This window comes from Corynebacterium sp. sy017, from assembly GCF_017918135.1.
In the GTDB taxonomy this organism is placed as follows: Bacteria; Actinomycetota; Actinomycetes; order Mycobacteriales; family Mycobacteriaceae; genus Corynebacterium.
Genome location: NZ_RZUE01000003.1, coordinates 115,343 through 173,013, shown reverse-complemented (window position 1 = coordinate 173,013; position 57,671 = coordinate 115,343). Strand labels below are relative to the sequence as shown.

Sequence of the window (57,671 nt, the reverse complement as noted above, 5' to 3'; positions counted from 1 at the left end):
GGAGCGTTGGCGCATACCTCCAGAGAATTCATGTGGATATTGCTTCGCCCGACGCTGGGCATCAGGTAGTCCTGCCTGGTCTAAGAGTTCAAGCACGCGTTGGTTCATCTGCTCACGCGGCACTACTTCATTAGCAGTGAGTGCTTCCTTGATCTGCGTACCAATGCGCCATACTGGGTTGAGGTTACTCATTGGGTCTTGAGGGACAAGTCCGATATGAGAACCACGATAAGCAATCATTTCTTTATTGGAGAGGTGGGCGATATTTTTTCCTTCATAGCGGATCTCGCCACCGGTGACTTTGCCTGTTCCAGGTAATAAACCAATGATTGACATGGCAGTTGTGGATTTACCTGAACCAGATTCTCCCACAATTGCAATGGACTGACCAGGGTAAATGCTTAGGTTTACCCCTCGTACTGCTTCTACGGTTCCAGTGGTAGAGCTAAAAGAAATATGGAGGTCTTTAAGCTCAACTAAAGGTTGTGTCATGGTTATCCTCCTCGGTTATTTCTTTCGGCTCTTCGGATCAAGTGCATCTCGAACGACATCACCCATCATGATGAAGCTCAATACAGTAAGCCCCAGTGCCACTGCTGGATAGAACAACACCATTGGCTGACTGCGTAACGACGATTGTGCCTTAGAAATATCTGCACCCCAGGACACAATGGTAGGTGGCAAACCAATGCCCAAGAATGACAAGGTAGCTTCTGCCACAATAAAAGTTCCTAGTGCGACTGTTGCGTACACAATAATAGGAGCGGCAGCATTGGGCAGAATGTGGCTGTAGAGTCTACGCAGCGGGGATGCTCCTACGGCTTTAGCTGCGGTAACAAATTCTTCATTTTTTACACTCATCACTGCACCACGAGTAATACGAGCGATACTTGTCCATCCAAAAAGCGCTAACACGACGACCACTGTGATAATGGTGCGGTGTTCCTTAAACATTTGCATTACGACGATTGCTGCAAGCACCAGGGGTACGGCATAGAAAATATCGACTATCCGAGACAACACAGAGTCGATAACGCCGCCAAAGAAACCGGCTAGTGCCCCAATGATAGTGCCGATACACACTACTGCTACTGTGGTGAGGATTCCAACCAAAACAGATGCGCGTGCACCATAAATTGTCCGAGCGTAAATGTCGCAGCCTTGGCGATCAAAGCCAAAGGGGTGTCCGGAACGTGGCGCGTCGAGTGAGTTTGCAAGTTCACAGAATGTTGGGTCGGTTCGGGAAAAGACCTGTGGGAATAATGCCATGACAATGGCAATAAAGATAAGTATTGCTGATATCCAAAACAGCGGACGACGTCGTAAGTAGCGCCATGCTTCTGCCCACATTGAACGTGGTGCACTGTCATCGACAACTGCGTCTACTGCCCCTAGTCCTGTTTCATCTGTATCGGCAACAAAACGCTCTTGCCCTGGCAATGTATGAGCATTATCTGAGGTAGGAAGGTCTTTTTCATAAGAGGTATGAGGTATATTAGGCATAGCGAATCCTTGGATCTAGCACGGCATAGAGCAAATCAACAAGCAAATTGGCAACGATATACACGATGACCAACACGGTGGTAAACGACACTACAGTTGTTGGCTCTCCTTTAAGAATTGCTTGGTAAATGGCACCACCAACACCGTTAATACCGAAAATACCCTCGGTGATAATTGCCCCTCCCATAAGCGCTCCCAAATCAGATCCCAAGAAAGTAACCACGGGAATCAGAGAGTTACGCAAAATATGTCTGGACACTACATCTTTTTCTTTTAATCCCTTTGCCCTCGCTGTGCGTACATAATCTGCCCGGATATTTTCACTCACTGACTGCCGAGTCAAGCGCACCACATAGGCAAAGGACAATAGCCCTAGCACTAATGCAGGCATGAGCAATGCTGTTAATGATTTATTAGAACCAACTGTTACTGGCAATAATTCCCACTTAACTCCAATGAGAAATTGGAATACAAAACCCACCACAAAGGAAGGCACAGCAATGACGATAAGGGAGATTACTAGCACTGTGGAATCAAAAATACCGCCACGACGCATTCCAGCAATTACACCGAAGAACACCCCAAAAATGGCCTCAAAAACTAATGCCATAAGTGCTAACTTGATGGTCACGGGAAAGGCATTAGCCATTGCTTCTGCTACTGGTCTTCCGGAGAAAGTAGTGCCGAAGTCTAATTGAAAAATACCCTTAATATAGAGCAAATATTGCACGATAAATGGTTTGTCCAAGTTATATTCAGCTCTGATTCGTGCTTCTGCTGCGGGAGATAAAGCACGATCGCCGCCAAGAGCCGCAACAGGATCACCCGGCATAAAAAACACCAGTGCATATAGTAAGAATGTCGCCCCAAAGAACACGGGGATCATCTGGAGCAGTCGACGCCCAATATAGCGCAGCATAAGGTTCCTAACCCCTTTTTCTTCTCTGTCCTCTATGAAACACAGCAACCCCACTCCATCTTGCGATTATGCACATGAAGTGGGTAATTATGCTGTTTCATCTGTATATGACTTTTTATTTCTTGGTGATCTTGTAGTATTGCGGAACCGAGTTCCAGCCGTAAGTCACATTAGAAACATTTTCCGAATAGCCACCGGTCACATTTGAGTACCACAATGGGATACCTGGCAATTCTGTGAGCAGAATTTCTTGTACTTGGGTGTAGAACTCTTGTGCTTCTTCAGGAGTCTTTGCTTCTTGAGCTTTGCGTAGAAGGTCATCTACCTTTGGGTTGGAGTAATCGCCGTCGTTAGAACCAGCCCCAGTGTGGTAGACAGAGATCAAGAATGAACCTTGGCTTGGATAGTCTGCTTGCCAACCAGTACGGAATGCGCCTTGGATGGTGCGTGAATGTATGTCATCGCGTAATGACTTGAAATCAGGGTATGGGTTTCCTACTGCATCAATACCAAGAGTGTTCTTGATTTGGTTGGCAACTGCGTCTACCCATGCTTGGTGTCCACCGTCGGCGTTGTAGCCGATGCTGAATTCACCGGTAAATGGCGAGATAGCATCCGCTTTTGCCCATAGTTCTTTAGCTTTATCTGGGTTATAGGCAAGCACTTCTGCGCCAGGGATTTTATCGTTGTAACCCGCAACTACTGGAGAGGTGAAATCAGTTGCTGGAGTACGTGTGCCTTGGAAAATGGTCTTAGTGATTTCTTCACGGTTAATCGCCATAGCGATTGCTTGACGACGCAACTGCCCTTCTTCGCCTGAGAAATGTTCAAGTTTCGATGGGATCGTAAAGCCTTGGTAGATAGCTGCTGGCTGGTTGACTGCTCGATCACCTAGTTCAGACTCAAAGGTGCTAAAAGCTGAATCTGGTACTGCATCGAGTACGTCGAGGTTATTGGATAGCAAATCGGAGTAGGCAGCATCTTGCGAAGGATAGAAAACGAACTTTATTCCGCTGTTTTCTGCCTTACGATCTCCCTTATAGTTCTCATTTGGCACTAGAATTGCCTGAGAGTTGTGATCCCAGCTCTCTAACTTATAAGGGCCATTACCATTTGGTTTCTCACCAAAGGTAGCCATATCGTCGAAAGCCTCATCGGGCAGTGGATAGAAAGCAGTGTGCCCTAGTTGAAGGGTAAACTCGGATTGTGGTGCTTTTAGTTCAATGGTGAAGGTTTTGTCATCAATGACCTTCAGGCCTTCGAGTTCTTTTACGCCTTCTGCATAGCCTAAAATTGGCTCGAAGAATTGCGCTGCAAGCTGGTTATTTTCTACCGCATAGTTCCATGCTTTGACAAAGTTTTCTGCTTTCACTGGGCTACCGTCGGCAAAAGTAATGCCGTCTTTGAGTACCACCTTGTAGGTTTTGTCACCTTCAAGTTCAATGGACTCTGCCATGTCATTGTGCGGCGTGCCTTCAGCGTCATAATAAACAAGACCTGCATAGAGCAAGTCAATCATCTTGCCACCGGAAGTCTCATTAGTATTGGCTGGGATTAAGGGATTTTGTGGCTCTGAGTTGTTGGCAACGACATAGCCGTCTTCACCGCCACTTGTGGAGTCAGAAGAACACGCCGCAAGTCCGGCAATAAGCGCTAGTGAGGAAGTAGCTACAATGGCTTTTCTTAACTTCATCAAATACACCTTCCAAATTTAATGCACGAGATCACTACCACTGCAGTATGCGTAGAGACAACCGAAGCAGTAATTAAGCGGTAAGCCTAGCATAAAGTTCTAGGACTCATTTAGTTATTTTATAGACTTAAGTCACTAAAACTATTTAATTATAGATATTACGAGGTAGAGTGCAGATATCCTGAACAAGAAATAATAAGCAGCTACCCCTTCGATCCCCTATCCAGGTAGCCAGCGCTACTATGTCACAGCTGTGTCAAAAAGGGAAACACAACATCTTTCGACAAAGGCGCCACACTTTGGGAATAAGCAGCCTCCGACGCCAAGTCAAACCAACAAAACTCAGCCAGTTCAGCAAAAACTTCTGTCACAGCAACAGCCGGAGAATAATCAAAAAGTTCACATTGCACCACATAGCCATCTTCATTTGCTGCCGGCGCACAAAAACTTCCTAAAGCCTGCAGTCTCGATGGATCTAGTTCGAGACGCAATTCTTCCCAGATCTCACGAATTGCAGTTTCTTGAGCACTCTCATGTTGTTCCCGCTTACCACCTGGGAGCATAAAAGACGCCGTATTATTTTTGCGGACGCTCAACACTTGCCCTTGATCATTACGGAGGACAACAGCAGCGATACGAATAACTTTTTCCTGATCTAGATCAGCGTCGTTAAGCATTATTATGCTCCCTTCCTGCAATATCATAACCCTTTTGGGTAATGCATAATGCTACCCCATGTGCGTTTATCGCACCTAGCACTTACAATACTTGTTCATGATTGTTGAGGATACTGCCCTAGTATGTGAAGGCGGCGGCATGAGGAACTCTTACTCTGCTGCTTGTATCTGCGAATTAATAAATAATGACATCAATTTCGGTTGGGTAGGCGGCATTTCTGCAGGTGCCTCCCATGCAATTAACTTCTTGTCAAAAGATACACACCGCACAAAGGCAAATTTCGTAGACATCGCACAGGATTCACAAGCAGGAGGTTGGCACTCTTTCATTCGAGGCCGAGGCTACTTCAATTCCGAATACATCGAACAACAATCAAGTGCCCACAACACCGATCTGTTCTTTGACTATACCCGCTACCAGGAAAGCACCACTGCGCTGCGCATTGGCGTCACCCGTGCCGATACCGGAGAAAGTTTTTATTTCGGTCGAGAAGATAGCACCGATGCTCCAACATTGATCAAACAAGTACGCGCCAGCTCGACAATGCCGCTTTTTATGCCAATTACCTGGATTGATAATATCCCCTACGTCGATGGTGCACTAGGGCGCTCTGGTGGTATAGCTATCGACGCAGCCCAAGCAGACGGTTTTGAGAAATTCCTCGTATTGCTAACTAGACCACGCGATTACAAACGCCCTGAAGTAGCTCACCCCAAAGCCCTCAGACGTGCTTTAAGAAAATGGCCGGCTGTTGCAGAAGCAATGATTCAACGTCCAAAATACTACAATGCCACCAAAAAATTGCTCTTCGAGCTAGAAAAACAAGGCAGGGCACAATTATTCTTCCCAGAGACAATGCCCGTTAGCTCCCGTGAATTGGATTATCAGAAACTCAAAAGCTCCTACGAACTTGGCTTGGCACAAACCAAACGAGAGTGGCAATCATGGCTTAAATTTTTTGCCAGCTAAACACATCAGCGTCATGCGTGCTAAAAAAGACATAGCACGCAGATAAAATAAGTGGAGGATTTTCATGGCTGGTGGACTCGCAGCATTACTTGACGACGTAGCGCTCATCGCAAAAACTGCCGCAGCAAGCATAGACGACGTAGCAGCCCAAGCTGCAAAAACAAGTGCAAAAGCTGCCGGAGTAGTTATAGACGATACTGCTGTTACCCCACGTTTTGTGGAAGGAGTTACCCCAGCAAGGGAACTGCCTATTATTTGGCGTATTGCCCGAGGCTCTTTATTTAACAAACTCATTATTATCTTGCCGATTGCGTTGCTGCTCAATGCCATCGCCCCCTGGGCGTTGACCCCCATCCTTATGGTTGGTGGCGCTTATCTCTGCTTTGAGGGAGCAGAAAAAATTATTGAGATGTTCTCTCATTCCTCTCATGAGGATAGTCAAGCAGACTCTGCCCAACCCAAAGATGAAAAGACACTTGTGCGTGGCGCAATCACCACTGATCTCATTTTGTCTGCAGAAATCATGGTGATTTCCCTTAATGAGGTAGCTAACCAACCCTTATGGATGGAAGCTAGTGTGCTAATCATGGTGGCTTTCGTAGTTACCCTCTTGGTCTATGGTGCTGTGGGACTGCTGGTAAAAATTGATGATTTCGGCCTTGCACTAGGCAAAAAAGATAACGAAAGCACTCAGAAAATTGGACGAGCACTTGTTGTCGCAATGCCAAAAATCCTCAATGTCATATCAATAGTCGGAATGTTCGCAATGCTCTGGGTAGGTGGGCATATCCTCATTACAGGATTGGCAGAACTAGGATTCCCACTATTCCATGACTTAGTTGAGCATGTTTTGCACGCGATAGCCCCCAACGGTGGTCTATGGCATTGGTTGGTCGAGACTTTCCTCTCCCTCGTTTTTGGCACTGTTGTCGGTGGCATTATTGCTGTGATTATGCAGCTGTTTCACAAGAAGCACGCTTAGAGTCTGCTCCCTAAGCAGCTTTATGAGTAAAATCACAAGATAACAGTTTTATTCGCTTATCTTATCGCTCTAGATGTAGACTGCTAACGAGTGTGACAAGTGACACTTAATGCACGAAAGAGGGTTTTACATCAATATGAGTGAAAAAACTTCACCCCATGAGAGTTCTCGCGACATTTTTGCCGCGGAGGACACTGGACTCCAAAAGGGCATGGGTGCCAGACAGCTACAAATGATTGCCATCGGTTCCGCCATCGGTACCGGCTTGTTACTAGGTACTGGCTCCAGACTTTCACAAGCTGGGCCTTTCCTTGCGATTCTTTATCTTATCTGCGGATTCTTTGGCTATATCATCCTACGTTCACTCGGTGAGTTGATTATTTACCGACCAAGTTCCGGATCCTTTGTCTCCTATGCGCGAGAATTTTATGGCGAGAAATCAGCATTCATCACCGGCTGGTTATACTGGGGAAACTGGGCTATGACGCTCGTTGCAGACTCCACTGCCGTAGCAATTTATATTAAGTGGTTCTCGCAATACACATCGTGGCTTGATGCCGTTCCACAATGGGCACTCGCTTTATTCGTTATTTGTGCGATTCTATTTTTCAATATGCTCTCCGTAAAGATATTTGGTGAGCTTGAGTTCTGGTTCTCCCTCATTAAAGTAGTTGCGCTCCTCATTTTTATGCTGGTAGCAATTGGAGTAATCATCTTCGGACACCCCAGTGGATCAGCAGTAGGGTTCTCACTCATTGGCGAAGCTGGTGGTTGGACACCAAATGGTTTATTAGCAGCTATCGTCGTAATTCAAGGTGTAGTTTTTGCCTATGCAGGTATCGAGTTAGTTGGCACCACCTCAGGCGAGACAAAAAACGTCGAAAAGCTCATTCCTAAAGCAATTAACAGTGTGCTATTCCGTATCCTCATCTTCTACTTCGGTTCGGTATTGCTGTTGACTCTGGTACTGCCCTACACCACCTACGTAGCAGATGTATCACCTTTTGTTACTTTCTTTGACTCTCTGGGCTTGAGTGCAGCTGCACCAATTTTCCAGCTTGTCGTCATTACTGCAGCAATCTCCTCACTCAATGCTGGCCTCTATTCCACAGGACGCATTATGTACAATATGTCCACAGCAGGCTCTGGCCCCAAATTTGGTGCCCGGATGTCAAAAACAGGCGTACCATATGGCGGTATTGTGATGGCAGCAGGCGTTGGCTTGACAGGTGTTTTCTTGAACTATGTTGTGCCAGAAATGGCATTTGAGATTGTGCTTAACCTCGCCGCACTAGGAACAATGGCAAGCTGGGCTGCAATCGTGATTGCTCACCAAAAATTTGTGCGCCTTTCTCAGGAAGGCAAATACACCAGACCGCAATATCGTTCTCCGTTTGGTGTCGTTGGCGACTGGCTCACAATTGCATTTTTGCTTCTCGTCATTGTACTTATGGCATTCGATTACCCCATTGGCACTTATACCCTTTTATCATCAGTATTACTGATTCCAATTTTTATGATCATGTGGTACAGCTGGCGGGGAAGAATTAAAGAGATTGCACGTCAACGCAAGGAACAGCATCTGAGCACTTCGACGTTCCAAGCATCACCACAAAGTGATTTGCATCGTAAATAACTGACTATTCATACGATACTCATCCTGCAGCATATGCCGTTCTCACTATGCTGCAGGATACCTTCTTTTTAGCGTAGTATGGAGATTGCTCAACCAGAGCATTGTTATGTTTCATACGTTCACAAGACATAAAAATTGAGAAAGGAAACAATGGTTAAGTTCGTTGATGTACCTAATATGGCTCGGTGGATCCAACGCGATGGTGTAGAAAATATCATCGTTAATATGGTCGATTATTTGGAACGCGACTATAAGCGTTGGGAGAAATTCCACAAGATTCCCCGCGTCGCTAGCCATACCCCTTTTGGCGTCATTGAGCTTATGCCTACTTCTGATAGTGAAGAATACTCTTTCAAGTACGTTAATGGGCACCCTTCTAATCCAGCACGCGGCTTCCAGACTGTCACTGCTTTTGGTGTGCTTGCTGATGTGGATAATGGTTATCCAACATTCTTCGCGGAAATGACCCTTCTCACCGCATTGCGCACTGCAGCAACCTCTTGCATGGTGGCTCGTCATCTTGCACGCAAGGATTCTCGTCGTATGGCAATGATCGGTGCAGGTTCTCAATCAGAATTTCAGGCTCTTGGTTTCCGCGGCGTGATGGGAATCGAAGATATCGCTATTTACGACGTTGATCCCGAAGCCATTGAAAAGTTCAAGCGAAACATGGAACCACTCGGTTTTAATATCACAGTATGCAACAGCACTGAAGAAGCAGTAGCAGGCGCTGATATTATCACCACGTGTACTGCAGACAAGGCACAAAATCAGATTTTGGCTGATCACCATGTTGTGCCTGGTGTGCATCTTAACGCAGTTGGTGGTGACTGCCCAGGTAAAACTGAGCTAGCATCTGAAATTCTCGATCGCGCAAAGGTTTTCGTTGAATTCCCTGAGCAAACACGCATTGAAGGCGAAATCCAGCAAAAACCTGAAGATTTTTCTGTTGTTGAATTCTGGAAAGTGCTCACTGGTGCAGAAAGTGGTCGTGATTCCGAGGATCAAATTACCCTATTCGACTCTGTTGGTTTCGCAATTAATGATTTCTCCGCACTACGTTACCTACGCGATAGCGTAAAAGGCAGTGAACTTGAGGTAGATATCGACATTGTTGCTGATCCTGAGGATCCTAAGGATCTCTTTTCACTTGTTGCCCATGTTCCGTCTTTGATCTAACTCTGATCTAAAATCTTATCCATGTAGATTGCAGAAAATACAAAAATCACCAGTTCACATCGAACTGGTGATTTTTTAGCGGTAATCTTTTAACAATGCAGTTAATGCACTACCTATGATTGCTCTTCCGTAGCTACTTCTTCAGAGTCGCTCTCGACGTCAGGGGTAGGTGCTGCAGTAGACACAGGTTCAGAATCTACTACTTTAGCTGTCTCAACTGTGCCATCCCCTTGTACGCGCAAAATTACGCCTTCAGTACCGATTGCACAATCCAACATAGAATTGTCTTTAGTGCATACGTTATTGCCAACTCTGATGCGCTGGTTGTTTTCTAATTTCTTTGTATCGGTAGGGGCAGAGATCGTTACCCAATCATAGCCTTCAGGATCAGCTTTAATAGCATTGCTATCAGCTTCAGCTGGATCACTAGCTTGAGCTAAACAAGAAACAGCGTCCTCAGCAATGATGCAATAGCTTGTGGTGTCATCAGCATTATCGAAGCTGAACGCATACCCGTTCTCAGCCTTAGTGAAATCTTCAGAGTTAACATCAACAAATGTGTTCTCTGGCTGAGCAGTATTCGTAGCTGTTACCTGAGATGCATCTGTAGCTTGAGCACTTGTACGTGGCTCAGTAACGGTTTCTTCAGAAAAACCATTCTGTCCGGCTCCAGGAACCACTACTGGTGCTGCTTGTTGCTGTTCACGAGTAACACGCGAAGCAGCCCCAGCTCCTGAAGAGCCTGAACCAGCAGATCCTGCCGAATTACCACTGCGTGTACCTGCGCTGTTAGCGCCTGCAGGAGCACCAGCAGCTCGTTTGGCAGTTGTTGCTTTGCGAGTAGCTGTCGCTGCTTTCTTGGTGCTTGTTGCTTTTCGTGTTGTGGTGCGCTGAGAAGTTGTTTTCTTAGCACTGGTGGTGGTTTTTTTGGTGCTAGAACTCTTGGTTGCACTGCTTGAAGTAGCGGCACTAGAATCACTCTTCTCTGAGTCAGAGGAACACGCCGCTAATGATAAACCAGCTACACCTGCAACGGTGCACACTAAGATGCGTTTCAACTTGGTCATTTCACAAACCTTAATCTGTATCTTATTTTCCTGAAGAAAACTGCCAAAGAACCCTATGTTTTCTCAAAGGGTATTACAGCAAAAAATGCTAGCATTATTTCCTTCTAAACACACGCTAAGTAACACATAATTTTTTATCAGATATAGAAAATAAAATCTTAAGACGAAGCTGCTTAATGAAAGAGCATAAAACTTGCCCCCCCCCCCGCTCTTTCTCATTACCATGAAAAAGATGAACAGAAAAACTTTTAGCACAACAATTGCTCGAGCACTTATCATCGGTAGCACAGCAACAGCGGTAATGGATATTGCGTCTGAAATTGTACGAAAAACAACAGGTGTACCACCGCTGAACTTAGACTTCGTGGGACGCTGGGTTTTAGGCATGAAAGATGGAAAATTTGTACATGAGTCTATTGCACAATCACCGTCTGTTCCTCACGAACAGGCAGTAGGGATCGCCGCGCATTATTTAATCGGTATTGGATTTGCTGGACTCTTTGATAGTGCGCTGCCACAGTGGTCACGCAACCCAAGACTCATCGGTTCCATTGCTGCTGGCGTATCAACCACAATTGCGCCATGGTTTCTCATGCAGCCGGCTTTCGGTTTAGGTTTCATGGCATCAAAAACACCACAACCGGCGGTGGCTGCATACCGTAGCCTGAGAGCACATACCTTTTATGGTATAGGACTCTACACAGGTGCTCGCCTACTCAATAAAGCCCACAAGAACTAAACGCCAAACTCATGAACCAATAACCCCGCATCCTCTAACTGCTTTCCTAACTGGCACAAGAGTTTTTCTCCCTCACCAGGATGAGTTTTTCCAGCAATAAATTGCACGGATACAGGCAAGCCATCCTGGCCCACCGCAACGGGCAAAGCCAAAGCAGGGTGCCCAGAAACATTCCACGGCATCACATATGCAATAGAGGGAATGGATTTTATCATTGCCCGAATCAACCCGCCTCGCTCAAGCACACCAATCTTATCTGGACGAGAAGCTGTTGTAGGGGTGAGCAGCACGTCGTACTGGGCAAAGTTGCGTTCCATCCGCTCCCCAAAACGCTCACTGTGCTTTAATGCCCATCGAAGCACTGGCCCGCGCGCCCAAAAACCGAGCTTTGTGGTGTACTTGTGTAATTTCTCTACCTTTTCTGGGTGGTCAAGATCCTTAATTTCTGCAATGAGCCCAGCAAAAAATTGTACGACGAAAGGCAACGTTGGATCAGCAGGGCGACGATCAATACTGTCTACCTGATGCCCGAGAGAACGTAGCTGATCAGCAATGTTTTCCACAGCACGCTGATGATCCTTAGGGAGTTTTGCCAGTGGGCTACACGGCGTGAGGTTAACACCGATACGTAATTTCTTTGGTTGCTGTACTGTTGCTTGTGCTTGTTCGCTAGTTGTTTCACTGTCCACACGACCAGTGATGACATCAAACATCAATTCCGCATCACGCACACTACGCACAATAGGGCCGGCAACTCCCAGGTGATACCACAAATGATCATAAGGAGTAGTGGGGACAACACCACGGGCAGGCTTGAGCCCCACCAAACCACACCGATCAGCAGGAATACGGATAGAACCACCACCGTCACCGCCGAGAGCAAGAGGAACAATCCCAGCAGCTACCGCAGCTGCCGAACCGCCGGAAGAACCACCCGGTGTGCACGCATGATTGCGTGGATTGCGAGTAATCCCAAAAGCCTCAGACTCTGTGAAAGGGAAGGCACCAAAAGCAGGCATGGTGGTTTTGCCAATAATAATTGCGCCTGCATCACGTAATCTTTGCACAGTAAGAGAGTCTGTTTTCTTCGGTATAGAATTGGCGTTCGTGCCAAATGTTGTCACAGTTCCAGCAACATCATTTTCATCTTTGATGGCAACGGGAACACCGTGGAGAACTCCACGTTGATTCGCAGGCATAGCGTCGAGCTCTTGTGCCCTGGCGAGGGCTTCTTCTTTGAGCACCACAGTAAAAGCGTTGAGGGTGGGATTATGCTGTTCAAGGCGTGCTAATGCTGCTTCTATACCAGCGTACGCCCCGTGTTTTTCTACTGCTTCACGCCATTGGTGGGCGTCGAACGTGTGCCATGCAATCATCATTGTCCTCCTGTTGGTGTCACACTCTCACTTAAAGAAGTAGTTTCTAATACACTATAGATACTCGATATGTTAGACACCAGAAATGGCTCATCAACCCTGGTTAGGACCATCATTAGGCTCCGCCAAATACTCCCCTGTTTCGTAGTCATAACCCACACGATTACCCTCTTCATCGGTTCTGGCATACCACTCGACCACTTCTTCTGCCGTGGAATCAAAATCTGCGCCTGTGGCATACTCTTCTTCTTTGCTTGCCTCAATTGCCAACGCAAAATTATCACCATATTCACGCACACCATGCACTACCGCATTTTCCACAGCACGATGCTGGAAAACTTGGCGAATGGTTGTCGGATCATGACGTAGTTCCTTCACCAACGCTACTGCCATAGCAATCAAAATCAGCGCGAAGGGCAAAGCAGTAATAGTAATAAGATTCTGCAATCCTTTAAGCGCATTATTTCCACCCGAAAGCAAAATAACCACAGCAATACCAGACATACACAATGCCCAAAAAGCAGTAACTATACGACGAGGCTGCGGATTTCCCTGCTGCGATAATTGCGAATTCACCAACGACGCCGAATCGGCAGAAGTAATAAAAAATACTGCCAACATCACTACTACCGCACAAGACACAAAATGCGACGCAGGCAAATGATCAAGTAGCACAAAGATCGTGTGTTCTGGACTTGGCATCGCTGCTGGATCATTTCCAGGAGCAATATCGCCATGCTGGCGCTGTAGCCAAATAGTCGTACCACCTAAAATGCAAAAGGCAATGATGATAATGCTAGAAGGAATAAACAATACGCCAAAAATAAATTGCCTAATGGTGCGACCACGAGAAATTTTTGCGACAAATACCCCAACAAAAGGTGACCAGGAAACCCACCATGCCCAGTAGAAAGTTGTCCAACTAGAGAGAAATTCTTGCATTTTCTCCCCTTGGCCCATGTTAGCTCCAAGCATCTCAGGCATCTGCCCAATGTAGGTCATCAATACCCCTGGCAGCATATTCATCAGAAAAGCAGTAGGACCAAGTACAAAAATGAACACTGCCAAAGCTATAGCGAGAACAAGATTGATATTCGAGAGCCATCTAATCCCCTTTGCCACCCCAGACACAGCAGAGGCAATAGTGCCAATAGTCAGCAGCACAATAACAATGATGGCCAAAGTATTTCCTTGACTCGACCAACCAGATACCAGTTCTACACCTGTACTTATCTGAATTGCACCGATTCCTAAAGAAGCAGCCGTACCAAAGAGAATAGCGATGATCGCCAAAGCATCAATAATACGAGCCGGAGCTGAGGTACTAGATTTATTACCAAACAGAGGCATAAGAATCGAGCTCATCAACGGCACGCGTCCTCGTCGATAAGAAACATAACCTACCGACAACCCAACAATGGCATAAATGGCCCAGGCGTTGAGTCCCCAATGCAGTGCCGACTGCGCTAGTGCTCCTAATACTGCTTCATCCGACGCAGGTTCATAGGCACCAGGGCGCGGATTGAGATAAAAGCTCAATGGCTCATATGGCCCAAAGAAGATAATGCCAATACCAATCCCCGCCGCAAAAAGCATTGATGACCAGGATAAAGTAGAATACTCTGGTTCTTCGTCATCAAGCCCAAGTGGAATTCGCCCATAACGCGAAAGCGCAAGGGCAATGAGAAATACGCTCAAACCAATGGCAATCGTGGTAAAGATCCAACCAAGATTGCGCATAACCCAATCCAAGGCGATACTTGAGCTATAAGAAACTTGTTCTGGAGCAATAACACCCCAGATAACAAAGGCAATAACAATCACACCAACTATAAGAGTTATCGGTCTATCAATACGATAGTTGATGCGTTGATCTTCGATACTCACTCCAGGAACGAGTGCTGGGTGAATACTATGCGGATATGTTACCTCTTGCAAAAACGTACGACTACGCCCAGAGGGAAAATGATCGTGCGTACTCTTCGTGCTTGTCGAACTACTGTCTTTACTATCTCTACTGTCAGGTGCGTTCTCGTCAATACTGGACATAATGTGCCCCAGTATAACGAAAACGCTTTTCGACGCCCCTAATAGTGGTTAGAAACTAGACATTAAAACGGAACTCAACCACATCGCCGTCAGCCATGATGTAGTCTTTTCCTTCTTGGCGCACCCGTCCGCGGGCTTTGGCCTCTGCCATAGAACCAGCAGCATCCAAATCCTCAAAGGAGACAATTTCAGCTTTAATAAAACCACGCTCAAAATCAGAGTGGATAACCCCTGCTGCCTGCGGCGCAGTAGCTCCCTGTGGAATAGTCCACGCACGTGCTTCTTTAGGTCCAGCTGTCAGATAGGTCTGCAAACCAAGAGTAGCGAAACCAGCTTTAGCCAAAGTGTGTAATCCAGGTTCATCCTGTCCCACAGAATTAAGCAGCTCTAGTGCTTCTTCTTCATCTAACTCAAAAAGTTCAGTTTCGGTTTTTGCATCCAAAAATACGCAATCAGCAGGAGCAACTAATTCTCTTAACTGCGCTTTGCGATCTTCGTCGCTGAGCACTTCCTCATCTGAGTTAAAGACATAAAGGAAAGGTTTTGCAGTCATCAAATGCAGCTCACGTAGGAGGGATAACTCAATTTCTCCTTGTTTAGCAGCCACAAATAGCGTGCGACCGTCTTCTAAAACACTTTGCGCTTTCTTTACTTCAGCTACCGTTTGTGCAAGTTCTTTGTTCTTGCGCGCTTCTTTTTCTAAACGTGGTAGTGCTTTTTCGATAGTCTGCAAATCTGCAAGCACGAGCTCGGTATTGATAACCTCAATATCTGCACTTGGCTCTACTTTTCCATCAACGTGGATAACATCGTCGTCGGCAAAGGCACGAACGACCTGACAAATAGCATCCGCTTCTCGAATGTTTGCCAGAAAAGCATTACCCATTCCTTCACCGTCTGCAGCGCCTTTGACGATACCTGCAATATCAACAAAAGAAACAGTCGCTGGCAAAATACGCTCTGAGGAGAAAATTTCCGCCAGACGATTGAGGCGTTGATCCGGCAACTCCACTAAACCAACATTTGGCTCAATTGTGGCAAATGGATAGTTAGCTGCTAAAACATCATTTCTAGTTAAGGCATTAAAAAGAGTGGACTTGCCCACATTAGGCAATCCGACAATTCCAAGAGTAAGGCTCACAACAAGCCATAGTAACACCCATTCATAATCGAGATGATAATGACCCCAGACTTGGCTTACGCTTGGCCATTTTCTCGGTAATTTTCTCGATGACCATTCAAGCGTTTAAGATACCTACTATTCAGCAACGATCTACCCGATATCGTCGCTTAGATTCCAAGAGCATATGCCCCACCCCTAGGTTAGTTCTTGTATATTTCATTATCTTCTGCTATTTAATTCTATTAAATTATAGTTATTTGTGTGGTTGCATATCCGCTACTTGTGCCACACATATTCGTCGAAAAGGTTGTGATCATGACTGATTCACCCAACAGTCCCCAACAAACTCAAGGGGCACGTCGAGAGACATTCTCTAGCCGCTGGGTATTTTTGCTTGCTGCTATCGGCTCTGCTGTAGGACTCGGTAATATCTGGCGTTTCCCCTATGTCGCATATGAAAATGGTGGCGGCGCTTTCTTAATCCCCTACATGATCGCGCTGATTACCGCCGGAATTCCACTGCTCTTCCTTGACTACGCAATGGGACACCGCTACCGCGGTTCCGATCCACTCATCTTCCGTCGCTTCAAGAAGTGGACAGAACCAGTGGGTTGGATTCAAGTTGGAATCTGCTTCTTTATCACCATTTACTATGCCGCCATCATCGGCTGGGCATTGCTCTACACCATAAAATCCTTTAACCAAGCATGGGGCGAGGACACGGAAACCTATTTCATGAACGACTTTCTTCATGCAGATACAGCTTCCTCTTTCACCGGTGAATTCGTACCACAGATCCTCCTTGCCATGATTGTCGTATGGGTCGCGGCAATCATCGTCGTCGCAATGGGAGTCGATGCTGGTATCGGCAGAATCTCAAAGATTTTCATGCCCGTACTCACCATCCTATTTTTGATCGTTGTTATTCGCTCACTGTTCCTCAATGGTGCCGCCAATGGTCTTAATGCGTTCTTCACCCCAAACTGGGAAGCACTCAGTGACACCAAAGTATGGGTTGCTGCCTATGGACAGATTTTCTTCTCCCTCTCAGTGAGTTTCGGCATTATGATGACCTACTCCTCCTACCTCAAACCACGCACCAACCTCACTGGCACTGGCCTGGTGACCGCATTCGCCAACTCTTCCTTTGAGGTTTTAGCAGGTATTGGTGTGTTTGCCACCCTAGGATTTATGGCAGCTGCGCAAAACACAGGTGTTGATCAGGTTGCGCAATCTGGCATTGGACTGGCTTTCATTGCTTTCCCAACCGTAATCAACCAAATGCCTATGGGCGCAATTTTCGGTGTATTCTTCTTTGGTTCACTGACCATCGCTGGCTTTACCTCACTATTTTCCCTATTCGAGCCAGTTGTTTCAGCTTTTAAGGACAAACTGGGAACAAAGCGCACTCCTACTGCAGTCACCATTGGCATTATCATGGCTGTCATCTCTATCGTGCTGTTTTCCACCACCTCTGGTCTGGGCACACTCGACATTATGGATAAATTCACCAACAACGTCGGCATTGTGCTTATCGCATTAATTATCATCGTTGTCGTGGACTGGATTTTGCGCCGTATTGGTGAGTTCTCTGCACATCTCAATCAAGTATCTTCATTCCAAGTAGGCACCATCTGGCGTATATGCGTGGTCAATCTCACCTCCCTGGTGCTGGGATACACTTTGCTGCAAGAACTCATCAGTTTGGCAAAAGAACCCTATGGTGGTTATTCCAGCACCCAGGTCGCCCTCTACGGATGGGGTGTTCTCGGCATTATCGCAATAGCGTCTATCGTGATGAGTATCGTCAGCTGGCCAAAGAATCTGCCTGTCGACGGTCCTCCTGGCTCTGATTTTGGTATTGCTCCAGAAATTGCGCGCACTCCTACGACACCGCAACAATATGACCCAGAAAAACCACGTATCGCTGGTTTCGCCATCGAACAATACAACCGAGAGGAATTACGATGAGTACCATTGCCATTATCATGTTAGTGCTATTCATCGTGGTTATTTGGGGTGGACTGATCCTCAGTCTTGTGCACTTGCAGCGCAATCCCGATGAAAGCTCCGGCATTTTAGGAAATTCAGAAAAAGCTACCGACGAGGTGCTTATCTCCCAAGAATATCGCTAAATAGTTCATGTGCCCTAGCTGCCTGATTATGAAAGTTTTTCTTCATAATCAGGCAGCTTTACTACCACCGCTGACAGTTATAAGGCAGAATATACATCGTGAGCACAAGCGAAAAACCAACGCATAACGTCGAAAGCAATAACACGCAAGAAAACATGAATAGTGTCGATGTTTCTGCTCCACCAGCACATGACGCAGAAACAGTGTTTGAGCAGCTCAGTCCAGCCGACAAACACCCTATTGACCGTTCTGTTGTCATTGTTGATGGGGTTCGCAGACTCGCGCAATGGTCATTGCGGTTGCTCTTGATTTGTGCCGCAGCCTATGTGAGTTGGTTTTTGCTGAAAAAAGTATGGGAGGGTGTTCTCCCAATCATTCTCGCCCTCATTATTTGCACAGTCCTATGGCCACCCGTTGCAGCATTACGGAAGATAGGTTTACCTGCAGGATTTGCTGCTTTTTCCGTTATTCTATCCAGCATTGCATTTTTGGGCGGGATTATTTATTTCATCGCACCCGACGTTGTCCGCCAATCACAAATTGTTTATCATCAAGCATTTGAGGGAATTCAGCGTGCTCAATCATGGCTCCAAGGTCCCCCGTTCAACCTTGACGATGACAAAATGGCAGAACGGCTCAACTCCGCAATACAGTGGCTGCAAAATAAATCAGGCAAAATAGCCAGCGAAATTTATTCAGGAATTGGTATTGCCACTTCAGTGCTCATCACGGCCGGTATTGTCCTCGTCTTAACATTCTTCTTCCTCAAAGACGGCGATAAATTCCTCCCCTGGCTCAGAAGAATCACCGGTCAACGCGTTGGCTGGCATTTGACAGAAGTATTATTCCGTGTGTGGAACACCCTAAGCGGATTCATTCGCGCCCAAGCAATAGTCTCATTAGTCGATGCATTCTTCATTGGGCTTGGATTATACATCCTTGGGGTACCCATGGCTTTTACCCTGACAGTGCTTACTTTTATTGCTGGTTTCATTCCTATTTTGGGTGCTGTTGTTGCCGGTGCTTTGGCAGTATTGGTGGCATTGGTTTCCTTGGGGCTGACAAAAGCAATTATTACCTTGATCATTGTGCTGGCAGTTCAACAATTAGAAGGCAATGTATTGTCCCCTATTTTGCAATCGCGCGCTATGAACCTGCACCCTGCAATTATTTTGCTTTCAGTAACTATTGGCAGCAGCCTTTTTGATATCGTTGGTGCGTTTCTAGCGGTACCAGTTGCTGCAACTATTGCTGTATTCTTGCATTACATAGAGGATATGATCGCATTGCGTTCTGGCGAGAAAACTGCTGAGCAAATCAATTTTGTTACTACGGCAGGAACACTTACTGCAAAAGAAGGAGAAGAACTGGGACGAAAATTCCGTCTCCAATTCCTCGCTAATTTAAGCGGTAACCACACAACTAATACAGTAGGTAGCGAACCACAAAGCGATCCAGAAGATCCCCAGAAAGAAGATCATGAGGATGTGCATGATCACAAAACAGATAGTGCGATAAGCTCACGACGTCGATCAAGCTATACCTACCGTGCGTTGCAGAAACTATCTTCGATCATTGATCCAGACAAAAAATAACGCATACCAAGAGTTTCATACCGACACGTTGCCTATATGTGTACGAAATAAGCCGCGAACAGGTACTATAGTCATTTGTGACGTACCATTCTATGCAAAAACATCGGGCGCCGAGTGGCTTGAAGAATCAAGGTACTACGCCATTCTTTGGCATTCCATTATGGTGTTCACTACTCATTTTCTCTGGTGCCTTACTCATTGGGCTATTTATCAGTGTTCATAGTGCAGCAATCGGAGTGCCTTACTTTGTTCTTTTTGTAATCGCAGCAATAGGAATTGCACTTGTTACCAGGCCACAGGATCTTTTCCTTACAGTCTCGAGCATTCCGATCATTTTTGGCATATTCACCATCCTCACTGGATGGTGGGTCGTTTCCGCTTCCACAACAAATAGCGCCGAGGGGATAAGCAAAACCCGTATTATTACCGCTGTCTATCCACTTGCCCAGCACTTCCCCATTTTTGCCATTATCACCGTAGCAGTCATCATTATTGCTTTTCTGCGTATCCGATTATTGCAGCTTAGTGCAAAGCGTAGTGCTGCTCATGCCCAAGAGCATCGCATGGTACAAAAGCACCAAAACCAGCGGAATGTCGCTACCGCACAAAAAGCTCGTTCACAGACGCAACGGGTACGTCGTCATGCAAAAAATGCTAACGCAGTGACTGTAGAAGAACTTTTGCGCAAGAAAAATCGCTCAAGAACAGCAAAAACTACCACTGTGCGTGATCCACAACGACGTCAAGCACGTACCTACGCTCCACGTCCACAACGCACACAGCAGCATACCCAACGTGATGTTACAGCTCACAGCACAGCAGAAAATACTACAGGCAACAAGGCGCACCCCCATAGTGAACGCCCACTTCGCTCACGTGAGAATATCCGCACTCCACAGGTAATAAACTCACCACATGATGAGAGCTCTCAGGTTCCTCCGCAACACACATCTTCTCGTATTCGTCAAGAAAAACGTCGTTCGCTCAACCGAGATTTATACAGCTAGATACTTGCTAGGAAGTGCCAAAGCATAATCTAGCGCGACCACTCACAAGCTGCAGTGGTCGCTTTAATGTACGCGCGGCGGTTTTATGCTCGAGGCGGGCGTAGATCACGTGGCAGCGAGAAAGTAATTTTCTCAGCAGCTGTTAATACCTCTTCCACCTCACCATAACCACGTTCATTCAAGAATGAGACAACATCACGAACCAGAATCTCCGGCACTGATGCTCCTGAGGTTACTCCTACTACTTCCACTCCTTCTAGCCAAGCCGGATCAATCTGGTGCGCATAATCAACAAGATAAGAATGATCAGCACCTGCTTGTAAAGCCACCTCTACCAGGCGTTTTGAGTTGGAAGAGTTCTGAGAACCCACCACAATTACCAACTGCGCTTGCTCAGCGATAGCTTTGACAGCAACTTGCCGATTTTGCGTGGCATAACAAATATCATCGCTAGGCGGGTCCTGCAGATTATCAAAACGTTCATGGAGCTTCTGCACAATAACCATTGTCTCATCAACAGAAAGTGTGGTTTGAGAAAGCCACACAAGCTTTTCGTTATGCAAAAACTCAGGAAGTTTATCCACTCCAGCAACGCCATCTACAAGGTGCGTAATTTCTGGAGCTTCCCCTGCAGTCCCCTCCACTTCTTCATGACCTTCATGGCCAACCAAAAGGATATGGTAGCCGTCGCGGGCAAAGCGCTTAACCTCATTATGGACTTTAGTCACCAGTGGGCACGTAGCGTCAAGAGTCTTTAGCTTAAGCTCGCGTGCTTCTTCATGTACCGCAGGGCTGACACCGTGCGCAGAAAACACCAGGTTTGCTCCCTCAGGAACCTCATCAGTTTCATTAACAAAAATAGCCCCGCGCTCTGCTAAAGTATCGACGACATAGCGATTATGCACAATTTCTTTGCGAACATATACCGGAGCACCGTATTTCTCCAATGCGCGTTCCACAGTTTCTACGGCTCGATCCACCCCCGCACAATAACCACGCGGCGCTGCGAGCAAGATTTTTTTTCCTTGTGACGGCATATCATCTCCCATGCTATGCGTAGCTGAAAAAGTAGCGGAAGTGGCAGTTGTCGGCAAAACCATAGCAACCAGCTTAAACTACAGATTCATTTTCTTCATCTGCACTGTTCAATACCTATTTCCCGATATGTCGCATGAAGTTATTAATATAGAACATACATCTCAAGACAATCAGCAATGAAGGAGGGCTCGCATGACTCAGCAATCACCTAGTCCAGAAAATGCGTGGCCAGTGCGTGAAGTAAACGCAAAAGTCAAGAGCTGGATTGAGCGTTTGGGTTCTATTTGGGTTGAAGGACAAATTACACAGCTTAATTCCAAACCCAACTGGAAAATGAGCTATATAACACTGCGAGATCCTCAGGTAGAAGCAAGTATTTCCCTCACTTGCCCTACCCAATTGTTAAAGACATTACCCACCCGACCCCAGGACGGAGATCGAGTGGTCGTTTTTGGCAAACCCAATTTCTATGAAGGTCGTGGTACATTCTCACTGCTCATCTCCGATATTCGTCCTGTTGGCATTGGTGAATTGCTCGCAAAAATTGAGCGCTTACGCAAGCAGCTTGCCGACGAAGGTCTATTCGACCCAGCACGCAAACGCGCTTTACCGCTCTTGCCAAGAAAAATTGGTCTTATCACTGGTCGTGGTTCTGCAGCAGAAAGAGATGTAATCTCCGTTGCCCAAGCGCGATGGAGCAACGTCGATTTTCGCGTCATCAATACTGCAGTGCAAGGTCCTCGAACCGTCCCGGAAGTCATTACAGCTTTGAGTGAACTCGACGCCGACCCTGACATCGACGTGATTATTATTGCCCGCGGCGGAGGTTCCGTTGAAGATCTATTACCGTTTTCAGAAGAGGCACTCCAGCGCGCTGTTGCACAAGCAACTACACCTGTTGTTTCGGCTATTGGGCACGAACCAGATAACCCTGTGCTGGATAATGTTGCTGATGTGCGCGCTGCAACTCCTACTGATGCCGCCAAGCGCGTCGTCCCCGATGCACACGCCGAACAAGAACTTATCGCTCAACTACGTAACCGTAGCGCCGGTGCACTACGCAATTGGGTACATAATGAGTTGCATCATCTCCATGTCTTATCGAATAGACCAGTGCTCAAAGACCCCTATGCACTCATTAGAAACCGAGAAGAAGAACTCATCCAAGCGCACTCTAGATTACGCAGAGAAATACAAATTTTACTCGGCAATGAAATAACAACCATTACTAATCTTCGTAATCAAGTAAGTACTCTCGGACCTTCAGCAACACTTGCTCGTGGTTATGCAATTGCACAAGTTATCTCACGCAATAGCAATGCAGCTGAAGTGCTTACCTCTATTGAACAAGCACCTCCCGGTAGCCAACTACGGATCAGAGTCAGCGATGGCTCAATCAGTGCAGCTGCTATGCAAACCCATAAAGCAGACTAATCCCACTCTCACTCCTATCTTTATGCATACTAACCAAAGGATCCATTAGCATGAATACTATGAATTCCCAGAACCCAGATGTAATCGGTAGCGGTACACATGATGCAGATTTTGCTGCTGTCGAAACACTTTCCTATGAACAAGCTCGTGCTGAACTCATTGAAGTTGTAAAAATACTAGAGCTTGGACAAATGAGCCTCGACGAATCATTAAAATACTGGGAACGTGGTGAAGCACTAGCAAAATGCTGCGAACAGCACCTTGCCGGTGCAAAAAATAAGGTTGAGAACGTACTAGCACAGCATCCGACGCAAAACGAAACAGCCGAATAGCCCCCTGCCTATTATCAATGGGCTACATTGCAGTATCTAATGGTTGTGCGCGCATTGTTTGGCGCAGCACCTCGTTAAACTGTGCCTCAGTAGCAGCACCAGTAACCACTAATCGTACGTCCGCTAAATCGATAATGCGTAGCTCACGAACCTTCTTATCTGACGCAGCAGCTACCTGGACAGTCTCACCATCAAGTTCATAGGTTCGCGCAATCTCTCGAACATTCTCATCATATTTTTCTACGATTTCTGCCACAGATAAATCTGTTTGCACTAATTGCACATAACCATCTTTATCGTTCTCTGAAAAAACCCATCCCACGACAGGAGCTGGCGAACCCGCTATATCAGCACGTCGCGCCGAATTAACTGTCCAATCCTGCGGCATATCTGGCAAACGCACTGGAAAAGTAGCTGCTCGTGCTTCTAAAGAAAAAAAGGCGGGAGCATCAATCTTTGTGACCGGAACGTGCTCTGCACTTTTACGATCAAAACTACACATACCTGTAAAAGCTACAAGCGCAACCATAACGACAACAATTACTCCTACTGAGTAAAACATATCGCGTCCGTCTTGAAAGATTTTCGGTTTTTCTTCAGCCACAAATCCAGTATGGCACGTTTCGCTTTTTAAGCGTTAGCTCATAAACAGCGTGGCATATCTAACAAACATTTTTCGCCATAAAATTTCCACCCACTATCAGGACTTTCCGTGCGTCGAAAGCAAGGAAGAGGATATTTTAGACGCAATAACCACTATATTGCCCTTATACGGGTGTAGTGGTACCACAAAAACAAAAGAAAGAATGGAAGAATTAAAAACGGATAAGGAAACAAAAAATTATCCGTGTGTTAAGAATAATTGACATTCTAGATTCCTTTTTGCCACAGGAGGCATACGTTCATGAACGTTCATCTTACCGAGACACCAGATCGTAATCTCGCACTCGAGTTGGTTCGAGTTACCGAAGCTGCCGCATTAGCATCTGGTCGCTGGGTTGGTCGTGGAATGAAAAACGAAGGTGATGGCGCTGCCGTTGATGCAATGCGCAAGCTCATCAACTCGGTAGAGATGAATGGTGTCGTCGTCATCGGTGAAGGCGAAAAAGACGAAGCACCTATGCTCTTCAATGGTGAAAAAGTCGGTACTGGAGTAGGTGCTGAGGTTGATATTGCTGTCGACCCCATTGATGGCACCACGCTCATGGCTGAGGGACGCCCTAATGCGATCTCTGTTATTGCTGCTGCAGAACGTGGTTCCATGTATGATCCCTCTGCAGTGTTTTATATGAAAAAAATCGCAGTAGGCAGTGAAGCTGCAGGTAAAATCGACATTACTGCTCCTACAGAATACAACATCAAGGCTGTGGCTCAGGCTAAAGGTATTTCGCCTAGCGACGTTACTGTTGTGGTTCTTGATCGTCCACGCCATATCACTTTGATCAAAGAAATCCGTGAAGCAGGAGCAAAAGTGCGACTTATTCGTGATGGTGACGTCGCCGGTGCCGTATCTGCTGCACAAGATTCTAATTCCGTGGATCTTATGATGGGCATTGGTGGCACACCAGAAGGAATTATCGCTGCCTGCGCTATGAAGTGCATGGATGGCGAAATTCAAGGAATGCTTGCACCAAAAGATGAGGCAGAGGCTGCGAAAGCACGTGCGGCAGGGCATGATTTGAGCCAAGTTCTCACAACTAATGATCTCGTACGATCTGATAACTGTTTCTTTGCTGCTACTGGTGTCACTAATGGCGATATGCTGCGTGGAGTGTCTTATCGCAAAAACGGAGCCACCACACGTTCATTAGTTATGCGATCTCGCTCCGGAACAATTCGCTATATTGAATCTGTGCATAAGCTGCCAAAACTTGCTGAATACTCTGTTGTCGACTACGCAGAATAAAACAGATATAGATCTGCTATGTCTTTGGTGCCCCCAGAGATACCCCAGAGCTATCAAGAAAAGAAAAAATAGTCCATACTTGTGGTGTTGCTCTGTATGCTAAGCAATTCTAAGCAGGTTTGCCCAGAGTATCTGACTATAAGACTTCATATCCGAACACATATACAGAAAGTGATGAAAAATGACTGAGTATCGTATCGAACACGACACAATGGGTGAAGTAAAAGTCCCAGTTAATGCACTATGGCGTGCCCAAACACAACGTGCTGTTGAAAACTTCCCTATCTCTGGTCAAGGTCTAGAATCTGCACAGATTCGCGCGATGGGGCTACTCAAAGCAGCCTGCGCCAAAGTTAATAAAGATCGTGGTTTACTCGACGCGCAACAAGCAGACGCAATCATTAGCGCAGCTCAAGAAATTGCCGATGGTAAACATGATGCAGAGTTCCCTATCGACGTGTTCCAAACCGGTTCTGGTACATCATCTAATATGAACACCAACGAGGTCATTGCTTCCATTGCTAAAAATAATGGCGTAGAGGTACACCCTAATGACCATGTCAATATGGGACAGTCCTCTAATGACACTTTCCCTACTGCAACTCATGTTGCCGCCACAGAAGCAGCTGTTAAAGATCTCATCCCAGGCCTTAAGGTGTTACACCAGTCTTTAGCTACTAAAGCAAAGGCATGGGAAACCGTCGTTAAGTCTGGTCGCACTCACCTCATGGATGCAGTTCCAGTAACACTTGGACAAGAATTTTCTGGCTATGCTCGCCAAATTGAAGCAGGAATTGAGCGCGTAGAGGCAACGCTACCACGCTTGGGCGAATTGCCTATCGGTGGTACTGCTGTAGGAACCGGTCTGAATACACCAGCAGACTTCGGCGAAAAAGTTACTGCTGAGCTCGTTAATCTGACTGGATTATCAGACTTGCGCGAATGCGTCAATCACTTTGAGGCACAGGCAAATCGTGATGCGCTTGTAGAGTTCTCCGGCGCAATGCGTACTATTGCTATTTCACTCAACAAAATTGCTAATGATATCCGCTGGATGGGTTCTGGACCACTTACCGGCCTGGGCGAGATTCGTCTTCCTGACCTTCAGCCTGGTTCTTCTATCATGCCAGGCAAGGTTAATCCAGTGCTGTGCGAGACTGCAACCCAAGTGGCTGCCCAGGTAATTGGTAATGATGCAGCTGTTGCATTTGGTGGTTCCCAAGGCGCATTTGAGCTTAATGTGTATATTCCTCTCATGGCACGTAACGTACTTGAGTCAGCGCGTTTGCTTGCTAATACAGCTCGTGTTTTTGCTGAGCGTCTTGTTGATGGTATTGAGCCAAATGTAGAGCATATGCGCACTTTGGCTGAGTCTTCTCCTTCTATTGTTACCCCACTTAACTCTGCTATCGGCTACGAGAATGCAGCGAAAGTGGCAAAGACAGCGCTCAAAGAAGGTAAGACTATTCGCCAAACGGTCATTGATTTGGGCTTTGTTGATGGTGAAAAACTTACCGAGGAAGAGCTTGATAAGCGTCTCGACGTGCTTTCCATGGCAAATACTGACCGCGATAAATAAGCACGCACACATTTCGTGATGTGAATCACCTATAAATACTGGCCATATCCAGTATCACATAGCTCCCCGCTACTTTTTGTCTTTACGTAGCGGGGAGTTGACTATACTTTTAACAACTCTATTCCGTGTACTTTGTACTTCCCTGTACTTTCCTTGCAAAGGAGCAGACATGGCTACACCTGCACAATCACAGTCATCATCCCCACAGCCCAACGCACAACAAGCAATTGCTACTGCAACAACACGCGGCAGCATTATGGGTGCAGTATTTCTCATGGCCACCAGTGCCATCGGGCCAGGGTTTTTGACCCAAACAGCCACCTTTACCAATAAGTTAGGCGCTGCTTTCGCATTCGCAATTGTCGTATCCATTCTGCTCGATATTGCCATTCAGCTTAATGTATGGCGCGTCATTGGAGTCTCTGGTCTACGCGCACAAGAACTCGGCAATCGGGTTGTACCAGGTTTAGGCTGGTTATTGTCGGCTCTTATTGCCATAGGCGGATTTGTCTTTAATATCGGAAATATAGCTGGTGGCGGGCTTGGGCTTAATTCTATGATCGGCCTAGATCCAAAAATTGGTGGTATCATCACTGCAGCATTAGCTATTGCTATTTTTATTTTCAAGCACTTAGGTGCCGCCCTTGACAAAATCCTCGTCGTGCTAGGTATTTCCATGATGGTATTGACCTGCTACGTGGCTTTTGTCTCTCACCCACCCGTTGGGCAGGCATTGCGCAACACAGTCTTACCTGAAACAATCGACTGGCTCACCATCACCACCTTGGTTGGCGGTACTGTCGGTGGTTATATCACTTATGCTGGCGCACACCGTATGCTCGACTCAGGTCATATTGGGGTAGAGAAAGTTTCTGCACTGAGCAAATCATCAATAACTGGCATTATTTTGACCGGTATTATGCGTATCGTGCTCTTCCTTGCGGTTCTCGGTGTAGTTAGCGCTGGTGTTTCCTTAACCGATGCAGCAAATCCAGCTGGTTACGCATTCCAAGTTGCAGCAGGCGAAATCGGACTGCGCATTTTTGGTTTTGTGCTCTGGGCCGCTTCATTGAGTTCAGTGATTGGGGCAAGCTACACGTCAGCTACGTTCCTTGTACCTAATAAGGCAGATAATGTGCGGATACAAAATATCGTCACCATTGTGTTCATCACTATTTCTAGTGTTGCGTTCATTATTGTAGGTACTGCCCCTGCACTACTTCTAGTATTTGCCGGCGCATTCAATGGTTTAGTGCTCCCCATTGGCTTTAGTGTGATTATCTTTGTCGCTTGTTTCCGTTCGCACAGCATATTGCATGGTTATCGCTATCCACGTTGGCTTATCGCCATCGGCATGATTGCCGTGGTTATCGCCTGGTTCCTTGCATGGCGCTCTTTCGGCGGAGTTTTTGAGCTACTTCACTAACACTTACTTATTGATTGGATAATCCATGTCTTTTTCTTCCGACGCACAACCAAAGGCCACTCAAACTTTCCAGATAGATCTCAACGCTGATCTTGGCGAGAGCTTTGGTAACTACCACTTAGGTTGTGACGATGACCTCTTAACGCTCATCTCCAGTGCCAATATCGCCTGTGGTTTTCATGCAGGCGATCCAATCACCTTACTGCACACAGTAAAGAATGCACATGACAATGGTGTTCGCATTGGCGCCCATCCGGGATATCGTGATTTAGCCGGCTTTGGTCGTCGTCGCATGGACTATAGCTACACAGAACTTTATGCAGAAATTATTTATCAATTAGGTGCTATCGACGCAGCAGCACGCAGTACAGGAGCTCGTCTTGAATATGTTAAACCGCATGGTGCGCTGTACAACACTATTGCGCATGATGAGCAGCAAGCTCGTGCGGTAATCGATGCAATTATAAATTTTAATCCCCAGCTCAAGCTCATGGCTTTAGCAGGTTCTCAGATTGTTCACTGGGCTCAAAAGACAGGTCTTCAGGTTATCCAAGAGGCTTTTGCTGACCGCGCCTATACGAATCAAGGCACATTAGTGCCGCGCTCTCAGCAAGGCGCAGTGCATACCAATGCTGATGTAGTTATTGCACAAGCATTAGCCCTAGCAACGCAACAGCCAGTACAAACCAGTGACGGTTCCTCTTTGCTCATTCAAGCAGATTCAATCTGTGTGCATGGCGATAATCCTCAAGCATTATTGCTCATACAACAGATTAAAAAAGAACTATCTAGTGCAGGTGTACAAATTAGCGCATGATTATACAACCGTATGGCGATAGCGCTCTGATCCTTACATTTGAGCAACAAGATACTACCGCCACCCATCCTCGTATCCTCGATTGTGTCCTTGCAATGTATGCCCACATCAATGCTGAGTATTCACGTGATGTTGTTGATATTGTGCCTGCTGCAGAAACCATCGTTATCACAGTTGATTCTCCCCGACTCACCCCTGGCGCATTGAGTAAAAAATTAGAACGTATTGATATTCACTGCCTGCCAGCAACAATGAATGACGGGAAAACTGTCACTATTCCAGTTCATTATGACGGCCCTGACCTTGGTGTGGTAGCGCATCATTTGGGCATTGCCGAACATGAGGTTACACAGTGGCATAGCGAGATTCGCTGGTATGCTGCTTTTGGTGGTTTTGCCCCTGGGTTTATGTATCTCGTCGCTGAGCAAACGCACCACGCTCATGCACCTCGACCGGTTTCTATTCCACGCCTTGCTACCCCACGTACGAAAATACCTGCCGGTTCCGTGGCTCTTGCTGGACATTTTAGTGCAGTTTATCCGCATCAATCCCCTGGCGGATGGCAAATTATCGGTCATACAACAAGCACTCTCTGGGATGTTAATAAAGCAGCACCGTCATTGATTTCTCCGGGAGATACTGTGCGTTTTGTGGAGGAAAAATAAATGTCACTTCCTATTTTTGATGTACTTTCTCCAGGTGCACTCAGCCTCTACCAAGATCGTGGTCGCTGGGGTTATGCGCAGCTTGGTGTGAGCAGCTCTGGCAGTTTTGATCGTTTCTGTGCAGCCCGCGCAAATGCAGCACTCGGCAATACCGTTGATGCACCAGTAATTGAGGTACTCATGGGTGGGTTGAGTGTTCGGTTTCATGCCGCAGCACATATCATTTTTTATGGCACAGATTCACTCATTAGCATCACATCTGCTGCTGGCAAAAAATCACATAGTTATACCGGAGCCATTATTGACGTTCAGGCTGGTGATGTCATCACGCTTGACCATGCAGACTCTCGATTACGTACCTACTTTGCTATTCGTGGCGGGTTTGCCGTTACCCCGATTTTAGAATCTGCATCCAGCGATCGACTCAGCGGCATTGGCCCTGCCCCATTGTCTGTTGGCGATACTGCCCACTGCGCTTATGACACAGGTGAGTTTTTGGCAATGCGCAATTGGTATCCCACGCTACGCCAACTGCCACCACTATGGCAGCACAAGCAGCATGAAATACTTACCGTCACCTTAGGTCCACGGGATGATTGGTTTAGTAGCACTACGGTGAGATCCTTTTTGCAGCAACGCTATCGCGTTACTTCAGAGTCAGATCGTATCGGCATCCGCTTACAGGCTCCACAGCCGATTGAACGACTCAAGACCGAAGAACTACAAAGTGAGGGAATGGTTCGAGGGTGTATTCAGATTCCGCCTAGCGGCGATCCTGTCATTTTTGGTGCTGATCATCCAGTTACTGGCGGGTATCCCGTGATTGCAGTTTTGACGCGAGAATCTTGTGATCGCTGTGCACAATTAGTTCCTGGACAGACTGTGAGCTTCACACTGTAATACACTTTTATACACTTAGTTTAATTTTGCACTTCGTGCATTTTTATACTAAGTTTATTTTAGTGACTAATGAACCACTCTCCCTAAGAGAAAGAAAGCGGCAACAAACCCGCCAGGCTATAGAAGAACATGCCACCAGGCTCGCCATTGAGCGTGGACTCAATAACGTCACGGTGGAAGATATTTGCCAAGCAGCACAAATCTCACGACGCACATTATTCAACTATGTCGAGTCCAAGGAAGCAGCCATTATTGGCACCCCGCCAAGAGATATTCCTGCTGAAGAACAAGAAAAATTCCTCAGTCAGCCACATAGCGATCTCATTGCCACCACTATGGAACTCTATCTTGACAATACGATCTCAGCACAGTTTGTTGATGAAACTACCGCTGCGGAAATTTTACGTCGTCGTAAGCATATCCGACGAGAAAACCCAAGTTTAGCCCATCTTTCTTCAGCAAACCATCACGAGTTCTTTAGTAATCTGCATGAATTGCTCACTCAATATCTCACGCGTTACCCAGAGCAAAGGATATTGACCATGCATTCTGTGGAGCATGAGGCAAACCATATTGCAAAAATTGCTTTTTACGCTGTTCATCTCGGCTTTATGGAATGGATAGATTCACCAAAAGAAAGTTTTGCCACGTTAAGGCGTAAATGCCACCACAATCTTGACTCACTATCAACTCTTGCATCAGAAAGAATAAAATGACTCACACGACTACGACCACTACCGATTATAAAAAAGACACCAGCACCAATTCCCGTGTGTGGTTAATTATCTCTACGCTCATGCTCAGTATGCTCATGAGTGCACTTGGGCAAATGATTTTCTCCACCGCACTACCGACGATCGTCGGTGAGCTTGGCGGCGTCGATCATATGTCCTGGGTTATTAGCGCTTTCTTACTCGGACAAACTATCGCCATGCCGTTCTTCGGCAAACTCGGTGACCAGCTCAATAAAAAACCATTATTCATTGGGGCAAATATCACTTTTATCATTGGCTCAATACTCGGTGCTCTTGCACAATCAATGCCCATCCTTATTATCGGTCGCGCAATCCAAGGTATTGCAGCTGGTTCCATGATGATTCTGTCCCAAGCTATTACCGCTGAGGTCACCAGTGCTCGTGAACGTGGAAAATTCATGGGTGTCATGGGATCAGTTTTTGGTTTTGCTTCAGTGCTTGGCCCTCTAGCAGGCGGTTGGTTTACCGACGGCCCTGGCTGGCGCTGGGGAATGTGGCTTAACGTTCCACTAGGACTGATCGCAATCATCGCCATCAGCATTTTGCTAAAACTACCTACTAAAAAACAAACCTTCCAGGTGGACTGGTTAGGTACAGCCACCATGTCCATTGCAACAGCTGCCCTTATTCTCTTCATCACCTGGGGCGGACGTGATTACGCCTGGACAAGCACCACGATCATTTCGCTTATTTGCATATGTATTATTTTCAGTATTATTTTCATCTTCGTCGAGAGCAGAGTCGCTAATCCATTAATTTCCATTGAGCTTTTTAAGAATAAAAACTTTATCCTCTGCACAGCTGCTGGATTCTCTACTGGAATTTTCATGTTCGGAACTATTGCTTATCTGCCCACATATTTCCAGATGGTTCATCATCTCTCTCCTACCCGAGCTGGATTAATGATGATTCCAATGATGGCAAGCATGATCATCACCTCCACTGCCATTGGCAATATCATTACCCGGACAGGACGCTATAAGTTCTTTCCGATTCTAGGGCAAAGCATTATGGCACTCGCGCTTTTCTTGCTCAGCACTATGTCTGCCGACGACTCACTCATGAAAGTAGGACTTTACCTAGCAGTATTCGGTTTTGGTCTTGGTGCCACCATGCAAGTTTTGGTACTGATTGTCCAAAACTCTTTCTCCTTGTCTCACGTGGGTACTGCTACTGGTACAAATAACTTTTTCCGCCAAGTTGGCGGTAGCCTTGGCGCAGCTCTTGTCGGTTCTATTTTCTTAACCGGACTCAAAAATCACTTAAGCACTGCTATTCCACAAGCACTTGCTAAAGCACAACACATGGGTATTGATATGTCCCAACTAGCAGGTGCTACAGGCGGTGGCATGGATACAAGCAGCTTGACCCCAGCAACAGTAACAACTCTACCGCAGCCATTCCAAGAGGCCATTGCAGTTTCTTATAATGATGCGCTTACTCCGGTATTCCTCTATCTCATTCCTCTCGCCATTCTTTCCGTCATTGCATTATTCTTTGTGCAGGAACGAGAACTAAGCACAGCGACAATTTTCGATAAAGAAAACCACACAAAGTAAAACGCACCTTAGCCCCATACAAAAAGCTGGTATCGATTGATACCAGCTTTTTACTACTCTTCTACAGGCAATAATTTTTCATAAATATCTGTACCGCGCCATTGACCCGCCATTTCTCCATAGGTCATCTTTGCCAACCGAGTAAAAGACGCTACTTTCTTAAAGCCACGAGATTCATGCAGCTTGATCGAACCTGTGTTTTCCGGGAAAATCCACGAATGGATAGCACTCTTACCCAAATCTTGACACACTTGAGCAAGACTATCAATGAGCGCGCCAGCCACACCTCGACCGCGTGCATCTTGATGTATATAGATTGAATCCTCTACAACATCATCAAACACACTCCGCGCAGAAATAGGTGCTGCAGTAACCCAGCCTAAAACTTTTGTGTCATCCTGCTTTTCCACTGCAACCAACATGGTTTCAGTGATCTTCTTTTGCGAAAACTCTTCCCAGGTAGGCGCCTCTGTCTCAAAGGTAGCATGACCTGTCGCTAAGCCCATCAAGTATATTTCCTGTACCTGACTAAAATCAGAGCGTCGCATAGGGCGAATCACGAAGTCTTTTGCTGTCATGTTTTTAGATTATTCCTAAACTTTCGTATTGGTGCAAACTTTCAATACACTTTTTATCTGCGCTTTTGCCAACAAAAAGACTCTCTATCACGCAAATGATAAGAGAGTCTTAGATTTTACTGAGTTACTTAGCTGTTGTTGATCTTTGGACCAAAGCCATTGCCCTCATCAACCCAGTCGATAGAACCATGAGCAAATTTCTGGTTCCAACCATTTTCCACGGTTTCTTCAGCAGCCAATGGAGCACCAACAGAAGACTTCAAGCCACCTTCAGCCTTCCAAGTTTCGGCAATTTTACCAATAACTGGAACAACTTTACCTTCTGCGTTGTACACAGCGAAGGTACCGTCGGAAAGCTCAATGCTGTAGGTGCCATCTTCGCCTTCTTCATAAGCAACAGCTTCATCAGCCTCATGAGCTGCATCTGCTAGAGCATCTGGAACCTCAACAGTGCTGCCGTCGGAAAGCTTTACTTCTTTAGTTTCCATAGCTTCCTTGGCTGAATCTACTGCAGAACCAGCAGCCTCAGTTGCTTTTGCGCCAGCTTCTTTTACCTCAGATACAGCGTTAGAACCAGCTTCTTTCGCTTTATCCAAAGCGTTATCCGCAGAATCGCCTGCTTCATTCTTTACGCTCACTGCAGCGTCCTTTGCCTTTTGTGCATCCTCACCAGAGCAAGCAACAAGACCTGCACTAAGAGTCAATCCAGCAACACCTGCGACAAGACCACGAAATAGACGGTTAGACATTTTCTTACCTTTCATAAGTAAATAATTAATTAAAAGTAAACGGAGTATTTCTACACCGCTTTCCACCTTGCCTGGTTTATCAGCAGGACGCAAATAATCAGCAAAATCGTTAAGGTTTAGACATGAGATAGTTACCTAATCGTGTCCTTTCCCATAGCGAAAACACCATTACCTGCGCTTTTTCTTTCGACGTCCAATCTGACTATTTTTAGCCTTCGCAAACCGTGGAGTCGACTGTTGCGCTTTGCGCTTTTGCTTATCAAGTGTCTTTTGCCTTGCCGAACGCTTTGGCAGAGCCTGCCTGGAAGAATTGGCAGTCCTGCCCTTAGCTATCCCCACAAAATCTTGAATCGCAGCGCAATCGCGGTCTTTATACCACACTAAAGCGATGCTACTTTCTGGACTATCCCCAATGAACCCCCGATGTACTACTTCTTTTTTCGCTAGCACTTTCAGAATGGGACGAGGTGCAAGTACTACACCAACATTTGCGGCGGCCACACTCAACCCAGTTCTTATTTGCGCTATATCCAGCTTCTGCCCAGATAACCAGCGGTAATTGATGATTTCCCCTGCTAGTTCTTCTTGGGAAACTGTCTCATAAAGACTCAACGTATGCTCTTTAGAAAAAGCAATTCCTGGTTGTTCTGCATAAAGTTGCACAATATGCACGTGATCGCCTAACTCATCTAGCCGAGCGTCAGGCAAACGCACTAGAGCCAGATCAGCACTAGGAATATCTTGGTCTTTGGCTAAGCCCAGCTGATCCTGGGCTGCTAATAATGATTCCAGAGGATCATCACTGGAAAAAGTATGGAGTGTCTCATCTTTGGTACGCTCGTTGAAACGATGGAACCATTTTTCTGGTTCGGTACCGGTAACGAAACTTAAAGTCAACATAAAACTAATGCTACCGTTATAAGTGTGAATGAAGAATCTGGATTACAGCCATCGGGCACTGCTATGCGCCCTCAAACTGCTGCGAAAAAATTAGGTATTTACTTACCAGCAACGCCACAAGAATTTCAGTCTGGGGCAATTACCCATCAAGAACTGGCTCTACTGCTTAAAGAACCACCTCAGTGGCTTCAGCAATTGCGCAAAGAAGGACCACATCCTCGCCCCATTGTGGCGCAAAAACTTGGTATTACTATTGCAGCGCTCAAACGCAATGATATGGATAAACCACTTACTACAGCGCAGATCAAGGCGTTACTTGCAGATCAGCCACAGTGGTTACGCGAAGCACGTACCGAACTTGCACAATCGCGTGAAGAAAAACAGAAGAAGTCTGAGTAAAATAACGTATCCGCGTCCTCAGGACTTAGTGACTTAGTGCATTCTCAGTACGGTTCCGTACGCAAAAAATTCTTCCCCTACAGAGCATAACTGTAGGGGAAGTTTTATCTCTAGAGTAGTTTCCAGTCTTCTAAGCCTTCATAGAGTGGATACTGCTCTACCAGTTTTTGTACCCTGGCGCGCAATGCTGGTATATCTGCACCGTCACCAGCTACAAGAGCTTGAGCAATGATGTCCGCTACCTCACTAAACGCAGCTGAGTCAAAGCCACGAGTTGCCAAAGCAGGAGTTCCGATACGCAGCCCGGAGGTAACCATTGGTGGACGTGGATCAAACGGAACAGCGTTACGATTTACCGTGATACCAACTTTGTGCAATAAATCTTCTGCTTGTTGACCATCCATCTGAGAATTGCGCAGATCAACCAAAACCAAGTGCACATCAGTGCCACCAGTAAGTACGTCAATACCTGCTTCCTGAGCGTCGGAGGCAATTAAACGATCCGCTAGAATCTGTGCGCCCTCAATTGTACGAGCTTGACGATCCTTGAACTCATCTGTGGCTGCTGCTTTCATCGCCACTGCTTTAGCTGCGACAGCGTGCATCAATGGTCCGCCCTGCTGACCAGGAAATACTGCCGAGTTGAGTTTCTTTGCCCACTCTTGTTTAGCCAGAATCATACCGGAGCGTGGTCCGCCTAGAGTCTTGTGCACAGTAGTCGAAACTACATCTGCATAAGGAACAGGCGAAGGATGTAATCCAGCAGCTACAAGACCTGCAAAGTGTGCCATATCAACCCAGAGTTTTGCACCTACTTCATCAGCAATCGCACGGAATGCAGCAAAATCTTGCTGGCGTGGATAAGCAGACCAACCGGCAATAATGACCGCAGGTTTCTCTTTCAGCGCTTGCTGGCGGATTTTATCCATGTCGATTCGGAATGTTTCTGGATCAACTTCATAGGCACAGGCTTGATACAGTTTTCCAGAAAAGTTCAAGTGCATTCCGTGTGTAAGATGCCCACCATGCGCTAAAGATAGACCAAGAATTTTATCGCCAGGATTTGCCAATGCCATCAATACTGCTGCATTTGCTTGTGCACCTGCGTGTGGCTGCACGTTAGCAAACTCAGCACCAAAGAGCTCTTTTGCGCGCTGACGTGCAAGATCTTCAACAATATCCGCGTGTTCGCAGCCCCCATAATACCGACGACCTGGATAACCTTCTGCATACTTATTAGTAAAGACAGATCCTTGTGCTTGGAGCACTGCACGCGGCACAAAGTTTTCCGAAGCAATCATTTCTAGGGTAGAGCGCTGGCGATCAAGCTCACCGGAAATAGCTGCTGCAACTTCTGGGTCGAACTCTGCAAGCGACTGATAGCGAATATCGTTAGTCATTAACCTCAGTGCCTTTCATTATGGTTGGTAAAACCAGTTATTTTCCCAATCTATCTGGGACTTTTGCTCAAGAACTATATTCTTTCCCCTATCTTACTTGATATTGTGCTAGCCACACTACACAATAGGGTCTATGGCTCGCCCAAAAGATTCCAGTCCTTATCTCGACTTTGATCGAGAAAGCTGGCGTCATCTCCGAAAGTCTATGCCTCAAGTTCTTACCGAAGAAGAAGTGGTGGCACTACGTGGTGTCGGTGAAAATGTTGACCTCACCGAAGTAACAGAGGTTTACCTACCACTTTCGCGTCTTATTCATCTTCAGGTGCAAGCACGCCAAGAACTTACTGCGGCTACTGAAACATTCTTGGGTGATCGCTTTAGTCATGTGCCGTTTGTCATCGGTGTTGCAGGCTCAGTTGCTGTAGGAAAATCCACCACTGCACGTTTATTGCAAGTGCTCTTGCAACGCTGGGATTCTCATCCACGGGTTGACCTTGTCACTACCGACGGGTTTCTTTTCCCCGCTGCTGAACTAGATAAGCGTGGAATTATGGAGCGCAAAGGTTATCCAGAAAGCTATGATCAACGTGCTCTCCTTCGTTTTGTTACTGACGTAAAATCAGGCAAAGCACACGTCCAAGCACCTGTATATTCACATACTCGCTATGACCGCATTCCCGATGAAACTATCGACGTCGATCGTCCCGACATTTTGATTGTTGAAGGGCTTAATGTACTCCAAACCGGACCAACTCTCACAATCAGTGATCTTTTCGATTTTTCTGTGTACGTCGATGCTAAAACTCACGACATCGAACGCTGGTATATTGAGCGTTTTCTTCAACTACGCCATTCCGCCTTTCGACAACCAGACGCGCATTTTTCGCATTATGCAGATATGTCAGATGAGCAAGCAATAGCTGAGGCTCGCAATATATGGCAAACGATTAATTTGCCTAACCTCGTAGAAAACATTTTGCCTACCCGAGTACGGGCTTCTTTAGTGCTCAGCAAAGGAACAGACCACAGCATTAAACGCGTAAGAATGCGCAAAATCTAATCGACCGATAACAGATAAGAGCCGATCACTTACCAAACCGACGGCTACGTTTAGAATAATCACGCAGAGCGCGCAAAAAGTCTATACGTCGAAAAGCTGGCCAATACGTATCGGTGAACCATATTTCAGAATAGGCTGACTGCCATAATAAAAATCCCGATAAGCGCTGCTCGCCACTGGTACGGATCACAAGATCTGGGTCTGGTTGCCCAGAAGTATAAAGATGCGCCGAGATTGAATCCACGGAAATTGCGTTTGCGAGTTGTTCAGGCTGGGTTTGGGCTGCAATTTCAGTATTGATTAGTGTCCTTACTGCATCAACAATCTCTTGGCGCCCCCCGTAACCAACAGCAACATTGACTGTAATTCCCTGGTGCTTGTCGGTAGCTTGCGCAGCGCGCTCTACCCTCTGACGAAATTGATCCGGCAATAGATCCAAGTGCCCTACCAAACGCACCCTGCATTTTGTTTCTAAGGCAGCGAGTTCATCCACAACATCCGCAATGATATCAAATAAGAGCTGCAATTCTACGTCGCTACGGGAAAGATTTTCAGTGGATAGCAGATATATCGTGACCAGCTCAACTGTGGTTGACTGACACCAACGCACTAACTCGCCAATTTTACGTGCGCCAACTCTGTGACCATGCGTTACGTCGCTAAAGCCCGCTTCTTTTGCCCAACGACGATTCCCATCGCACATTACTGCAACGTGCTTAGGCTGAGCCGCATCAGCTAATTCTTTGAGCAGGCGACGCTCATAGAAAGGGTACACTGTCTCTAGCATTGCATTGCGCAAGCGCATTGAGGTTTTCTCAACTACCGTTGCTACGCTGTCGATATTCACGATTCCCCTTTCCTCTTATTGCAAATGCCCTGTTAGAACCAATGTTTCTTACGCTGATCCAATACTCCTGCCTCAGCCATTGCCTTATCTAATTCCTGCTCATCAAACAAGTTAATGCCATGTTCTTCTGCAAATAGGCGACGTCGGTTCATTCGGCTATACCGACGATGAAAAGCCCAACCAATATAGAGCACTAAACAAACCAAGACAATGAGCACAAGCCAACCAATGGGCGAGGCTTTACCAAACTCAGATCCTTCTGGCCCTGGTCCTTGTTGTGCCCAAAAAACCACTGCGGATACATCAGCAATAGCCGTTGTCATTGTTCTTCCTCATTTTCTTGTTCTGTTAGGTTACTCAAGTTATCCAGTTACATTGTATGCGTATCTGCCACATTAACCTACTCAGTGGTATCCACAAGCCCGTGGAATAAATCATTTTCCGGCATAGTTACTGGAACACGGGTACGCGCAAGCTCAAACTCCTCAGTTGGCCACAATAATCGCTGTTTATCAGTAGGTACTGCCAAAAACATTCCCTCTGGATCAATTTGAGTAGCATGTGCTAATAGTGCTGCATCGCGTTTGTCAAAAAAAGCTGCTGCCGCTACACGGGTAGTTACCCTAGCCATAATATCTGCCCCATCTTGTGGCCACTGAGCTAAAATTTCTGCAAAAGGCGACTGCGCGCCATCATTGACCAAAGACGTATGTAATAATTCAATTCTTTCGCGAATAAAGCCATGCGTATAGTACAACTTGAGTGGTGTCCACGGTTCACATTCAGGTAGATAATGGGGATCACCTGCTTTTTCCCATGCCAGCAGCGATACCTCATGCACTTTAAGATGATCTGGATGCGGATACCCACCATTTTCGTCATAGGTGATAATGACGTGCGGACGAAATAATCGAATCTCACGCACCAGTTTTTCTACAATCTCTGCTGTATCTGCCAAGGCAAAGCAACCAGAAGGTAATTCAGGTAGCGGCTGTCCTTCTGGCAAGCCAGAATCAACATACCCAAGCCACATATGCTCTACCCCTAAGGCGGCAGCAGCTTTTTCCATTTCTTGACGTCGAATAGCAGCGATATTGTGTTCGTTCTCGACTGTGTCCATTGCTGGATTGAGGATATCTCCACGTTCTCCCCCAGTACACGTAATAACTTTAACGCGGTGTCCCTCTGCACTATAACGCGCCATTGTGGCAGCACCTTTACTCGACTCATCGTCTGGATGGGCATGAATCGCCAAAAGTCTCCGCTTCACTACTACCGGCCTCGCCTTCTGCTATAGAAAATGCTTTGCGACGTATTCTATACCCCTTTGTTCATCTTGTGTTTTTAGTGCCTATAATAAGTGGCATGACTTCTCCTCAAGTTCGTGCGACAACCAGGCAACGATATAGCCACGCTGCAGATAAGCACTCAAATTTTTCTGGGAAAATTTTTGCCATTTTGATCGTGGTCATTGTGTTCTGCATTGTGATTGCCGCTGTACGATTCTTTCAGGCTCGTGGAGATGCAACAGTCCAAGGGAAAACTGGAACTGTAGAGCGTATTGATGATCGCACTTTTCGTCTTGGCGCAGATATCACCCGTACTAAGCTCGATGAACCAACTTATTGCATCGTCAAAGCACTTAATTATGATATGGCTGAGGTTGGACGCAGAGAAGTAGTGATTCCGGCAGGAGGAAAAAAGCTAGAGCGGGTCAATGTGGACATTACTACTACAGAACCTGCGGTTTCAGCTACAGTCTATGGTTGTTCAGAGAATATCCCATTCTATCTTGATATTCCTAGCCGCTAGGTAGCATTGCTCCCTTGGAGATCCTGCTGTAGCCCAGTAGTGTGTGCTAAGATATGCTGCTGTTAGCTACATAATCATTTCCAGATAAAAATAAAGTTCAGAGAGGTTTTTCATCAATGAGTGATAACCAAAAGCAGTACATTACCCCAGAAACAAAGGCAAAACTTGAGGAAGAACTCAATGCCCTGATTGCGCACCGTCCAGTGGTAGCGGCTGAAATTAATGAGCGCCGTGAAGAAGGCGACCTCAAAGAAAATGCGGGTTATGATGCCGCTCGTGAAATGCAGGATCAAGAAGAGGCTCGTATTAAACAAATCTCTGAGATTCTCGCTAACTCCACTACTGAACGTACTGGCGTTGTTGAAGGTGTAGCACACGTTGGTTCAGTGGTACACGTTTATTACAACGGCGATAAATCAGATAAAGAGACTTTCCTGATTGGTACTCGTGCTGCTGCTTCTGATAACAAAGATTTAGAAACTTATTCTGAGCAATCCCCACTTGGTGCCGCTATCATTGGTGCTCAAGAAGGTGAAACCCGTGAATACTCTACACCAAGTGGTAAAACAATCAGCGTAACAATTGTTTCTGCTGAACCTTATGATTCTAACAAAGCCGCTACCCCGCGTCGTTCATAATCTGTGGCATAAAAAATGTCCTGGATGATTATCTCATCCAGGACATTTTTGGCACTATGGCAGGTGCACAGAAAATCTAGCAGTTAGCGTTGCTGGAAGTAACTCAGCAAACGCAGAATCTCGGTATAGAGCCAGACAAGGGTCACTGCCAAACCAAGTGCTACGCCCCAAGCCATATGTGCTGGTGCACCGCGACGAATAAGACGATCAGCAACATCAAAGTCTTGCAAGAAGCTCATGGCACCAAGTCCAATGCACACTAGAGAGAAGATGATGGCAATTGGGCCACCGTCACGCAACACATTGCTGATACCAAGCATAGAAAGAATAAAATTACCAAGGATCAGAACAAGCACACCAACCATACATGCAGTAAGAATGCGGTTAAATTTTGGTGTTACTTTGACTGCACCTGTTTTATACACATAAAGCATTCCAAGGAATACACCGATTGTGCCAAGGATCGCTTGACCAATAAGGGCACCGGCATTTGCAGAGCCAACAAGCATTCCTGAAAGAATGAGAGAGAAACCGCCAAGTGCGAGCCCCTCAAAACCAGCGTAGATAAGAGTAACTGCCGCAGAACCATATTTCTTAGAGAAACTGGAAACCAGGACAGTAACAAAAGCACCAATTGCTCCCACCAAAGCAAGAATCATAGAAACACTTGGGTTAAATTGCGCAAGAACCATATTGGCAGCGGCAAACGCAATAATAACTCCTAGAGTGATGCCAGTTTTAGAAACAACATCATCAACGGTCATAGGACGTTGATCAGCATCTGCACTAGGAAATTGGTTATATGGAGCCTGCTGTAGCTCAGGCGATAATGAGTTTTGCTCTTGAGCACGTTTAGCTGAGCTTTTTTCTAATGAGCTCAACACAGGATTGCTACTACGCATTGAGATACCTTCCCGTTATATGACTGGTTTTATTAGTTATTACATAACCAATAACTGCACAAGCCCTTAATTAGTTCCCAATCATCACGATTTTCGCATAGATCCCTATAAGACCTGCAAAAAAATATCAATGCGCATGACACAGACTACTAAAGAAACATCGGTTGCAACTGTTGCTGCGCTACTGTGAGCTCAGCTTTTTCTAATGCATGGAAACCACGTTGCTGATCATAATTTACTTGTTTAATTGCAGTTATTGCTTCTGCTAAGGAGCTAATGTCTTGTGCAACAACGCCAGGAACAGGAATTGCAATAGAACCTGCTGCGATATCTACTCTGGTGGTAGTTCCCGCAGGAACGGTAATTGTTTCACCAGTACCTACGAATCGACAGTAGCCTTTGGTGGTAACTGTCGCGGTTCCTTGATAAATCCATAGGAGTTGGTCGTAGTCGCAACGCGCAAAAACGGTAGAAGCAGGAATCTTGTGTGCCAAGGTTTTTTCTTGCATGGCGTCATAGTTTTTCATAGTTGTTCGCGCACGCGAACTAAAAGAGCGTGGTGTCATACCTGTGTGTCGTCGAAAAGCACGAATGAGTGAGCTTGTAGCATCAAAACCCACCATGTCAGACACATCCGCAACAGTGAAGTCGTGTGCCAGCAGTTTAGCCGCAATATGTACTCGATACGCAGCCCGCCATTCACTAAAAACCATTCCGGTATCTGCTTGGAATTGACGCTGCACAGTACGAGTGCTTACCTGTAGCTTTTGTGCAAATTCAAGCAAAGAAGTATGTTCTACAGGATTGCTCACCAAGGCCTCAGCTACTGTACGGGCAACTGCTGCATGAGGCATAGCAGGAGCGGATACCGTTGGCATCGGTAGCTGTTGTCGCAAAAAGTCAGCGAACTCAGCAGATATATTGTGACTACCCAATAGGCTCAACGAATACTCGAAGATAAGCCGTGCAGACCACTGCACACCCAGGGAAATGCAATGCGTTGTTTGTGCCCAAATCTCATGCTCATTATGCAAAGTATGGTGGTATGGGATTTCTAAAGTAACACCTTGCCCAGAAATAAAAGCACCTTGCGGCGCAATGACTAAATCACCTGCTTGTATCTGCAACACACGATCAGGAGCATTAACTGTGGCGTTACCTTCGTGGCACCACACGAGAATACTCCCGACGCCACCTCTAATCGAACCAGGGCATTTCGTTTTTTCCCCTGCTGTTTTTGTGTCTATCATTCGCTCACCACCGTCTTTTCTTCTAGCAGTTCACCATTATTGAGCTCGATGCCATGCCGAAGTACATACTTGCGCTATGCCTAATTTTGCCCAGCATAACATAAACTAAGGCTAACCTTAAAATTTTTGATTTCCACAAAAAGAAACCATATGCACCGCTGTGGTACATATGGTTCTTGACTACAATCTGCCATCCATGTAGACAATTGAATTCGATTTTATTGTTCCACCATCATATGGAAAAACGAATTATCACATTGCACTACTTGTAGCTTAGGCGATATATGCTGGAACACCTGCAACTACCGAACCAGAAGGAACAGACTTAATCTTTTTGCGCTCTTTCGTTCCAGCCACCTCGGAACTACGAGAGGTTTTTGCTTCAGTTCCGCTAGTTTTAGCCTTGGTCTTCACAGTTGTCACTGAAACAGCAGGCTCTTTGCCTTGTGCGGCTTTCTCTTCCTTCTTTGATTCTGCCTTTGGCTCCTGAGACTCAACTACCTTTACAGTTTCTTTAGATTCTTCTTTTACCGTGGTGGTAGTAACCGTAACCTCAGGCTTTGGCAAAACATGGGCTTGGTCAGCGCTTTCAGCTTTATCACTATCGGAATCATTTGATTCATTATCAGCAGAAGGCTTAGGTTCAGGTGCTGGTGTGGTGGTCGTGGTCGCAGACTCAGACTCTTCCTCCTTAGCCGCACTGGTCGTCGTGGTGGTAGTTGTTGCGGTCGCAGACTCAGAATTATCCTCTGCTGACTCAGTCCCACTCTCCGATCCAGCAGGAGGTTGCTGGGCTACTGGTGCAGGTTGCTCGCACACCGATGTGAGAACCTGATCGGCACTAGCTAGCTCCTCAGCATCAGCGATGATATTTGCGTCTTGCTCACCTCGTGGTGCGTAAACACCCTCTTTATCCACCTGCTTGGAAATAACAGAGGCAACCACTACTGCTTTTTCGATGTCCTTTACGTCTGGATCAACCGGAATTACTACATTTGCTGTACCTGAGGACTCGGTAGGAGTAAATGGATGTGAAGCAGTACCAAGAACTGTCTCGTCTTTCTCATTCACCAATTTCGCGTCGATCCTGTAAATCTTATTAGGAATGAGATTTTCATATGTGATCGTCTCGACAATGTTTTGTCCTGTCTCAATGCATTTATCCTGCTCATCGTTGAAAGAAGCAGCTGCCTTGAAAGTAGGCGCGGACACATTGCGACTCTCTGGCGATTCTAGGCTCTTGAAAGTTTCCTCATCAGCAATTTTCAATAGGATTCTGTCATTACTGCCATCCCATTGTGCCGCTGGTCTAATGATCTTTGCCTCGGTTGTACCATTAATTTCTCTTTGGTCATTCCAAGCATATGCAAAGTCAAATCCCGTATAAATTTCTGGATTAGGATTAGTTACCGACGCAATAATCGTGTCAGTATCAGCAATGGAATCATCATTGTATGACCACACTCCACCATTACCTGTGGTAACAGTGTCGATCTTCTCAGGTTCTTGCCCTTCAGCACCAGCTTTGTAGAGATCAACTTTCACTCCAGGCAAAGCTAGTACATGGTCAGTGCTCGCAGTATTTATCCTATCGAACTGACCATCTCCATCTGCATCATACCAAGCCAAAACTGCACCAGTCAGAGGGTTCGTAGCTGCTTTTGCTGGCACACCAGCAGCAAAGGTCAAGCCCGAAAAAGCTAGAACGCTAGCTGTTGCACCATAAACCAAGCGCTTTGTAACGCGTTTTGATTCCGACATCATTAACAAGCTCCTCGTTGTGCTTCTTGCACACAAAATAAGTCCTGCATTTTACTTATGCCCACAGCACTAATCCGCACCGTCGCAAGTAAAAACTTACCGACTCTCCCCCGCTTGTCAATCGCTAAGAACAAAAAAGTTTGCTTAATCACCCCAAATATCGGGTTAATACCCCCCCTCATACGAGAATAAGAGGTTTTAATCTTGGTGATACCCTAGCGTCGTATCATTTTTATTTGGATATTTTGGGCACGCCCTTAAGGTCCCATGCCTCTATTTTCCAGCGGTTATGCTAGTAGTGGTGCCCCCAGTGAGACTCGAACTCACACTGAATGGATTTTAAGTCCACTGCCTCTGCCGATTGGGCTATGGGGGCTTTCGCGCAACCTAGTTTAGTAGATTGCGCCCTCAAACCCTAAACAGCAGGTCATAACCTTGTTTCTCACTAAACTGAATGCGCAAGCTGCGCAATGATACCGTCCAAAATATCTTTTTCCGAGATAACAATCTGAGAAACCTGAGTACGCTGTTTTATTAGCTCAATGATCCCATTGATAACCACGCTCCCACCAGCAATAACATCCGCCCTTCCAGGATGAATCACCGGATGGGTCGCACGCTGTGTATTAGTCTCTGCAATAAGCTGCGTAGTAATTACACGCAATCCGTCCAACCCCAATCGTGAATCATGGATAGCTCGCGCATCATATTCTTCTAAGCCCATTGCAATAGCACTCAAAGTAGTAAAAGTACCTGCACAACCAACAAAAGTACGTGCCTGCGCAATAGGCACCACCTCAACTACTTTTTCTAACTGCTCCTGCACATATTCAGCAGCTATTTCCACTTCAGTCTCAGTTGGTGGATCACTACGCATAATTCTTTCAGTCAAACGCACACAACCCATTTGGGCAGAATAAGCGCCAAGAATATCACCGCTAGCAGTCCCGACGATAAACTCAGTGGAACCACCACCTAAATCAATGACACAAAACGGCCCATCTTGTGCGTCAAGATCTGCAACAGCTCCTTGAAAAGAAAGCTGTGCCTCTTCTTCACCGCTAATTACTTCTGCACAGGAACCATCATCAATTTCAGATAGGAGTTGTCTGGTCATAGCGAAAAACTCATCGCGATTGCTTGCATCCCGTGTCGCTGATGTTGCTACCATGCGCACTTTTTGCACATTCTCTCGCTTCATGATCTCTACGTACTCGCTTAATGCTTCACGAGTACGTTCAAGCGCATCTGCGGATAATTTTCCGCTCGCATCCACCCCTTGCCCAAGACGCACAATGCGCATTGTCCGAAACACCTCATGGACACCATTTTCATCAACCTCAGCGATGAGGAGACGAATAGAATTAGTACCACAATCTACTGCTGCTAATCGCGTCATCTTCTCTACCTCTATGCTTTATGCGTGGCTAAAATCAAATTGTGCCAGATCAATACCTAACTCAGCGCAGCTAGGCCATTGCTCATCAATAGCACTGCCGCGCAATTGACCATGATCAGCAGCAAGTGCCACCGCCTCCGTACCGAGTCTAAAATGCTCCGGCCCCTCAGCAAGTGCATAGGCAATAAGAACATGGAGGCATTTCACACGATCAGGCATTCCTCCCCCAGAGAAAGTAGTGCCCAAATCTGCTATGGCATTGCGTTTTTCAAGAAAAAACTCATGCGCACGACGATAATCAGCTGCCAAATCTGTATCTTCCGCCAAACGCTGGGTCATCCATACCATGACACCGGCGACCTCTAAGCGTGAGGCTTCAGCAGTTAAACGTGGATCAGTGAGGTAATACAGCGTTGGGAATGGGGTACCGTCGTCTAGCTTGGGAGCTGTTTTTACGACCGCTGGTTGTCCGTCGGGAGTTCGATAAGAAATATCGAGTACGCCTCGAGGAGTTCTGCCTAATTGCTGCGCGACAATATCTAAATCATGTGGACTTACACTCATAGCTGCCATTGTGTCATGAGTAGCAACGCTAATTCTATTCGGCTAGGAATCAAGGCGTCTCAGTAGGCATAATTGGCAAGTTCATTGGTTCTGTGGCAGTTTCTTCCTGCGGCTGATGTTTTTCTGGAACGGTAACGCTATCCCATAACAGCTCGTACCACGGTTGAGTTGCATCAGCGTGTTCTGTGCCCACTTTTTGATCTTGATTCTGTGCCTGAGGAGGTTCAATAACCCTAAAAGCAGTTTCCCCAGGGGCAATGACACCAAGTTGGGTGCGAGCTTGCTCACGAATATAAGCCTCAGACTGATATTTTTCTATCTGCTCGATGAGCTGTTTTTTCTGCTCTTCTTTTCGCTCAATAGCAGCACTTACGCGCGCAATCTCTGCTTTCTGCTGTAGATGATTACGTAGCGGACTAAAAATTAAGAAAAGAACAATGATAGAAACGACACCAAGGATGATTAATTCACGCACAGAAAGCTTCACTTTGGGCAAAGCCACTTTAGCTCTGTTTTTGCGGGTAGAGCGATTGACCACTGGAACAACTCGCCGTGAATTTCTTGCCATAGATTTTCTATTCTACTGATTAACACCATGATGTCACGCAACAACGCCTAAGACCTCGCACTAAGAAAATCGAGGAACTCTCAAGGCGTTATTGCGTTTGTTTTAGTTATATGGATCACCAGTGTGGTGCTCCATATAACATTATTCCGCCAGCTTTGCCTGTAGAGTTTTACCCTTGGAACCGTGGGAAAGCTGAACGACCTGCATATACAGCCGCGTCACCAAGCTCTTGTTCAATACGAAGAAGCTGGTTGTATTTTGCTACGCGCTCGGAACGAGCAGGCGCACCAGTTTTAATCTGACCACAACCAAGAGCCACTGCTAAATCTGCAATGGTGGTATCTTCGGTTTCACCAGAGCGGTGCGACATCATTGTGCGATAACCATTGCGATGCGCAAGATCAACAGCATCAAAAGTTTCACTCAATGTACCAATCTGATTTACTTTCACAAGCAAAGCATTGGCAGCTTTTTTATCAATTCCCTCTTGTAAACGCGCAGGATTGGTCACGAAGAAATCATCACCGACAATCTGTACTTTGTCGCCAATGGCTGCAGTAAGAGCGGTGTAGCCTTCCCAATCATCTTCTTGAAGTGGATCTTCGATAGACACGATTGGATATTGCTCAATAAGTTGTGCATATACTGCCGACATTTCCTCAGCACTGTGCTCTCCACCCTCGAAGTGATATTTACCATCGCGGTAAAATTCCGACGACGCAACGTCGAGAGCAAGGGCAATATCTTTGCCTGGCTCAAAACCAGCTTTCTTAATTGCCTCCATAATGAGGTCAAGGGCTGCTTTTGTGGAATCAACAGAAGGGGCAAAACCACCCTCATCACCCAAACCAGTAGATAGTCCCTGTGCTTTGATAACAGACTTTAAGCTGTGGTACACCTCTGCACCCATACGCAATGCTTCCGCAAAAGACTCAGCACCAATAGGAGCAATCATAAACTCCTGCACATCAACACCTGAATCGGCATGAGCACCACCATTGACGATATTCATCATCGGCACAGGCAAAATATGAGCATTAGGACCACCAATATAGCGGTAAAGTGGCAATGCAGCACTATCAGCTGCTGCTTTAGCTACAGCCATCGAGACACCCAAAATAGCATTAGCACCCAGGTTTGACTTATTCTCAGTGCCATCAAGCTCAATCATGAGACGGTCAATCACGCGCTGATCATCTGCCTCAACCCCTGCAAGCTCATCAGCGATTTTCTCATTTACATTCTCTACTGCGCCCAATACGCCTTTCCCCTGATAGCGCTGCCCACCATCACGCAACTCATGTGCCTCATGCACACCAGTCGACGCACCTGATGGAACACCAGCAACACCATGAGAACCGTCGTCAAGGAATACCTCAGCTTCAACAGTTGGGTTACCACGAGAATCCATGATTTCTCGCGCAAAAATATGCATAATCTCTGCCATAAGTTATCTCCTTAAATTTTGTATATTCACTCTCACACAACAGCATAAGCTACAGCATGAAAGCACCCTCATCTATTTTAGACGTACTTATGGCACAGCGTGGTCTATCGAGCGATAACTACAATCATCATGATGTTGCTGGTTGCGCTAGAGCATACGCAGCAGCAGCATTACGCACCTTAATCAGGTATTCCTCAGACATATTATAAGACTGAACTGCACTTACCCATCCTTGAGCAGTGGATAAATCACGATTGTCGCACAACAAATATGCAGCGCCTAATGCAGCATCATCAATCTGATTAGGATCAGCAACTCCATCACCATTGGCATCACGACCATAGCGTTGCCATGACTCAGGAATAAATTGCATAGGACCTACTGCACGGTCATATTCACTATCACCATCTAGTTCACCACCATCGGTGTCTGCCACTGAAGCAAAACCTGGTGAACCGTCGAGCGGCACGCCAATAATCGGTGGTAATACATAGCCATTCTCATCAATAGAGCGATTATTGAACAACTCACCAGAATAGGTTCCATGTCGAGTTTCCACATAGCCAATTGCTGCCAAAGTATTCCAACTAATATGACACTCTGGCCAAGATTGCGCAGCAATAAGTTCAGCATTAGCATAAGCACGCAAAGCGGCAGTGGGAATTGAAGTCTCAGCAGCTAATGGATCAGCCCAAAAACCTAATTTATCAGAGGTACGACCTGGCGCTTCGACGTCAATCTCAGGAACTTCGCTACCTCGCGCAGGGGGCACATCTTCTGGGACTGGTTGTAATTGCCTGATGGGTGCTTCGCCTTTCATAAAAGACAATGACCAACCAACAAAAGAGATAACCACGATGACAGCAAGAATCGATATTACTCCAAACCCAACTACGCGACGCACACTGCTCCTTATCTTTTCCCTGACGCTTACCTAATATCTACCCGTACTGATACCTACCCGATTAAGATTTCTCAGATGCTTTCCCAGCAGCCCATAACCTGTGTTGCTCCGACTCGGGAACAAGGGTATCGGTGCCGTCAAATAAATAAGGAGCACGTGAACGCATTTTTTCCACATAGCTAGCTGCAACATCAGCAAAAGAAAACGCACCTCGACGAGCCGCAATCTCTGCATGAAATAATACCTGGAGCAAGATGTCACCAAGTTCTTGGCACAATTGCTGGTCACTGCTGCGATGCCTAATAGCTTCAATGACTTCTTGAGTTTCTTCTTCTAGAAAAGGAATAAGAGACTCATGGGTCTGTTCCTGCTCCCACTCACCTATTTTGACGGCTCTTTCCATAGCCGCAACTGCTTGTCCGATACTATCTGCACGACTTGGTACTTCAATAAGCTGGGCACCTTGTGCAAGAGCTGCACGCACCTCAGGTGCCCACTCATCAGTGCTCACGAGCAGAGTACCCAAATCAGAATAATAAATATCTTTGTGCAAAAACTCATCGAAATCCCACCGAACTTTCACTGGAACTTCCGTAGTGAACTGTACTTTTCCACGTAACTGTGCAATGACCGAATAAGGAATCATCGTTGGCCAACGCGGATCAAGAAGCAGAACAATCATAGGTACTATCCTAACCATTGAATAAGCTGCAGGAGTAAAAGTGAAAAGAAAGATCACACAGTGCCCCTGACAGGGGCTATCACTTAACGCTGTCGCGCGCTAATAATCCTCTTAGATCTTTTCGCTAAAACACTATCGTCAGTATGGTCACCAGATGTTACTGCTAGGCTTTCGCCACTTCTCACATCAATCTTTTCCATATCAAACATCGTCGACAAGAAGTCAGCCACCCACTGCACTAGCTCACTATCACGCACATGAGGTGCAGTAATAGTAGAGCCTGCCCGAGGAATAGCTATATTGATAACCTTTGCCACCGAACGATAATTAGCCGAAGGATACAGGCGTTTGAGACGCACTTGTTTAGAATCTGCAAGTTCCACCGGGTGTATTTTTATCCGTCCACCTTGTACGCCAATATCACTGATTCCTGCTTTTCTAGCCAAAAGACGTAATCGAGCAACTTCTAATAGACGCTTTACCTCTGGAACAAGCGGACCATAGCGGTCAGTCATTTCCTCAATAACACCGCGAATATCATCTTCGTGATGGGCAAAAGCACATTTCCGATATACCTCCAATCGCAAACGCTCAGCGTCGATATACGATTCTGGAATATGAGCATCCACTGGAAGATCAATGCGGATCTCTTTCGGCGCATTATCAGTAGCATCAATGGCTTTACCTGATAATAGGCCACGATATGCTTCTACTGCCTCGCCAACAAGACGCATATACAGATCAAAGCCAACCCCTGCAATATGCCCTGATTGCTGCGCGCCAAGAACATTACCAGCACCACGCATTTCTAGATCTTTCATTGCCACAGCCATACCTGCGCCTAAATCATTATTTTGAGCAATCGTCGATAAGCGATCATAGGAGGTTTCGCTGAGCGTATGTCCTTTAGGGTAGAGAAAATATGCGTATCCTCGCTGCCTAGAACGCCCAACACGCCCACGCAACTGATGCAACTGAGAAAGACCCATATGGTGCGCATTCTCTACGATGAGAGTATTAGCATTGGCAATATCAAGACCAGTTTCCACAATGGTCGTACACACTAAAACATCAAACTCACGATTCCAGAACCCTTGGACTGTTTGCTCCAGGAGTTCTTCACTCATTTGCCCATGCGCAATCACAATGCGTGCTTCAGGAACTAACTCACGCAAATAACGAGCAGTTTTCTCAATATCGGCAACTTTATTGTGCACATAAAATACTTGACCATCACACAACAGTTCGCGTCGAATTGCTGCCGCAATCTGTTTATCCTCTTGCACACCAACATAGGTAAGAATGGGATGACGATCCTCAGGAGGGGTCAAAATGGTAGACATTTCTCTAATGCCAGCCATAGACATCTCCAAAGTACGAGGAATGGGGGTTGCCGACATAGTCAGCACATCAACGTGCGTACGCATCGCTTTAATGTGCTCTTTATGTTCCACACCAAAGCGCTGCTCCTCATCAACAATGATTAAGCCCAGGTCTTTCCACCGCACCCCTACCTGCAATAGCCTATGAGTGCCGATGACAATATCGACACTACCGTCGGCAAGCCCAGCAATAATCTCTTTAGCTTCTTTATCAGAGCTAAACCGCGATAATCCCTTTATTGACACAGGAAAACCCGCCATACGCTCGCTAAAGGTCACTAAATGTTGCTGCGCAAGCAATGTAGTAGGAACCAAAACTGCCACTTGCTTGGCGTCTTGCACTGCCTTAAAAGCTGCACGCACCGCAACTTCAGTCTTGCCATACCCCACATCCCCCACAATCACTCGATCCATAGGTGCAGGTTTTTCCATATCGGCTTTCACCGCCTCAATGGCCAACATCTGATCTTCGGTTTCTACATAGGGAAAATTATCTTCTAGTTCTCGTTGCCACGGCGAATCTGGACTATAGGAATGCCCTGGTGCGGCTTGTCGCTTAGCATAAAGCTCAATCAACTCACCAGCGATTTCTCGTACTGCAGCACGAGCTTTTTTCTTGGTATTCTTCCAATCTGCACCACCCATTTTTGATAGTGAGGGCTGTTCTCCACCAACATATTTACTGAGCATATCCAAGGAATCCATGGGAACATACAGTTGATCTGCTGGTTGCCCGCGTTTACTAGGCGCATACTCCAACACAATATATTCACGTCGAGAGCTCGTCTCGCCGGTGTTAATAGTGCGCTCAGTCATTTTGAGAAAACGCCCAATACCGTGTGTCTCATGCACCACATAATCCCCGGTCTGCAATGCTAATGGATCAACTCGGTTGCGTTTCTTTGCTGGACGACGCTTAGCCCCTGCAATATCCCCCACTCGATTACCCGTGACATCTGTCTCAGTAATAACAACCAAAGGCAATGACTGTTCTGGCATCTCTTGCTGCGCAGACTCAACACTAGCAATCCGCGAAAACACCACACCTGCATGGCTAAGCGCTTGATAAAGGGTCACTTCTCCTGGGCGCGGCTGCTCGCCAGCATGAGCGATTCTGGTTGGAATTCCTTTTTGCGCAAATCGCTCCTTCATGCGCTTGATTACGCCCTGTGCGGGAGCAATAAAAGCTGCTCGACCTCCCGCTGTGGTGTGTGCCAGCAATAGACTCATCATCTCGTCGATTTTGGCGAGTTCTCCTCGAGGAGCAGGTGCCGGAGTAAAGTCAAGCGGGAGTGTGTGATCTTCTGCAGCCTCTAACATTCCAGGCGACGCAAACGTCCACCATTTCTTTTTTCCTTGCTCGACTATATGCGTCAAAGCAGCATAGGACAGATAACTACTCGCTGATAAGTCAAGGTTATCTGCTGCCAGTGGGGCATCTGCTCCCATTGCCGCTGCTTCCCATCCTGCTGCGAGAAACTCCTCGTCTGTATTTTTAAGATCTTCGATACGTCGACGGATTTTTTCTGGGTGCACAGCAATGATATGTGCTTCTGCTGCCATGAGCTCAATGAGTGAAACCAAAGGAGCCTCTGTTAAGGCTGGTATCAGTGGTTCCATGCCTTCCACAGGTATTTTGGCAGCTATCTTGTCCAAGAGTTCTACCAGTGTGGGATTGGACGAATATGTGCGCGCTAACTCTTCCGCACGCTGGGCAATATGATCATCAAGTAGCAAAGCACGTGCGGGATAAATCTCTACCTTGCGCGGGGTAATTTCTTCAAGAGTGCGCTGATCTGCCACTGAGAAAGCACGAATGTCAGTAACTTCATCACCCCAGAACTCAATGCGTAGAGGGTAATCGCTTGTAGTGGGAAAGACATCAATGATGCCGCCTCGCGTTGCGAATTCACCTTTTTTCGCAACTAGATCAACGTGCTTATAGGCTGCATAGGTCAATTGCTCAGTTAAGCTGGCAAAGTCATATTCTTTCTCTTGTTCAATGACTACTGCCTGGTAGCAAGCGGGGTCATTAAGAACCGGTTGGCTTAGGGCTCGTGCCGAGCTCACTACAATCTGATAGTTGTGTAGTTTATCGAGTACCTGTGCTCGTTGCCCTATGATATCTACCCCAGGGCTAAGGCGTTCATGCGGTAGTGTCTCCCATGCAGGGAATAATGCAACGTTTTCTCCTACCATTGCTGCTAGTTCTGCAGCAAGATCCTGGGCTTCACGTCCAGTGGCGGTAAGGACCAGAATGGGATTTTCTTGAGCTAGTGCTGCCAAAGCCCACGGACGTACTTGATCAATAGCTGTGATATGGAGTGAGGAAAGGTGGGTTTGACTGAGCAAACCTTGTATTTTGGCATCTGTTGCTGCCACTTCAAGTAAACCAGCGAGCATAGCAGGTGATGTGGACACGAAAATAGATCTCCCTTGTACGCGATTATCTACCTAATAGATTCTCTATTGAGCTTATGAGTCTGTTCGAGTTTTATGAGCTCGATTTAACCGATTGCGTCCCATCCTCATCAGCTTTAGGGGTTTTGAGTTCATTGAGGCTGAGTGTAGGTTGTGCTTCTAGCCCGGATAGTCCGCGCCAACATAAGTTCACGATATGTGCTGCTACGTCTTCTTTGGAAGGGGCATCGTCGTTGAGGCGTTCATCAAGCCACCATTGTGCTGTCATCGCAACCATGCCCACTAATGCTTGGCTATACAGTGGCGCATAGTCAGGGTTAAGACCAGAACGCTCAAAGGATTTGGCTAATAAGTAAGATGTTTGTGCAACTGCTTCATTCAGGAGGGTGGAGTATCGTCGTTCAGCGTGTAGCCCCATATCGCGCGCTAGGATCTGGAATCCATCTGTGTCAGTTTCCACGTAGCTCAATAATGCTAATGCTGCTTTTTCGATGCGTTCGCGTGAGCGCCCTTGGCTAAGCGACTCGGTGATAATTGTTTCTAGATGTAATAATTCACGGTCGACGATTACCGCGTAAAGGCCTTCTTTGCCACCAAAATGTTCATAGACAATTGGTTTGGATATGCCAGCACGAGCAGCGATTTCTTCTACGCTTGTGCCGTCGAAACCGCGTTCTGCAAAAAGTTCTCGCCCAATACCGATTAATTGCTCCCGACGTTGTTTGCCGGTCATTTTATGTGAACACATCATTTACCCCTCACGCTGCCACGGGCACCTTAAAACAAAAATACAGACCTTCTTACGTGTATATATGCTACACAAGTAAGAAAGTCTGCTTTCGGGCTTCCCTGCCAGGACTCGAACCTAGAATGACGGTACCAAAAACCGTAGTGTTGCCGATTACACCACAGGGAAAAATTGAAGATGCGATTAGGTAGCTATAGTTACGTGCTAACTAAAGTTCTTCAACAGGTCACTAGCATACAACACAGACTCGTACTTTGCGAAAATACCTGTAAAGACCACAAAAATACGGAAAATTTTTTGTTCAATCCACTTACTCACGCTATCTTTTAATAATGGTAACTACTGCAGGAATTGAAGCACACGACGCTACTGCCCCACGGTCACACACAGTAAAAATGTGGTCACTTGTGGGCATTATTATTGGTTCCTGCATTGGTGCAGGTATTTTCTCGCTCCCACAGAACATCGCTTCTGTCGCCGCACCAGGAGCAATGCTCATTGGTTGGTTTATTGCCGGTATTGGAATGCTCTCTGTTGCTTTCGTATTCCACATTCTTGCTTATCGTAAACCGCACCTTGATTCTGGGGTTTATTCCTATGTGCGTGCCGGTCTTGGTGATTTTATTGGTTTTGTCTCTGGTTGGGGTTATTGGCTAGGCAGCGTTATCGCACAGGTTGGTTACGCCACCCTATTCTTTTCCACAATTGGGCATTACATTCCTTTGTTTGACGAGGATCATCTTTTCTCCCAAGCAATTGCAGTGTCTATCCTCACCTGGGTTATTTTCTTCGGCCTTACTCGTGGCATTAAACAGGCTGCCATGATGAATGCCATCACAACTATTGCAAAACTTCTCCCTATTTTCTGCTTCATCATCTTCGTTGCATTCTTGGGTTTTTCCTGGGACACCTTCACCCTGGATTTCTGGGGTAAGGCTTCTGGCACCGATGTATTCCACCAAGTCAAAGGAATTATGCTTTTTACAGTGTGGGTGTTTATCGGTGTGGAAGGCGCTAGCGTTTATTCCAAACAAGCTCGTACTCGCGCTGACGTCGGTAAAGCCACTTTCATTGGGTTCTTTACGGTATTGGTGTTACTGGTCAGCATTGCTACTTTGTCTTTTGGGGTACTTTCTCAGCAGCAGCTAGCTGCACTACCAGATAATTCCATGGCAGCAGTGCTAGAGGCAGTAATTGGTCCGTGGGGTGGCGCACTTATTTCTTTGGGACTGTGTCTGAGCGTGCTAGGTGCTTATGTGTCTTGGCAAATGTTATGTGCTGAGCCAATCGTACTCATGGCTCACGACGGGCTTCTGCCACGTAAATTAGGTAAAACTAATCCTAATGGTTCGCCGTGGGTAGCCCAGTTGATTTCTACTATCACCATTCAGATCTGGGTGATTGTTTTCTTCTGCAATGAGACTACCTATATTTCTATGGTGCAACTTGCTACCATCATGTACCTGTTGCCTTACATTTTCTCTGCGCTCTATCTCATTTTGCTTGCAGTACGAGGTAAAGGTTTTACACACCCTCACGCTGGTACCCGTTTTGATGATTCGGGTCCGCGTATGACCGCTCAGGATAATAAGCGTCATCTGCTCATTGGCACTATTGCTTTTGCCTATTCTTTATGGCTCATTTATGCAGCTGATCCCAAGTATGTTCTTTTTGGTGCAGTTGCAGTATTACCTGGTCTTATCCCTTATGTGTGGACGAGGATTTATCGAAAAGAACAGATTTTTAATCTCTTCGAATGGATCATCGTCGCAATTATCATCATTGCTGGTCTGATTGCTGTGATCGGCTTATACACTGGTTCTCTCTATCTTTAGCAGAAGCCGTACGCAGACTATTGCAGACTATACGGTACTGCTTGAGCGTCGATAAGCACGAAGAATGGATTTGAGATTACACTGGTGCCACGTAGTCTAATCACAATATAGGAGTTTTATACTCGTGAGTAATTCGCCTTGTGCTGTTATCGTACTTGCTGCCGGTGCCGGCACCCGTATGAAGTCAAAAACACAAAAAACACTGCATAGCATTGGTGGTCGTAGCTTATTAGCACATTCATTGTATGCGGCGGCGGGGATACACCCTGAGCGCATTATTACAGTTATTGGGCATCGTCGAGAGCAAGTGGCACCCGCGATCGACGATATCTCCACTGAGCTAGACATCCATATTCATACTGCC

General features: G+C 46.3%; 54 protein-coding genes and 1 tRNA gene (2 of these 55 running past the window's edge). 25 read left to right on the top strand and 30 right to left on the bottom strand.

Annotation, left to right across the window (positions count from 1 at the left end):
• The 5 genes from EML15_RS07295 to EML15_RS07275 all read right to left on the bottom strand — a co-directional run.
• Positions 1 to 492: the start of an ABC transporter ATP-binding protein gene (locus tag EML15_RS07295; RefSeq protein ID WP_144274469.1), read on the bottom strand. Its footprint begins 1,188 nt before the window's first position; the window shows 492 of its 1,680 coding nt (coding positions 1-492); it begins with the start codon at positions 490 to 492; the stop codon falls past the left edge of the window.
• 15 nt (positions 493 to 507) lie between these two features.
• A complete protein-coding gene (locus EML15_RS07290) occupies positions 508 to 1,503 on the bottom strand; it encodes an ABC transporter permease (protein WP_144274467.1) in 996 nt (331 codons plus the stop codon).
• Complete coding sequence (locus EML15_RS07285) at positions 1,496 to 2,422, bottom strand: ABC transporter permease (RefSeq protein WP_144274465.1); 927 nt, start codon at positions 2,420 to 2,422, stop codon at positions 1,496 to 1,498. Before EML15_RS07285 ends, EML15_RS07290 begins: the two co-directional genes overlap by 8 nt.
• Positions 2,423 to 2,537: 115 nt before the next feature.
• Positions 2,538 to 4,115, bottom strand: coding sequence for an ABC transporter substrate-binding protein (locus tag EML15_RS07280; RefSeq protein WP_144274463.1), 1,578 nt, complete (start codon positions 4,113 to 4,115; stop codon positions 2,538 to 2,540).
• 245 nt (positions 4,116 to 4,360) lie between these two features.
• Entirely contained in the window at positions 4,361 to 4,792 is a 432-nt protein-coding gene (locus EML15_RS07275) for an NUDIX domain-containing protein (RefSeq protein ID WP_144274461.1), read from the bottom strand.
• Between the two features lie 97 nt (positions 4,793 to 4,889).
• On the opposite strand from EML15_RS07275, the gene EML15_RS07270 reads away from it, so the two are divergent.
• The 4 genes from EML15_RS07270 to EML15_RS07255 all read left to right on the top strand — a co-directional run bounded on the left by EML15_RS07270 (position 4,890) and on the right by EML15_RS07255 (position 9,559).
• On the top strand, positions 4,890 to 5,762 hold the full coding sequence (locus EML15_RS07270; RefSeq protein WP_144274459.1) for a patatin family protein: 873 nt from the start codon (positions 4,890 to 4,892) through the stop codon (positions 5,760 to 5,762).
• Between the two features lie 64 nt (positions 5,763 to 5,826).
• Positions 5,827 to 6,744 carry a DUF808 domain-containing protein gene (locus EML15_RS07265; RefSeq protein WP_144274457.1) on the top strand — a complete coding sequence of 306 codons (918 nt, stop codon included), beginning with the start codon at positions 5,827 to 5,829 and terminating at the stop codon, positions 6,742 to 6,744.
• A gap of 136 nt (positions 6,745 to 6,880) precedes the next feature.
• Complete coding sequence (locus EML15_RS07260; RefSeq protein ID WP_144274455.1) at positions 6,881 to 8,380, top strand: amino acid permease; 1,500 nt, start codon at positions 6,881 to 6,883, stop codon at positions 8,378 to 8,380.
• A gap of 150 nt (positions 8,381 to 8,530) precedes the next feature.
• On the top strand, positions 8,531 to 9,559 hold the full coding sequence (locus EML15_RS07255) for an ornithine cyclodeaminase (protein WP_144274453.1): 1,029 nt from the start codon (positions 8,531 to 8,533) through the stop codon (positions 9,557 to 9,559).
• 113 nt (positions 9,560 to 9,672) lie between these two features.
• Here EML15_RS07255 and EML15_RS07250 read toward each other — a convergent pair whose 3' ends face one another.
• Positions 9,673 to 10,626, bottom strand: coding sequence for a hypothetical protein (locus EML15_RS07250; protein WP_144274451.1), 954 nt, complete (start codon positions 10,624 to 10,626; stop codon positions 9,673 to 9,675).
• A 232-nt stretch (positions 10,627 to 10,858) separates the two neighbouring features.
• On the opposite strand from EML15_RS07250, the gene EML15_RS07245 reads away from it, so the two are divergent.
• A complete protein-coding gene (locus tag EML15_RS07245; RefSeq protein ID WP_144274449.1) occupies positions 10,859 to 11,365 on the top strand; it encodes a DUF2938 family protein in 507 nt (168 codons plus the stop codon).
• Here EML15_RS07245 and EML15_RS07240 read toward each other — a convergent pair.
• The 3 genes from EML15_RS07240 to ychF all read right to left on the bottom strand — a co-directional run bounded on the left by EML15_RS07240 (position 11,362) and on the right by ychF (position 15,931).
• Positions 11,362 to 12,744 carry an amidase family protein gene (locus EML15_RS07240; RefSeq protein WP_144274447.1) on the bottom strand — a complete coding sequence of 461 codons (1,383 nt, stop codon included), beginning with the start codon at positions 12,742 to 12,744 and terminating at the stop codon, positions 11,362 to 11,364. The genes EML15_RS07245 and EML15_RS07240 overlap by 4 nt on opposite strands.
• Before the next feature lie 90 nt (positions 12,745 to 12,834).
• Positions 12,835 to 14,790 carry a BCCT family transporter gene (locus EML15_RS07235; protein WP_144274445.1) on the bottom strand — a complete coding sequence of 652 codons (1,956 nt, stop codon included), beginning with the start codon at positions 14,788 to 14,790 and terminating at the stop codon, positions 12,835 to 12,837.
• A gap of 55 nt (positions 14,791 to 14,845) precedes the next feature.
• The gene (gene ychF / locus EML15_RS07230) at positions 14,846 to 15,931 is read right to left on the bottom strand and encodes a redox-regulated ATPase YchF (RefSeq protein WP_144274443.1); all 1,086 of its coding nucleotides are present in this window, start codon (positions 15,929 to 15,931) and stop codon (positions 14,846 to 14,848) included.
• A 297-nt stretch (positions 15,932 to 16,228) separates the two neighbouring features.
• Here ychF and EML15_RS07225 point away from each other — a divergent pair, with 297 nt between their 5' ends.
• The 4 genes from EML15_RS07225 (at position 16,229) to EML15_RS07210 (ending at position 20,650) form a co-directional block, all read left to right on the top strand.
• Entirely contained in the window at positions 16,229 to 17,884 is a 1,656-nt protein-coding gene (locus tag EML15_RS07225; RefSeq protein WP_144274441.1) for a sodium-dependent transporter, read from the top strand.
• A complete protein-coding gene (metS, locus tag EML15_RS07220) occupies positions 17,881 to 18,048 on the top strand; it encodes a methionine/alanine import NSS transporter subunit MetS (protein WP_144274439.1) in 168 nt (55 codons plus the stop codon). Before EML15_RS07225 ends, metS begins: the two co-directional genes overlap by 4 nt.
• Before the next feature lie 155 nt (positions 18,049 to 18,203).
• A complete protein-coding gene (locus tag EML15_RS07215) occupies positions 18,204 to 19,643 on the top strand; it encodes an AI-2E family transporter (RefSeq protein WP_144274960.1) in 1,440 nt (479 codons plus the stop codon).
• A gap of 77 nt (positions 19,644 to 19,720) precedes the next feature.
• Positions 19,721 to 20,650, top strand: a complete 930-nt coding sequence (locus tag EML15_RS07210; RefSeq protein ID WP_144274437.1) for a DUF6542 domain-containing protein — start codon at positions 19,721 to 19,723, stop codon at positions 20,648 to 20,650.
• Positions 20,651 to 20,733: 83 nt separating this feature from the next.
• Here EML15_RS07210 and EML15_RS07205 read toward each other — a convergent pair whose 3' ends face one another.
• Positions 20,734 to 21,699 carry a 4-hydroxy-3-methylbut-2-enyl diphosphate reductase gene (locus tag EML15_RS07205; RefSeq protein WP_246846988.1) on the bottom strand — a complete coding sequence of 322 codons (966 nt, stop codon included), beginning with the start codon at positions 21,697 to 21,699 and terminating at the stop codon, positions 20,734 to 20,736.
• A 181-nt stretch (positions 21,700 to 21,880) separates the two neighbouring features.
• Here EML15_RS07205 and xseA point away from each other — a divergent pair, with 181 nt between their 5' ends.
• Positions 21,881 to 23,122 (top strand): exodeoxyribonuclease VII large subunit, encoded by a 1,242-nt coding sequence (gene xseA / locus EML15_RS07200; protein WP_144274433.1) that lies wholly within the window; start codon positions 21,881 to 21,883, stop codon positions 23,120 to 23,122.
• 59 nt (positions 23,123 to 23,181) lie between these two features.
• Entirely contained in the window at positions 23,182 to 23,454 is a 273-nt protein-coding gene (locus EML15_RS07195; protein WP_144274959.1) for an exodeoxyribonuclease VII small subunit, read from the top strand.
• Positions 23,455 to 23,476: 22 nt separating this feature from the next.
• On the opposite strand, the gene EML15_RS07190 is transcribed toward EML15_RS07195, so the two are convergent.
• Positions 23,477 to 24,058 carry a DUF4245 domain-containing protein gene (locus tag EML15_RS07190; RefSeq protein ID WP_246846951.1) on the bottom strand — a complete coding sequence of 194 codons (582 nt, stop codon included), beginning with the start codon at positions 24,056 to 24,058 and terminating at the stop codon, positions 23,477 to 23,479.
• A gap of 300 nt (positions 24,059 to 24,358) precedes the next feature.
• Between EML15_RS07190 and glpX the strand changes: the two genes are divergently transcribed.
• The 8 genes from glpX to EML15_RS07150 all read left to right on the top strand — a co-directional run bounded on the left by glpX (position 24,359) and on the right by EML15_RS07150 (position 33,061).
• The gene (gene glpX / locus EML15_RS07185; RefSeq protein WP_144274431.1) at positions 24,359 to 25,360 is read left to right on the top strand and encodes a class II fructose-bisphosphatase; all 1,002 of its coding nucleotides are present in this window, start codon (positions 24,359 to 24,361) and stop codon (positions 25,358 to 25,360) included.
• Between the two features lie 181 nt (positions 25,361 to 25,541).
• Entirely contained in the window at positions 25,542 to 26,939 is a 1,398-nt protein-coding gene (locus tag EML15_RS07180; RefSeq protein ID WP_144274429.1) for a class II fumarate hydratase, read from the top strand.
• A 169-nt stretch (positions 26,940 to 27,108) separates the two neighbouring features.
• Positions 27,109 to 28,365 carry an NRAMP family divalent metal transporter gene (locus tag EML15_RS07175; protein ID WP_144274427.1) on the top strand — a complete coding sequence of 419 codons (1,257 nt, stop codon included), beginning with the start codon at positions 27,109 to 27,111 and terminating at the stop codon, positions 28,363 to 28,365.
• A gap of 25 nt (positions 28,366 to 28,390) precedes the next feature.
• Positions 28,391 to 29,182, top strand: a complete 792-nt coding sequence (locus EML15_RS07170) for a 5-oxoprolinase subunit PxpA (RefSeq protein ID WP_144274425.1) — start codon at positions 28,391 to 28,393, stop codon at positions 29,180 to 29,182.
• Positions 29,179 to 29,847: an allophanate hydrolase subunit 1 gene (locus EML15_RS07165; protein ID WP_144274423.1), complete on the top strand. Its 669-nt coding sequence runs from the start codon at positions 29,179 to 29,181 to the stop codon at positions 29,845 to 29,847. Before EML15_RS07170 ends, EML15_RS07165 begins: the two co-directional genes overlap by 4 nt.
• A complete protein-coding gene (locus EML15_RS07160) occupies positions 29,848 to 30,747 on the top strand; it encodes a biotin-dependent carboxyltransferase family protein (protein WP_144274421.1) in 900 nt (299 codons plus the stop codon).
• Positions 30,748 to 30,809: 62 nt separating this feature from the next.
• On the top strand, positions 30,810 to 31,463 hold the full coding sequence (locus EML15_RS07155) for a TetR/AcrR family transcriptional regulator (RefSeq protein WP_185967211.1): 654 nt from the start codon (positions 30,810 to 30,812) through the stop codon (positions 31,461 to 31,463).
• Positions 31,460 to 33,061, top strand: coding sequence for an MDR family MFS transporter (locus EML15_RS07150; RefSeq protein WP_144274417.1), 1,602 nt, complete (start codon positions 31,460 to 31,462; stop codon positions 33,059 to 33,061). Before EML15_RS07155 ends, EML15_RS07150 begins: the two co-directional genes overlap by 4 nt.
• 53 nt (positions 33,062 to 33,114) lie before the next feature.
• Here the strand turns inward: EML15_RS07150 and EML15_RS07145 are convergent, their stop codons facing one another.
• The 3 genes from EML15_RS07145 to EML15_RS07135 form a co-directional block, all read right to left on the bottom strand.
• Positions 33,115 to 33,639, bottom strand: a complete 525-nt coding sequence (locus EML15_RS07145; protein ID WP_144274415.1) for a GNAT family N-acetyltransferase — start codon at positions 33,637 to 33,639, stop codon at positions 33,115 to 33,117.
• 128 nt (positions 33,640 to 33,767) lie between these two features.
• A complete protein-coding gene (locus tag EML15_RS07140; RefSeq protein ID WP_144274413.1) occupies positions 33,768 to 34,388 on the bottom strand; it encodes a hypothetical protein in 621 nt (206 codons plus the stop codon).
• A gap of 168 nt (positions 34,389 to 34,556) precedes the next feature.
• Positions 34,557 to 35,288 (bottom strand): LysR family transcriptional regulator substrate-binding protein, encoded by a 732-nt coding sequence (locus EML15_RS07135; RefSeq protein WP_144274411.1) that lies wholly within the window; start codon positions 35,286 to 35,288, stop codon positions 34,557 to 34,559.
• Positions 35,289 to 35,306: 18 nt separating this feature from the next.
• Here EML15_RS07135 and EML15_RS07130 point away from each other — a divergent pair, with 18 nt between their 5' ends.
• Complete coding sequence (locus EML15_RS07130) at positions 35,307 to 35,687, top strand: DUF5997 family protein (protein WP_144274409.1); 381 nt, start codon at positions 35,307 to 35,309, stop codon at positions 35,685 to 35,687.
• A 110-nt stretch (positions 35,688 to 35,797) separates the two neighbouring features.
• On the opposite strand, the gene glyA is transcribed toward EML15_RS07130, so the two are convergent.
• Entirely contained in the window at positions 35,798 to 37,087 is a 1,290-nt protein-coding gene (gene glyA, locus EML15_RS07125) for a serine hydroxymethyltransferase (protein ID WP_144274407.1), read from the bottom strand.
• Positions 37,088 to 37,220: 133 nt separating this feature from the next.
• On the opposite strand from glyA, the gene coaA reads away from it, so the two are divergent.
• Positions 37,221 to 38,147, top strand: coding sequence for a type I pantothenate kinase (gene coaA / locus EML15_RS07120; RefSeq protein ID WP_144274405.1), 927 nt, complete (start codon positions 37,221 to 37,223; stop codon positions 38,145 to 38,147).
• A 25-nt stretch (positions 38,148 to 38,172) separates the two neighbouring features.
• On the opposite strand, the gene EML15_RS07115 is transcribed toward coaA, so the two are convergent.
• The 3 genes from EML15_RS07115 to mca form a co-directional block, all read right to left on the bottom strand.
• Positions 38,173 to 38,952: an isoprenyl transferase gene (locus EML15_RS07115; protein ID WP_144274956.1), complete on the bottom strand. Its 780-nt coding sequence runs from the start codon at positions 38,950 to 38,952 to the stop codon at positions 38,173 to 38,175.
• Between the two features lie 74 nt (positions 38,953 to 39,026).
• The gene (locus EML15_RS07110) at positions 39,027 to 39,317 is read right to left on the bottom strand and encodes a hypothetical protein (RefSeq protein WP_144274403.1); all 291 of its coding nucleotides are present in this window, start codon (positions 39,315 to 39,317) and stop codon (positions 39,027 to 39,029) included.
• A gap of 77 nt (positions 39,318 to 39,394) precedes the next feature.
• Positions 39,395 to 40,264 carry a mycothiol conjugate amidase Mca gene (mca, locus tag EML15_RS07105; RefSeq protein WP_144274401.1) on the bottom strand — a complete coding sequence of 290 codons (870 nt, stop codon included), beginning with the start codon at positions 40,262 to 40,264 and terminating at the stop codon, positions 39,395 to 39,397.
• Positions 40,265 to 40,359: 95 nt separating this feature from the next.
• Between mca and EML15_RS07100 the strand changes: the two genes are divergently transcribed.
• Together EML15_RS07100 and greA are read left to right on the top strand one after the other, a co-directional pair.
• The gene (locus tag EML15_RS07100; protein WP_144274399.1) at positions 40,360 to 40,806 is read left to right on the top strand and encodes a DUF4307 domain-containing protein; all 447 of its coding nucleotides are present in this window, start codon (positions 40,360 to 40,362) and stop codon (positions 40,804 to 40,806) included.
• Positions 40,807 to 40,922: 116 nt separating this feature from the next.
• On the top strand, positions 40,923 to 41,444 hold the full coding sequence (gene greA / locus EML15_RS07095; protein ID WP_144274397.1) for a transcription elongation factor GreA: 522 nt from the start codon (positions 40,923 to 40,925) through the stop codon (positions 41,442 to 41,444).
• 83 nt (positions 41,445 to 41,527) lie between these two features.
• On the opposite strand, the gene EML15_RS07090 is transcribed toward greA, so the two are convergent.
• The 12 genes from EML15_RS07090 to EML15_RS07035 form a co-directional block, all read right to left on the bottom strand.
• Positions 41,528 to 42,346 carry a Bax inhibitor-1/YccA family protein gene (locus EML15_RS07090; RefSeq protein WP_144274395.1) on the bottom strand — a complete coding sequence of 273 codons (819 nt, stop codon included), beginning with the start codon at positions 42,344 to 42,346 and terminating at the stop codon, positions 41,528 to 41,530.
• Positions 42,347 to 42,495: 149 nt separating this feature from the next.
• On the bottom strand, positions 42,496 to 43,596 hold the full coding sequence (locus tag EML15_RS07085) for a helix-turn-helix transcriptional regulator (protein ID WP_144274393.1): 1,101 nt from the start codon (positions 43,594 to 43,596) through the stop codon (positions 42,496 to 42,498).
• 273 nt (positions 43,597 to 43,869) lie between these two features.
• Complete coding sequence (locus EML15_RS07080) at positions 43,870 to 45,360, bottom strand: VaFE repeat-containing surface-anchored protein (protein ID WP_144274391.1); 1,491 nt, start codon at positions 45,358 to 45,360, stop codon at positions 43,870 to 43,872.
• A 296-nt stretch (positions 45,361 to 45,656) separates the two neighbouring features.
• Positions 45,657 to 45,733, bottom strand: a tRNA-Leu gene (locus EML15_RS07075).
• Positions 45,734 to 45,802: 69 nt separating this feature from the next.
• Positions 45,803 to 46,756 (bottom strand): Ppx/GppA phosphatase family protein, encoded by a 954-nt coding sequence (locus EML15_RS07070; RefSeq protein WP_144274389.1) that lies wholly within the window; start codon positions 46,754 to 46,756, stop codon positions 45,803 to 45,805.
• 18 nt (positions 46,757 to 46,774) lie between these two features.
• Positions 46,775 to 47,320 (bottom strand): DUF501 domain-containing protein, encoded by a 546-nt coding sequence (locus EML15_RS07065; protein ID WP_144274387.1) that lies wholly within the window; start codon positions 47,318 to 47,320, stop codon positions 46,775 to 46,777.
• 49 nt (positions 47,321 to 47,369) lie between these two features.
• The gene (locus EML15_RS07060) at positions 47,370 to 47,888 is read right to left on the bottom strand and encodes a septum formation initiator family protein (protein ID WP_144274385.1); all 519 of its coding nucleotides are present in this window, start codon (positions 47,886 to 47,888) and stop codon (positions 47,370 to 47,372) included.
• 169 nt (positions 47,889 to 48,057) lie between these two features.
• Positions 48,058 to 49,335: a phosphopyruvate hydratase gene (gene eno, locus EML15_RS07055; RefSeq protein WP_144274383.1), complete on the bottom strand. Its 1,278-nt coding sequence runs from the start codon at positions 49,333 to 49,335 to the stop codon at positions 48,058 to 48,060.
• Between the two features lie 127 nt (positions 49,336 to 49,462).
• The gene (locus EML15_RS07050; RefSeq protein ID WP_246846986.1) at positions 49,463 to 50,251 is read right to left on the bottom strand and encodes a lytic murein transglycosylase; all 789 of its coding nucleotides are present in this window, start codon (positions 50,249 to 50,251) and stop codon (positions 49,463 to 49,465) included.
• Between the two features lie 49 nt (positions 50,252 to 50,300).
• The gene (locus EML15_RS07045) at positions 50,301 to 50,921 is read right to left on the bottom strand and encodes a MazG nucleotide pyrophosphohydrolase domain-containing protein (RefSeq protein WP_144274381.1); all 621 of its coding nucleotides are present in this window, start codon (positions 50,919 to 50,921) and stop codon (positions 50,301 to 50,303) included.
• Positions 50,922 to 51,004: 83 nt separating this feature from the next.
• A complete protein-coding gene (gene mfd, locus EML15_RS07040; RefSeq protein WP_144274952.1) occupies positions 51,005 to 54,706 on the bottom strand; it encodes a transcription-repair coupling factor in 3,702 nt (1,233 codons plus the stop codon).
• 91 nt (positions 54,707 to 54,797) lie between these two features.
• Positions 54,798 to 55,472, bottom strand: coding sequence for a TetR/AcrR family transcriptional regulator (locus EML15_RS07035; RefSeq protein ID WP_144274950.1), 675 nt, complete (start codon positions 55,470 to 55,472; stop codon positions 54,798 to 54,800).
• A 332-nt stretch (positions 55,473 to 55,804) separates the two neighbouring features.
• Between EML15_RS07035 and EML15_RS07030 the strand changes: the two genes are divergently transcribed.
• Together EML15_RS07030 and glmU are read left to right on the top strand one after the other, a co-directional pair.
• On the top strand, positions 55,805 to 57,307 hold the full coding sequence (locus tag EML15_RS07030) for an amino acid permease (RefSeq protein ID WP_144274379.1): 1,503 nt from the start codon (positions 55,805 to 55,807) through the stop codon (positions 57,305 to 57,307).
• Positions 57,308 to 57,425: 118 nt separating this feature from the next.
• On the top strand, positions 57,426 to 57,671 hold the 5' end (the start) of the coding sequence (gene glmU, locus EML15_RS07025; protein ID WP_144274377.1) for a bifunctional UDP-N-acetylglucosamine diphosphorylase/glucosamine-1-phosphate N-acetyltransferase GlmU. The gene runs 1,230 nt beyond the window's last position; the window shows 246 of its 1,476 coding nt (coding positions 1-246); the start codon lies at positions 57,426 to 57,428; the stop codon falls past the right edge of the window.

Excerpts from the sequence above, each read along its gene's own strand:
- EML15_RS07160 (WP_144274421.1), top strand. The coding sequence starts at position 29,848 with ATGTCACTTCCTATTTTTGATGTACTTTCTCCAGGTGCACTCAGCCTC.
- EML15_RS07165 (WP_144274423.1), top strand. The coding sequence starts at position 29,179 with ATGATTATACAACCGTATGGCGATAGCGCTCTGATCCTTACATTTGAG.
- metS (WP_144274439.1), top strand. The coding sequence starts at position 17,881 with ATGAGTACCATTGCCATTATCATGTTAGTGCTATTCATCGTGGTTATT.
- EML15_RS07235 (WP_144274445.1), bottom strand. The coding sequence starts at position 14,790 with ATGTCCAGTATTGACGAGAACGCACCTGACAGTAGAGATAGTAAAGAC.
- EML15_RS07255 (WP_144274453.1), top strand. The coding sequence starts at position 8,531 with ATGGTTAAGTTCGTTGATGTACCTAATATGGCTCGGTGGATCCAACGC.
- EML15_RS07085 (WP_144274393.1), bottom strand. The coding sequence starts at position 43,596 with ATGATAGACACAAAAACAGCAGGGGAAAAAACGAAATGCCCTGGTTCG.
- glpX (WP_144274431.1), top strand. The coding sequence starts at position 24,359 with ATGAACGTTCATCTTACCGAGACACCAGATCGTAATCTCGCACTCGAG.
- EML15_RS07030 (WP_144274379.1), top strand. The coding sequence starts at position 55,805 with ATGGTAACTACTGCAGGAATTGAAGCACACGACGCTACTGCCCCACGG.
- coaA (WP_144274405.1), top strand. The coding sequence starts at position 37,221 with ATGGCTCGCCCAAAAGATTCCAGTCCTTATCTCGACTTTGATCGAGAA.
- xseA (WP_144274433.1), top strand. The coding sequence starts at position 21,881 with ATGACTCAGCAATCACCTAGTCCAGAAAATGCGTGGCCAGTGCGTGAA.
- mfd (WP_144274952.1), bottom strand. The coding sequence starts at position 54,706 with ATGCTCGCTGGTTTACTTGAAGTGGCAGCAACAGATGCCAAAATACAA.
- EML15_RS07035 (WP_144274950.1), bottom strand. The coding sequence starts at position 55,472 with ATGTGTTCACATAAAATGACCGGCAAACAACGTCGGGAGCAATTAATC.
- EML15_RS07090 (WP_144274395.1), bottom strand. The coding sequence starts at position 42,346 with ATGCGTAGTAGCAATCCTGTGTTGAGCTCATTAGAAAAAAGCTCAGCT.
- EML15_RS07260 (WP_144274455.1), top strand. The coding sequence starts at position 6,881 with ATGAGTGAAAAAACTTCACCCCATGAGAGTTCTCGCGACATTTTTGCC.
- EML15_RS07245 (WP_144274449.1), top strand. The coding sequence starts at position 10,859 with ATGAACAGAAAAACTTTTAGCACAACAATTGCTCGAGCACTTATCATC.
- EML15_RS07270 (WP_144274459.1), top strand. The coding sequence starts at position 4,890 with ATGATTGTTGAGGATACTGCCCTAGTATGTGAAGGCGGCGGCATGAGG.
- EML15_RS07280 (WP_144274463.1), bottom strand. The coding sequence starts at position 4,115 with ATGAAGTTAAGAAAAGCCATTGTAGCTACTTCCTCACTAGCGCTTATT.
- EML15_RS07180 (WP_144274429.1), top strand. The coding sequence starts at position 25,542 with ATGACTGAGTATCGTATCGAACACGACACAATGGGTGAAGTAAAAGTC.
- EML15_RS07225 (WP_144274441.1), top strand. The coding sequence starts at position 16,229 with ATGACTGATTCACCCAACAGTCCCCAACAAACTCAAGGGGCACGTCGA.
- EML15_RS07250 (WP_144274451.1), bottom strand. The coding sequence starts at position 10,626 with ATGACCAAGTTGAAACGCATCTTAGTGTGCACCGTTGCAGGTGTAGCT.
- greA (WP_144274397.1), top strand. The coding sequence starts at position 40,923 with ATGAGTGATAACCAAAAGCAGTACATTACCCCAGAAACAAAGGCAAAA.
- EML15_RS07070 (WP_144274389.1), bottom strand. The coding sequence starts at position 46,756 with ATGACGCGATTAGCAGCAGTAGATTGTGGTACTAATTCTATTCGTCTC.
- EML15_RS07240 (WP_144274447.1), bottom strand. The coding sequence starts at position 12,744 with ATGATGATTGCATGGCACACGTTCGACGCCCACCAATGGCGTGAAGCA.
- EML15_RS07175 (WP_144274427.1), top strand. The coding sequence starts at position 27,109 with ATGGCTACACCTGCACAATCACAGTCATCATCCCCACAGCCCAACGCA.
- EML15_RS07150 (WP_144274417.1), top strand. The coding sequence starts at position 31,460 with ATGACTCACACGACTACGACCACTACCGATTATAAAAAAGACACCAGC.
- glyA (WP_144274407.1), bottom strand. The coding sequence starts at position 37,087 with ATGACTAACGATATTCGCTATCAGTCGCTTGCAGAGTTCGACCCAGAA.
- EML15_RS07285 (WP_144274465.1), bottom strand. The coding sequence starts at position 2,422 with ATGCTGCGCTATATTGGGCGTCGACTGCTCCAGATGATCCCCGTGTTC.
- EML15_RS07275 (WP_144274461.1), bottom strand. The coding sequence starts at position 4,792 with ATGCTTAACGACGCTGATCTAGATCAGGAAAAAGTTATTCGTATCGCT.
- EML15_RS07170 (WP_144274425.1), top strand. The coding sequence starts at position 28,391 with ATGTCTTTTTCTTCCGACGCACAACCAAAGGCCACTCAAACTTTCCAG.
- EML15_RS07065 (WP_144274387.1), bottom strand. The coding sequence starts at position 47,320 with ATGAGTGTAAGTCCACATGATTTAGATATTGTCGCGCAGCAATTAGGC.
- EML15_RS07140 (WP_144274413.1), bottom strand. The coding sequence starts at position 34,388 with ATGTCTAACCGTCTATTTCGTGGTCTTGTCGCAGGTGTTGCTGGATTG.
- EML15_RS07195 (WP_144274959.1), top strand. The coding sequence starts at position 23,182 with ATGAATTCCCAGAACCCAGATGTAATCGGTAGCGGTACACATGATGCA.
- EML15_RS07265 (WP_144274457.1), top strand. The coding sequence starts at position 5,827 with ATGGCTGGTGGACTCGCAGCATTACTTGACGACGTAGCGCTCATCGCA.
- EML15_RS07110 (WP_144274403.1), bottom strand. The coding sequence starts at position 39,317 with ATGACAACGGCTATTGCTGATGTATCCGCAGTGGTTTTTTGGGCACAA.
- EML15_RS07100 (WP_144274399.1), top strand. The coding sequence starts at position 40,360 with ATGACTTCTCCTCAAGTTCGTGCGACAACCAGGCAACGATATAGCCAC.
- EML15_RS07215 (WP_144274960.1), top strand. The coding sequence starts at position 18,204 with ATGAATAGTGTCGATGTTTCTGCTCCACCAGCACATGACGCAGAAACA.
- EML15_RS07060 (WP_144274385.1), bottom strand. The coding sequence starts at position 47,888 with ATGGCAAGAAATTCACGGCGAGTTGTTCCAGTGGTCAATCGCTCTACC.
- EML15_RS07205 (WP_246846988.1), bottom strand. The coding sequence starts at position 21,699 with ATGGGAGATGATATGCCGTCACAAGGAAAAAAAATCTTGCTCGCAGCG.
- eno (WP_144274383.1), bottom strand. The coding sequence starts at position 49,335 with ATGGCAGAGATTATGCATATTTTTGCGCGAGAAATCATGGATTCTCGT.
- EML15_RS07080 (WP_144274391.1), bottom strand. The coding sequence starts at position 45,360 with ATGATGTCGGAATCAAAACGCGTTACAAAGCGCTTGGTTTATGGTGCA.
- EML15_RS07135 (WP_144274411.1), bottom strand. The coding sequence starts at position 35,288 with ATGTTGACTTTAAGTTTCGTTACCGGTACCGAACCAGAAAAATGGTTC.
- EML15_RS07145 (WP_144274415.1), bottom strand. The coding sequence starts at position 33,639 with ATGACAGCAAAAGACTTCGTGATTCGCCCTATGCGACGCTCTGATTTT.
- EML15_RS07290 (WP_144274467.1), bottom strand. The coding sequence starts at position 1,503 with ATGCCTAATATACCTCATACCTCTTATGAAAAAGACCTTCCTACCTCA.
- EML15_RS07045 (WP_144274381.1), bottom strand. The coding sequence starts at position 50,921 with ATGATTGTTCTGCTTCTTGATCCGCGTTGGCCAACGATGATTCCTTAT.
- EML15_RS07115 (WP_144274956.1), bottom strand. The coding sequence starts at position 38,952 with ATGCGCTTGCGCAATGCAATGCTAGAGACAGTGTACCCTTTCTATGAG.